37 protein-coding genes (1 of these 37 only partly in view) are annotated in these 42,382 nt (G+C 40.6%); 21 read left to right on the forward strand and 16 right to left on the reverse strand.

Annotation, left to right across the window (positions count from 1 at the left end; genetic code table 11):
- From JWQ54_RS09790 to JWQ54_RS09810, 5 genes are all read left to right on the forward strand, one after another.
- Window positions 1-256, forward strand: partial view of an SPOR domain-containing protein gene (locus tag JWQ54_RS09790; RefSeq protein ID WP_299583782.1) — the 3' portion only. 800 nt of this gene lie to the left of the window's left edge; 256 of the gene's 1,056 nt are visible here — the last part of the coding sequence; its start codon lies beyond the left edge, outside the window; the stop codon is at window positions 254-256.
- Window position 257: 1 nt separating this feature from the next.
- A complete protein-coding gene (locus JWQ54_RS09795; protein ID WP_299583785.1) occupies window positions 258-971 on the forward strand; it encodes a MotA/TolQ/ExbB proton channel family protein in 714 nt (237 codons plus the stop codon).
- Window positions 968-1,366, forward strand: a complete 399-nt coding sequence (locus JWQ54_RS09800; protein WP_299583788.1) for a biopolymer transporter ExbD — start codon at window positions 968-970, stop codon at window positions 1,364-1,366. Before JWQ54_RS09795 ends, JWQ54_RS09800 begins: the two co-directional genes overlap by 4 nt.
- Window positions 1,367-1,459: 93 nt before the next feature.
- Window positions 1,460-2,266, forward strand: a complete 807-nt coding sequence (locus JWQ54_RS09805; RefSeq protein ID WP_299583791.1) for an energy transducer TonB — start codon at window positions 1,460-1,462, stop codon at window positions 2,264-2,266.
- A 112-nt stretch (window positions 2,267-2,378) separates the two neighbouring features.
- Window positions 2,379-3,704 (forward strand): folylpolyglutamate synthase/dihydrofolate synthase family protein, encoded by a 1,326-nt coding sequence (locus JWQ54_RS09810; protein WP_299583794.1) that lies wholly within the window; start codon window positions 2,379-2,381, stop codon window positions 3,702-3,704.
- 165 nt (window positions 3,705-3,869) lie between these two features.
- Here JWQ54_RS09810 and JWQ54_RS09815 read toward each other — a convergent pair whose 3' ends face one another.
- Entirely contained in the window at window positions 3,870-4,364 is a 495-nt protein-coding gene (locus tag JWQ54_RS09815) for a lipocalin-like domain-containing protein (RefSeq protein ID WP_299583797.1), read from the reverse strand.
- Window positions 4,365-4,471: 107 nt separating this feature from the next.
- Here JWQ54_RS09815 and JWQ54_RS09820 point away from each other — a divergent pair, with 107 nt between their 5' ends.
- From JWQ54_RS09820 to JWQ54_RS09830, 3 genes are all read left to right on the forward strand, one after another.
- The gene (locus JWQ54_RS09820) at window positions 4,472-4,819 is read left to right on the forward strand and encodes a helix-turn-helix domain-containing protein (protein ID WP_299583800.1); all 348 of its coding nucleotides are present in this window, start codon (window positions 4,472-4,474) and stop codon (window positions 4,817-4,819) included.
- An 86-nt stretch (window positions 4,820-4,905) separates the two neighbouring features.
- Window positions 4,906-5,895: an L-glyceraldehyde 3-phosphate reductase gene (mgrA, locus tag JWQ54_RS09825; protein WP_299583802.1), complete on the forward strand. Its 990-nt coding sequence runs from the start codon at window positions 4,906-4,908 to the stop codon at window positions 5,893-5,895.
- Window positions 5,896-5,995: 100 nt separating this feature from the next.
- Complete coding sequence (locus tag JWQ54_RS09830) at window positions 5,996-6,973, forward strand: Gfo/Idh/MocA family oxidoreductase (protein WP_299583805.1); 978 nt, start codon at window positions 5,996-5,998, stop codon at window positions 6,971-6,973.
- Window positions 6,974-7,016: 43 nt separating this feature from the next.
- Here JWQ54_RS09830 and JWQ54_RS09835 read toward each other — a convergent pair whose 3' ends face one another.
- Window positions 7,017-7,196, reverse strand: a complete 180-nt coding sequence (locus JWQ54_RS09835) for a DUF6496 domain-containing protein (RefSeq protein ID WP_299583808.1) — start codon at window positions 7,194-7,196, stop codon at window positions 7,017-7,019.
- Window positions 7,197-7,391: 195 nt separating this feature from the next.
- Here JWQ54_RS09835 and JWQ54_RS09840 point away from each other — a divergent pair, with 195 nt between their 5' ends.
- Window positions 7,392-8,501 (forward strand): AI-2E family transporter, encoded by a 1,110-nt coding sequence (locus JWQ54_RS09840; protein WP_299583810.1) that lies wholly within the window; start codon window positions 7,392-7,394, stop codon window positions 8,499-8,501.
- A 135-nt stretch (window positions 8,502-8,636) separates the two neighbouring features.
- Here the strand turns inward: JWQ54_RS09840 and JWQ54_RS09845 are convergent, their stop codons facing one another.
- Window positions 8,637-9,545: a serine hydrolase gene (locus tag JWQ54_RS09845; protein WP_299583813.1), complete on the reverse strand. Its 909-nt coding sequence runs from the start codon at window positions 9,543-9,545 to the stop codon at window positions 8,637-8,639.
- 454 nt (window positions 9,546-9,999) lie between these two features.
- On the opposite strand from JWQ54_RS09845, the gene JWQ54_RS09850 reads away from it, so the two are divergent.
- Window positions 10,000-12,429, forward strand: a complete 2,430-nt coding sequence (locus tag JWQ54_RS09850; protein ID WP_299583816.1) for an ABC transporter permease — start codon at window positions 10,000-10,002, stop codon at window positions 12,427-12,429.
- A 94-nt stretch (window positions 12,430-12,523) separates the two neighbouring features.
- The gene (locus JWQ54_RS09855) at window positions 12,524-14,950 is read left to right on the forward strand and encodes an ABC transporter permease (protein WP_299583819.1); all 2,427 of its coding nucleotides are present in this window, start codon (window positions 12,524-12,526) and stop codon (window positions 14,948-14,950) included.
- A 143-nt stretch (window positions 14,951-15,093) separates the two neighbouring features.
- Here the strand turns inward: JWQ54_RS09855 and JWQ54_RS09860 are convergent, their stop codons facing one another.
- Both JWQ54_RS09860 and JWQ54_RS09865 read right to left on the reverse strand, forming a co-directional pair.
- Window positions 15,094-15,873 (reverse strand): hypothetical protein, encoded by a 780-nt coding sequence (locus tag JWQ54_RS09860; protein ID WP_299583822.1) that lies wholly within the window; start codon window positions 15,871-15,873, stop codon window positions 15,094-15,096.
- A gap of 100 nt (window positions 15,874-15,973) precedes the next feature.
- Complete coding sequence (locus JWQ54_RS09865) at window positions 15,974-16,708, reverse strand: hypothetical protein (protein WP_299583825.1); 735 nt, start codon at window positions 16,706-16,708, stop codon at window positions 15,974-15,976.
- Window positions 16,709-16,989: 281 nt separating this feature from the next.
- On the opposite strand from JWQ54_RS09865, the gene JWQ54_RS09870 reads away from it, so the two are divergent.
- The 5 genes from JWQ54_RS09870 to JWQ54_RS09890 all read left to right on the forward strand — a co-directional run bounded on the left by JWQ54_RS09870 (window position 16,990) and on the right by JWQ54_RS09890 (window position 22,559).
- Window positions 16,990-17,760, forward strand: coding sequence for a peptidase E (locus JWQ54_RS09870; RefSeq protein ID WP_299583827.1), 771 nt, complete (start codon window positions 16,990-16,992; stop codon window positions 17,758-17,760).
- A gap of 87 nt (window positions 17,761-17,847) precedes the next feature.
- Window positions 17,848-18,093 (forward strand): hypothetical protein, encoded by a 246-nt coding sequence (locus JWQ54_RS09875; protein WP_299583830.1) that lies wholly within the window; start codon window positions 17,848-17,850, stop codon window positions 18,091-18,093.
- 443 nt (window positions 18,094-18,536) lie between these two features.
- Entirely contained in the window at window positions 18,537-19,682 is a 1,146-nt protein-coding gene (gene lpxK / locus JWQ54_RS09880; protein ID WP_299583833.1) for a tetraacyldisaccharide 4'-kinase, read from the forward strand.
- A complete protein-coding gene (locus JWQ54_RS09885) occupies window positions 19,645-20,460 on the forward strand; it encodes a purine-nucleoside phosphorylase (RefSeq protein ID WP_299583836.1) in 816 nt (271 codons plus the stop codon). The genes lpxK and JWQ54_RS09885 overlap by 38 nt, the downstream gene beginning before the upstream one ends.
- Entirely contained in the window at window positions 20,460-22,559 is a 2,100-nt protein-coding gene (locus JWQ54_RS09890) for a putative porin (protein ID WP_299583839.1), read from the forward strand. The genes JWQ54_RS09885 and JWQ54_RS09890 overlap by 1 nt, the downstream gene beginning before the upstream one ends.
- A gap of 208 nt (window positions 22,560-22,767) precedes the next feature.
- On the opposite strand, the gene JWQ54_RS09895 is transcribed toward JWQ54_RS09890, so the two are convergent.
- The 3 genes from JWQ54_RS09895 to JWQ54_RS09905 form a co-directional block, all read right to left on the reverse strand.
- Entirely contained in the window at window positions 22,768-23,949 is a 1,182-nt protein-coding gene (locus JWQ54_RS09895; protein WP_299583889.1) for an asparagine synthetase B, read from the reverse strand.
- A gap of 88 nt (window positions 23,950-24,037) precedes the next feature.
- A complete protein-coding gene (locus JWQ54_RS09900) occupies window positions 24,038-24,385 on the reverse strand; it encodes a type II toxin-antitoxin system PemK/MazF family toxin (RefSeq protein WP_299583842.1) in 348 nt (115 codons plus the stop codon).
- Window positions 24,372-24,584, reverse strand: a complete 213-nt coding sequence (locus JWQ54_RS09905) for a hypothetical protein (RefSeq protein WP_299583845.1) — start codon at window positions 24,582-24,584, stop codon at window positions 24,372-24,374. The genes JWQ54_RS09900 and JWQ54_RS09905 overlap by 14 nt, the downstream gene beginning before the upstream one ends.
- 156 nt (window positions 24,585-24,740) lie before the next feature.
- On the opposite strand from JWQ54_RS09905, the gene JWQ54_RS09910 reads away from it, so the two are divergent.
- Together JWQ54_RS09910 and JWQ54_RS09915 are read left to right on the forward strand one after the other, a co-directional pair.
- Window positions 24,741-25,178, forward strand: a complete 438-nt coding sequence (locus JWQ54_RS09910; RefSeq protein WP_299583848.1) for a peptidylprolyl isomerase — start codon at window positions 24,741-24,743, stop codon at window positions 25,176-25,178.
- A 117-nt stretch (window positions 25,179-25,295) separates the two neighbouring features.
- Window positions 25,296-25,814, forward strand: coding sequence for a DUF5606 domain-containing protein (locus JWQ54_RS09915; RefSeq protein WP_299583851.1), 519 nt, complete (start codon window positions 25,296-25,298; stop codon window positions 25,812-25,814).
- 124 nt (window positions 25,815-25,938) lie between these two features.
- Here the strand turns inward: JWQ54_RS09915 and JWQ54_RS09920 are convergent, their stop codons facing one another.
- The 3 genes from JWQ54_RS09920 to rlmH all read right to left on the reverse strand — a co-directional run bounded on the left by JWQ54_RS09920 (window position 25,939) and on the right by rlmH (window position 28,493).
- Window positions 25,939-26,862: a cation diffusion facilitator family transporter gene (locus JWQ54_RS09920; RefSeq protein ID WP_299583854.1), complete on the reverse strand. Its 924-nt coding sequence runs from the start codon at window positions 26,860-26,862 to the stop codon at window positions 25,939-25,941.
- A gap of 113 nt (window positions 26,863-26,975) precedes the next feature.
- Window positions 26,976-27,902 carry an aspartyl/asparaginyl beta-hydroxylase domain-containing protein gene (locus JWQ54_RS09925; protein ID WP_299583857.1) on the reverse strand — a complete coding sequence of 309 codons (927 nt, stop codon included), beginning with the start codon at window positions 27,900-27,902 and terminating at the stop codon, window positions 26,976-26,978.
- Window positions 27,903-28,019: 117 nt separating this feature from the next.
- On the reverse strand, window positions 28,020-28,493 hold the full coding sequence (gene rlmH, locus JWQ54_RS09930; RefSeq protein ID WP_299583860.1) for a 23S rRNA (pseudouridine(1915)-N(3))-methyltransferase RlmH: 474 nt from the start codon (window positions 28,491-28,493) through the stop codon (window positions 28,020-28,022).
- A 187-nt stretch (window positions 28,494-28,680) separates the two neighbouring features.
- Here rlmH and JWQ54_RS09935 point away from each other — a divergent pair, with 187 nt between their 5' ends.
- Window positions 28,681-30,480 carry a DNA mismatch repair protein MutS gene (locus JWQ54_RS09935; protein ID WP_299583863.1) on the forward strand — a complete coding sequence of 600 codons (1,800 nt, stop codon included), beginning with the start codon at window positions 28,681-28,683 and terminating at the stop codon, window positions 30,478-30,480.
- A 604-nt stretch (window positions 30,481-31,084) separates the two neighbouring features.
- Here JWQ54_RS09935 and JWQ54_RS09940 read toward each other — a convergent pair.
- The 4 genes from JWQ54_RS09940 to JWQ54_RS09955 all read right to left on the reverse strand — a co-directional run bounded on the left by JWQ54_RS09940 (window position 31,085) and on the right by JWQ54_RS09955 (window position 38,269).
- Window positions 31,085-33,601, reverse strand: coding sequence for a TonB-dependent receptor (locus JWQ54_RS09940; RefSeq protein WP_299583865.1), 2,517 nt, complete (start codon window positions 33,599-33,601; stop codon window positions 31,085-31,087).
- A 249-nt stretch (window positions 33,602-33,850) separates the two neighbouring features.
- On the reverse strand, window positions 33,851-36,712 hold the full coding sequence (gene leuS, locus JWQ54_RS09945) for a leucine--tRNA ligase (protein ID WP_299583868.1): 2,862 nt from the start codon (window positions 36,710-36,712) through the stop codon (window positions 33,851-33,853).
- A 600-nt stretch (window positions 36,713-37,312) separates the two neighbouring features.
- A complete protein-coding gene (locus tag JWQ54_RS09950) occupies window positions 37,313-37,603 on the reverse strand; it encodes a hypothetical protein (RefSeq protein ID WP_299583871.1) in 291 nt (96 codons plus the stop codon).
- 216 nt (window positions 37,604-37,819) lie between these two features.
- The gene (locus JWQ54_RS09955) at window positions 37,820-38,269 is read right to left on the reverse strand and encodes a protein tyrosine phosphatase family protein (RefSeq protein ID WP_299583874.1); all 450 of its coding nucleotides are present in this window, start codon (window positions 38,267-38,269) and stop codon (window positions 37,820-37,822) included.
- 301 nt (window positions 38,270-38,570) lie between these two features.
- On the opposite strand from JWQ54_RS09955, the gene JWQ54_RS09960 reads away from it, so the two are divergent.
- Complete coding sequence (locus JWQ54_RS09960; protein ID WP_299583877.1) at window positions 38,571-39,347, forward strand: hypothetical protein; 777 nt, start codon at window positions 38,571-38,573, stop codon at window positions 39,345-39,347.
- A 519-nt stretch (window positions 39,348-39,866) separates the two neighbouring features.
- Entirely contained in the window at window positions 39,867-40,652 is a 786-nt protein-coding gene (locus tag JWQ54_RS09965) for a hypothetical protein (protein WP_299583880.1), read from the forward strand.
- Between the two features lie 213 nt (window positions 40,653-40,865).
- On the opposite strand, the gene JWQ54_RS09970 is transcribed toward JWQ54_RS09965, so the two are convergent.
- Window positions 40,866-42,338, reverse strand: coding sequence for an IS1182 family transposase (locus JWQ54_RS09970; protein ID WP_299583883.1), 1,473 nt, complete (start codon window positions 42,336-42,338; stop codon window positions 40,866-40,868).
- Between the last annotated feature and the right edge of the window lie 44 nt (window positions 42,339-42,382).

Here is a 42,382-nt window from a genome sequence, read left to right on the forward strand (position 1 = left end):
TGCTGATACAGCAAAACATACCCGTTATGAAATAATTGTGAGTAGTTTCAGGCTATCACGCTCGGCCAATAGCGAGGTTCAGCGTTTAAAGGCAAAAGGCATTGATGCAAAAATAGTTACAGATGCACCAGGCACCCGTTTAAAGATATCAGCAGGAACATTCCCAACCCTAAATGAGGCTGATGCAGCAATCAAGAGCTTAAAAAAATCCGGGAAGCTCAGTCAAAAACCATATATATTACCAATAAATCCTTAAAATGACATTATTATTTATACAGGCTAACGATACTGCACATAAACTTATAGATACAGCCAAACAAGCGGGCCAGCAATTAGCCGCCCTACCACAGGAAGATCTGCGCTTTGGCGACCTGCTGATAAAAGGCGGATGGGTAATGGTCCCGATAGGGATCCTGGCGGTATTAGGCCTGGTGATATTTTTTGAAAGATATTTCACTATCCGTAAAGCTTCAACAAACGAGTCGAACCTGATGATGCAGGTACGTTCAAGCATTGTTTCAGGCAACCTTGAATCGGCCATAGCTATTTGCCGTAACAGCAACACGCCGCTTGGCCGCATGCTGCAGAAAGGCCTGTTAAGAATAGGACGCCCCATTAAAGATATTGAAGGCGCTATTGAAAATATTGGCAAGCTTGAAGTATCGAAATTGGAGAAGAACATTGGCATTTTAGGTATAGTGGCCGGTATTGCTCCAATGTTTGGCTTTTTGGGAACCATTGCCGGGGTTATCAAAATTTTTTATGATATATCAAAGACGGATAACATCAGTATGGGCGTTATATCAGGTGGGCTTTATGTAAAGATGGTTACCTCGGCCGCCGGTTTATTTGTAGGTATTGTTGCTTATGTATGTTATCATATTTTAAATATGATGGTTGATAAGGTGATACTAAAGCTTGAAACCGATGCCATTGAATTTATTGACCTGTTGGAAGAACCGAGCAAATGAATTTAAGAAAAAGACACAGGGGAGCTTCAGCCGAAGTGCATACATCGGCGATGAACGACATCATGTTTTTCCTGCTCCTGTTTTTCCTGATAGCATCAACAGTTACTAACCCAAACGTGGTAAAGCTATTGTTGCCTAAATCATCATCAGGGCAGTCGGTATCTAAAAAAACCATAAATGTATCCATAAGCAAGGACCTGCAATACACGGTAGATAAAAAGGTAGTGGCTGTGAATGACCTGCCAACCGTATTAGCAGGTTATAAAAAGCTGGCAACAGAACTAACCATAGTTTTGTATGTTGATAAAACAGTTGCCATACAGGATGTGGTTGCCGTAATGGATGTATCGCAAAAATTAAATATAAAAATGGTTTTGGCAACGGAACCTAAGTAGATGTAGTTGGCAGTGTGCAGTAAGCAGTTGGTAGTGTTTTAACCATTGCCGATTGATATGACTGCAAACTGCCAACCGAAAACTGCCAACTAAATGAACTACCAGGAAGAAGAAAATAATTACCCCAAAGCGTTTTTAGCAACAGGTATCATACTTGCTGTTGTAATTGCTTTGTGCTACTTTATTGTTTTCGTAAATCCTCCCGTTCCCCCGGATGGGACAGGTGGTATATTGGTAAATTACGGTACCGTTGACGAAGGAATGGGTACCAACCAATCAAGCACCGAAGAGCCCTCAGTTGCTGAAAAAGCAAATAAAGCAAAACCTACCAAGGTGAATACAGCGCCGCCTACCGAACAAAAAACACAGGAGGATAACAGTGATAAAAAAGTGGTAACCCAGGATGCAGAGGATGCACCTAATGTTGCTGCTAACTCTAAAAAACAAAGCCAAACAGTAGCTACGCAACCAGCCAAACCGGTAGCAAAGCCGCAACTTAACCAAAATGCATTATATAAAGGCAGCACCAATAAAGGTGCAGGTGAGGGTGATGGCACTGCAACCACTCCGGGTAACCAGGGCAGTAAAAATGGCTCAACGTTGAGCGATGATTATGGTCCCGGTGGATCAGGAAATGGTTTGAAAATGCCAAACTGGAGCTTTGTGAGCGCACCCGATCCGCAAAATATACACCGCGTTCCTGGTGTTGTGGTTGTTGATTTTGTTGTAGATCAAAGCGGTAATGTAATTTCAGCTCAGTATAACAAGGCCAAAACAAGGGCCGATCTGAGTTTGATAGAAAGTTGCATAAATTCCATAAAAAACACAAAGTTCACGTCATCAACCCCGGCTTCAGGCACGCAAAAAGGGCAGTATACTTTTAGATTTAAGGTGGATTGAGAATTAGTCCATGGACCATAGTCAATAGTTGATGGTTTTTTATGTGCCTACAAAAGATTGAGCTAAATTTGCCATGGTCTATAGACCATCGACTATGGACCACCCATCAACCATGAACTACTCAGAAACCGTCCAATACCTCTACAGCCAGCTGCCCCTTTTTACCCGCGATGGTGCATCCGCCTATAAAGCAGACCTTACTAATACTATTGCACTGCTTAATAAAGTGGACAATCCGCAGCATAAATTTAAAAGCATACATGTAGGTGGTACAAATGGAAAAGGCTCAACCTCGCACATGCTGGCAGCAGTACTGCAAACAGCAGGCTATAAAACCGGGCTGTATACCTCGCCGCATTTAAAGGACTTCCGTGAGCGCATCCGCATAAACGGACAAATGATAAGCGAGCAGCAGGTGATTGATTTTGTTGCCACACACAGGTCTGATTTTGATGAGATCCAACCCTCCTTTTTTGAGATGACCGTAGCCCTGGCGTTCGATATTTTCGCCAAAAAAAAGGTAGACATTGCTATTATTGAGGTAGGCCTGGGCGGCAGGCTCGATTCAACTAATGTTATTACCCCGCTCTTATCGGTTATCACTAATATAGGCTGGGATCATATGAATATTTTGGGTGATACGCTTAAATTGATAGCCAATGAAAAGGCGGGGATCATAAAGCCCGGCATCCCTGTAATTATTGGAGAATACCAGGAAGAAGTTGCCGATACATTTATAGAAAAAGCAAACCAGGAGCATTCGGAGATTGTTTTTGCTTCGGATATTTTTACAGTCTCAAAGTCTGACGTCAAACTTCAAATCTCAGAAAAGCCATATACTGAGCTTATTGAGGTGGAAGTTAAAAAAAATAACCTCACCTCTGATCTCCAGCCTTTGGTCTCTTATTTCCGGCTGGACCTAACCGGTACCTATCAGCTTAAAAACATAAAAACGGTGCTTTGCGTGATAGACAAGCTGCGGTTACGGCGTTTTAAAATTACTAACGAACATTTAAAAATCGCCCTGCAACAGGTTAAAACTTTAACCGGCCTGCATGGCCGTTGGGAAGTTTTAAATAGCCACCCTTTAACCATTTGCGATACCGGCCATAATCCCGAAGGGATGCAGGAAGTTTTACAGAACATTGCCGCTGTTGCCTACAACAAGCTGCATTTTGTTTTGGGGGTAGTAAATGATAAGGATATCAGCAAAATTTTAACCATACTACCAACTAACGCCCTTTATTATTTTTGCAAGCCCGATATTCCACGCGGGCTTGATGAAAAAAGCTTATGGCTTAAAGCAGAAGGCTTTGGTTTGCATGGCGATACATACCCATCGGTAAAATCAGCACTGGCTGCCGCACAACAAAGTGCGGGGGACGGCGATTTGGTTTTTGTTGGGGGAAGTACTTTTGTGGTGGCAGAAGTAGTGTAAATCAGAATTTACAGAATTAAAGGGTTTTCAGGATGCGCCTTGATATCTATGGTAAAGCATAACTTAAACAGATAAGATTCTGTTAATCTTAAAATTCTGTAAACCGCTTATCCATCTTGAACACCTTTGGAAACAAACAATAGCGAAAAACCCTGATTCTGGCAATTATTCCACCTTCTTCCAAACCACCTCGCCCGTAACAGCTCCCCCCGTTGTTGGTGATGGCACAGTATATTTAAAAACACCATTAATTAGTGTAAAAGGCCGTTTTTGTTTTACTCCTTCCCAGTTTGGAAACGAGGCATGGAGTATATTAAAGGTTATTGTTCCATTTACATTATCAATAGTATAAGTGCCAAAATGAGCGTTGCATCCTTTTACAGCAGCCCTATTTTCTTCATCCGTACCTTTACTTTTATCAGCTGCGGCAAACTTTGGCCGGTCAGTGCTCATTATCTGTAAAGCATAATTCCCTTTGGTATCAAACATTAATACTCCTCGCGGATTATCGCCATAAAGATGGATCCGGTTCCCGTCTTTATCAATATTATCAACACTTAATAAAATATAAGTTCCCGGTAGTTTACTATTTTCATTTTTTTGTGCAAGTGCGATGCAAGTGCTAAAAAAGAAAAAAATTAAGGTCAGCGTGTTTTTCATACAACAAAAATACACGCTGATCCCTACATTTGTCAAGTAGGTACAAAAAAGTAACCTGCACACTAAAAAGTTACATTGCTGTATATCAGGCATATTAATTTTAACATATGACTAAAATAGCTAACCGGGCTTTGCCAAAATGCGGTATTGATTATGCCTTTCAACGTATCGGCGGTAAATACAAGGGACGTGTGCTTTGGCGCCTACGCTCCGGAACATTACTTTATGGCGAATTGAGAAAAACGGTAACCGGCATCACCCCAAAAATGCTTACCCAGGTTTTAAAAGAATTGGAAGAAGACTGCCTTATAAGCCGGAAAGTTTATATTGAAGTGCCACCAAAAGTGGAATACACCTTAACTGAAACCGGGAAAGAGCTACTGCCCTTTTTGTCATTGCTGCGTGATTGGGCCAAACAACAAATGCTGATAAATAACGTGGTGCCTATGTCTTAAACATTGAAAATGTAAAGAATTATTTACTTCGATTATTTATATAAAACTCTATTTTTACTTCCGCTAAAAACCAACTCATCAACTTTATGACATACGTACCAGCAGAAAACCGATACGAAAAAATGCAATACCGCCGCTGCGGAAAAAGCGGCATCAAGCTTCCGGCGGTTTCGCTGGGTTTGTGGCACAATTTCGGGCATGTGGATGTTACCGAAAATTATCGCAAAATTTTACACCTTGCTTTTGACAGCGGTATTACCCATTTTGATCTTGCCAATAATTACGGTCCGCCCCCGGGATCAGCGGAGGAGAATTTTGGGCGTATTTTAAAGGAAGATTTTCGTGGCTACCGCGATGAAATGATCATATCGAGCAAAGCAGGTTATACCATGTGGGATGGCCCTTATGGCGACTGGGGGTCGAAAAAATACCTGGTATCAAGCCTTGATCAAAGCTTACAACGAATGGGGATTGAGTATGTGGATATATTTTATCATCATCGCCCGGATCCGGAAACACCGTTGGAAGAAACCATGAGCGCGCTTGACCTGATAGTACGCCAGGGAAAAGCACTATACGCCGGAATCTCCAACTATTCTGCCGAAGAAGCTGATAAAGCCATTGCCATTTTAAAAAGACTGGGTACCCCATGTCTTATCCATCAACCAAAATATTCCATGTTTGAGCGCTGGGCAGAAGGCGGTTTATTAGATGTGCTGGAGAAAGATGGCGTTGGCTGTATCCCCTTTTCGCCATTAGCTCAGGGCTTATTAACCAACAAATACCTGCACGGCATCCCTGCCGATTCAAGGGCAGCAAAACCAACTGGTTTTTTACAGGAAAGCCAGGTAACAGAAGAACGCATAAGCCAGATAAAAAAACTAAATGATATAGCGCTGCAACGCGGCCAAACATTGGCCCAAATGGCACTAGCCTGGTTGTTAAAAGATAACAGGGTAACTTCCGTTTTAATTGGCGCCAGTCGTGCTGAGCAATTAGCTGATTCATTAAAATGTTTGGATAACATTGTGTTTTCAAAAGAAGAATTAGCAAAGATTGAAGAAATATTAAAATAGATTCAAGAATCAGGACAACAAGAATCAAGAAGACGCGAGAAATTAAGGCTTTTATCTTGATTCATGACTCTTGCTGTCTTGATTCTCTCAATAAGTAATTATGTCAAACATAAACTGGGGAATAATAGGCTGCGGCAATGTGACCGAAAAAAAGAGCGGCCCCGCATTTAATAAAGTAGCTAATAGTAGTCTTGTGGCTGTAATGCGCCGCGATGCCGAAAAGGCTGCAGACTATGCCCGGCGCCATGGCGTTGGCACCTGGTATAGCGATGCTGACGAGCTGATGAACAACAAAAGCATTAACGCTGTTTACATTGCTACTCCGCCAGCCTCGCACATGGATTACGCAATAACGGCACTTGGCAAAGGCTTTAATGTTTATGTAGAAAAGCCCGTTACCCGCAATGCTGCCGAAGCCAGGCAAATTGCCGAAGCTGTTAAACAATATCCCAATCAAAAGTTAACCATTGCCCATTACCGTCGCGGTATCCCGATGTTTTTGAAAGTGAAGCAACTTTTAGAAAGCGGGCTGGTTGGCGATGTACGCACGGTACAGATACGGATGTGGCAAAGCCGTAAACCAGAAACAGCAACTGATGCTGCAAATAACTGGCGCGTTCATCCTGAGCTGTCAGGCGGTGGTTATTTTCATGATTTGGCCCCGCACCAGCTTGATTTGATGTTGTTTTATTTTGGCGAGCCAGAAAAGTATAGTGGGTTTTCATTGAACCAGTCGGGTGCTACACCCGCTGATGATAATGTAAGCGGACAAATACTATTTAAAAACAAGGTGGTTGTAAATGGCTCGTGGTGCTTTAATGTAGCCGAAAATCAAAAAATTGATTCCTGCGAAATTATTGGCACCAAAGGCCGGATCACCTTTCCTTTCTTTGGCAATTTCATCAGCTGGAAAACTGATGATGATGAGCAAACCTTAACCTTTATTCATCCTGAACATATGCAGCAGCCCATGATTGAAAAGATAGTGGCCTATTTTAATGATGAAGGGCCAAATCCATGTTCAATAGAAGAAGCGATAACGCTTATGGATATTATGGATGCGTTTACAGGGAAATAATAAATTACAGAGATGGAAGCATCACATCTCTGCAATTTGTCATTTATGATTTCTTCTTAGGCACTTTTGCCCCTTCTTTACGGGCTTCTGATAAACCTATTGCAACGGCTTGTTTTTTACTGGTAACTTTTTTACCGCTTCTGCCGCTTTTTAGCTTGCCTTCTTTCATTTCATGCATGGTTTTTTCAACCTTTTCGCCTGCTTTTTCTGAATACTTTGCCATGATATTTTTCTTTAGGTAAATGATCTATTATAAAGCAAAATGTTTGCCAAAATTGTATCCTTATATAAAAATTCAAAAGGGCAGACATCAGCATGTGCAGGGATTTTCAATAAAAAAATATTATTCATTTATTCTTATATTCAAATTAATAAATTAAAATTGTGTTCATCCCACAAAATAATAATCCCCTGCTATATGCCCACAAAAACCCCTGCACATCCATTTTATGAAAGACTGTCACTGGTACTCATTGGCCTGCTGTCCCTCGGTTATATTATTATTCAGGGAAAAGAGGTGCTTGACCCTTTAATATTTGGATTTTTATTTGCCATTTTGCTTTTTCCGATAGCTGCATTTCTTGAAAAAAAATTACGATTGCCAAGGGCAATAGCATGCCTGTTTTCAATTATTTTACTTATTGCTTTTATAGGCGGGATATTATACATGGTAGGTTCGCAGATCTCGAACCTGGCAAGTGACTGGCCACAACTTAAAAGCCAGGTTAGCCAATCTCTTGAGGATCTAAAAGGCTGGATCCAAAGCGCTTTTCACATAACAGCTAAAAAGCAAATGAGTTATTTACACAGTACGACTCAAAAAATAATGGAATCAGGTACTGATGTAATAGGGTCAACTTTTGGGGCAGTGTCATCCCTGATGCTTTTCTATACTTTTATCCTGATCTTCACTTTCTTTATATTGCTTTACAGACGGATCCTGATAAATTTTATTGTATGGGTTTTTACTGATAGTTACGAAACAATTGTACGTGACATTGTTGAAAATATCCAAAGCATATTGAGGCAATACATTCTCGGCCTGTTATTGGAGATGTTCGTTGTTGCCTGCCTGGCGTGTACCGCGTTCTGGATGATTGGTGCAAATTACCCGGTATTGCTGGGAATTATAGTTGCTTTGTTTAACCTGATCCCTTACCTGGGCATTTTTACAGCCTTATTTTTAAGCACATTAATAACATTTGCTACCGGTGGTATAAACCCTGCTGCATTGGTTGCTGCCTCTGTTTTAGGGATCCACATTGTAGATTCAAATTTTTTATTGCCGACTATTGTTGGCTCAAAAGTAAAGCTGAATGCGCTGATAACTTTTTTGGGGATAATTTTAGGTGAAATGATCTGGGGGCTTTCAGGTATGTTTTTGTCGATCCCGATTATGGCAATCTTCAAAATAATTTTCGACCGTGTAGAAAGCCTCAAACCATGGGGTTATCTGTTAGGCAGTGGACTTGAAGAAAAGAAATCGACAATGAAAAAAATGGAACCTGCTGAGGCGGATAAAACTTGAGTAAGGTAAAAGGTAAAGGTTAAAGGTTTTGAATCCAATAATGAATGCTGAATGAGAGAAGGCTGATCCGAAGGGACACGAACTCTTCAACACAACTAATCTCAAATCTCACGTCTCAAATCTCATATCTGCCACTCATTCATTTAGCATATACTTATCAACCCCTTCGGCTGGTTTCCATTTACTATCCGGTTCAAAATAGTGCCATAACAGGGCAGACACTTTTTTAATCAGCAGGGATGCTTCATTGCCCGGCACCCAGCGCTGGTCTTTATTATTATTGGTGATGATAGAAAATACATAATCGCCATGCGGGGCATTTACCATTACCGTTTCTGATTTTGATTCGTCAAGCGCACCTTGTTTTGATGCGGTTTGAATATAAGGCGGGATCTGCGAAATAGCCTTATCGTCCCAAAAAATCCGCCCCATATTGCGGTACATCCGTTCGCTGGCGCCCGGGCTCACCGCTTTTCCATCGCGGATCATAGTAAACAAACGACACATTTCGTAAGGCGTGGTAACGCCCCAGCCATATTTAGAGCGGATTGCTTCACGCCCCGGAACTCGGGAATTTACCCTCATTACTTTAAAGCCGTTGTTATCAAGCCAATTATTAATGTATTCGCCGCCAACCAGCTTTTGCAGCCATACACTTGCAGTATTATCGCTCATGGTTATCATTAACAGCGCCACTTTGCTTACTTCAATGGTGTCTTTATCTTTAAATGAGCCCAAAATATCTTCACCTTTATATAGCAACGAATCGCGGTATACCAATTTTTGGTTGTACTGCATTTCGCCTTTTTCAATCTTATCCATAAGGCCGCATTGGATGCTTACTTTTATCATGCTGGCAGTTGGGAAAAGCGTATCCGCGTTTATGGCGACCGTTTTACCCGTTTTTAAGTTATGTACATAGATACCTGCCTGCCCATTAAAGCCTTTAATTGCATCCTGTAGTTTGGCGGTAAGCTTTGCATCGGTTTGAGCAAAAGTGATAGTGCTGATAAGAAGTATTAGTGATAATAGCTTGTATTTCATTTTGGAGGTTTATTTCTCTAAGGTATACAACTGGGTTCAATGATTGAAAATTTTATTTATTAAATAGCTATGGGGTTTAAACCTTGAGTTCTAAACATCCTAATGATCAATTATTTCTCTGATTCACCCTGTTTTCACGCAGGCCTTCGACCTGCGCTGATATATTAGGCCTCTTCCAGGGCCAGAAGATTAAAGCTAAATTGGAAAAACAAAGGGCTACATTTAACATCGCAGGTCGAAGGCCTGCGTGACAGACAATGTTTCGAAAGCTTGTTAATACCGAACATCCACTGTATCAAAACCGAACAAATTAAATCAATTAATTAAATGTAACTTATTGATATTTAATTAAATACATATTTGGCATTTTCTTAGACCATTTACCCCATCGGATGCCGTGTTTTAACCGACAGCCACCAATGACTAATGAAACAATGACTAATGACCAACCATAATGTTAAAAAGCTATCTTAAAACCGCCTTCCGCTTTTTGCTGAAAAACAAAACATTCAGCTTTATCAATATTTTTGGTTTAGCTGCCGGCACATTATGCTGCCTGTATATTTTGTTATATGTACAGGATCAGTACAGTTATGATAAGCATCATAAAAATGCAAAGGATATTTACCGCATTACCAGCGCTTTGGAATTGCCGGGCGATAAGCACAACAATTCAACTGCATCGCCGCCAATAGCCCCAGCCATGAAACGCGATTTTGCCGAAGTGCAGCAATATTGCCGGGTGGTGCCTTCAAATACGCTTGGGTCTGCAAAAACTTTGTTACGCTATAAAGAAAGGTCGTTTTATGAAAATGATGTAGTTTACGTTGATTCTACTTTTTTTGATGTTTTTACCTATCATTTTCAAAAAGGAACGCCTAAAAACAGCTTAAATGATCCTTATAATATCGCTTTATTGAAACCGGTTTCCGATAAACTTTTTGCTAACGAAAATCCAATAGGCAAAATGGTAACCATCGACAACGCTTTTGGTAAACATGATTTTAAAGTTACCGCTGTAATTGACGAAAGCCTGGGAAAATCACATTTGCATGCAGGTATCTTTATAACCATGAACAGCGGCGGCCTTGGCGGCTATGTAATTTCAAACAATTCGTGGGGTGGTAATAACTTCACCAACTCATATGTAAAACTCCGCCCAGATGCCAGCGCTCTCGCCCTGGAGAAAAAGCTGCCTGCCTTTTTAAATAAATACGGTGCGCAGCAGATGAAGGAAATAGGGATGAAAAAAACATTGCACCTTGAACCGGTTACAGCTATCCACACAACTCCGGGTTATGAGGTTGAAATAAGTAAAACCATCAGCCCGTCGTTCCTTTATATTTTAATATTGATAGCGGTACTGATACAGGTAATTGCCTGTATCAATTTCATGAATCTGTCAACCGCACGTGCATCAAAAAGAGCAAAGGAAGTAGGTGTGCGTAAGGTAATAGGCGCCGGTAAATATGATCTTATTAAACAGTTTTTGGGCGAATCGTTCTTGCTGGCTTTTATAGGCGTGATTATAGCATTGCCGTTGTTGTATATAGCGCTTCCTTATTTAAACAACATCAGCAGTGCCGATATTCACCTGTCATTTTTCAGCGATTACCGGCTTTGGCTGATGCTGACATCGCTGATATTAGTTACCGGGCTTCTTGCCGGCAGCTATCCAGCATTCTACCTTTCGGCTTTTGAAGCTATAAAAGTAATAAAGGGGAACTTTAACACCCATATTTCGGCAACAGGCATCCGTAAATCCCTGGTGGTTTTTCAATTTGTGTTATCCATAGTGATGATAACCGGCATCATTATCATCTACAGTCAGCTCAATTTTATCAAGAATAAAGATCTCGGATTTGAAAAAGATCAAAAGCTGATCTTTAATTTTTATACCGGCGAGACGCAGCGCAAAATGCAAAATTTCGCTAACGATATTAAATCGCTGGCCGAAGTAAAAGCGGTAAGCAGGTCGGATAATTACCTTGGCCAATTTGTACCGCGCGATCATGGCGTTTATCCTGCAGGAGGAAATATGACGACTGCTATTGATGCGCAGAATATAAACACCGATGAATTTTTTGCAAAAGCCAATGGCATAAAAGTAATAAGCGGAAGGGATTTTATGCTTAATGACTCTAATCGCGTGTTGATCAATGAGACTTTGGCTAAACGGCTTGGATTAAATCCGATAACGGCGCCAGGTACCAGGTTGTATACCCATTACCTGCCGAACCCGGAAACGTTTGTTACAGTAGCCGGCGTGATGAAGGATTTTAACTATAATTCGTTACATGGCGAAATAAGACCATTTATGCTGGTTTATGATAAAAATGCAGGTGATTTTAATGACCTGGTGGTTTCCGTCAGCAGCAAGAATTACACATCGCTTTTGGAAAAAATGGCGGGCATCTGGCAAAAAGACATTCCATCAACACCGTTCGAATATTCATTTCTTGACCAGGAGGTGCAAAAACAATACGAAGCAGAAATTACCCTGTCGCAGATCATTAATTCATTTACACTTGTTGCCATTCTGATCTCATGTTTGGGCTTATTCGGCCTTGCGGCTTTTAGTGCAGAGCAGCGTAACAAAGAAATAGGTATCCGCAAGGTGCTGGGTGCAAGCGTATCAGGTATTGTAAGGCTATTATCGAAGGACTTTTTAATACTGGTAATTATATCATTTATAATAGCAACACCAATAGCCTGGTATGGCATGAGCAAATGGCTGCAGGCCTTTGCCTATAAAATTCCATTAACCTGGTGGATGTTTGCCCTGGCAGGGGTACTTGCCATGTTTATAGCCCTGTTCACCGTAAGTTTCCAGGCTATAAAAGCCGCCCTGATGAACCCGGTGAAGAGTTTGAAAACGGAGTAAGTTGGTTAGTCATTGGTCATTAGGTCATTAGTAAAACGAGGCGACCTATGCAATCAACCAATGACTAATGACACAATGACTAATGACCAACACTATGATAAGGAACTATTTAAAAATCGCTGTAAGGCAATTGCGTAAACAAAAAATGTATTCAGCCATTAAAATTGGTGGCTTTGCACTGAGCATTGCCGCTTGCTTATTAATTGGGCTGTACATTAAAAATGAGCTTAGTTATGATAAGTCGTATCCTGATACTGACCGCATTTATCGCATTGTTGAAAATTATGCTCACGATGGTAAGGTAGAAAGCGGAGATGATTACCCCGCGCCGATGGGTAAGGCCTTGAAGGCGGATATTCCGGAAATAGAGAAATCTGCCCGGTTAATGCCTAATTCTCTTTTCCCCGGAGCAGGAAGCAATGAGTTGCGCCGTGTCGACCAGGTGGAAAATACACACGAAGAAGGTTTTACCTATGCCGACCAGGAGCTACTTGATATATTGAAGACGCCAATGGTTTATGGCGACAGGGCAAAAGCGCTTGCCGAGCCTTTAACTATGGTTATCACCAGGCGCAAGGCTGATAAATACTTTCCTCATCAAAACCCAGTTGGCAAGGTGATGTATTTAAATAACGACAAAACCAAACCATACAGGATTGGAGGCGTAATGGAAAACCCTCCGGCAACATCACATTTGCAGTATGATTTTTTACTTAGTCTTAACGGTGTTGAATTTTACAAAGGCGAGCAAACCAACTGGAACGCCAGCAATTACCCCAGTTATATTTTGGTTAAAGCAGGCACTGACCCCGTTAAGTTAGCTAAAAAGATAACTGACGATATAATAGGAAGGTATATTTTGCCGACCCTGCTCGCTCAAAATTATAAGGATGCCGCTTTAGAAGTAAAAAAACTGTCGTTTACACTGCAGCCCATAAGCGACATCCATTTAAGATACGGTATTTATGATGAATTTCAGCATGGCGATATTCGTTTTATATGGTTATTTGCCGCAGTGGCAGGTTTTATATTAACAATTGCCTGTATAAACTTCATCAATCTTTCAACAGCTAAATCGGCAAATCGGGCTAAAGAGGTTGGGCTCCGCAAAGTGGTTGGCTCAACACGTTATAGTCTTATTCAACAGTTTCTTGCCGAATCGCTGCTGTATAGCGTGCTTTCATTTATCACCGGTATTTTGCTGGCATGGGCGTTGCTTCCCTACTTTAATATATTGGCTTCAAAAACCTTAACCATGCCATGGAATGCCCTGTGGTTTGCTCCCGTAATATTGGGAGCGGCACTTATTGTAGGCATAGCGGCGGGTATTTATCCTGCATTTTATCTTTCATCATTTAAACCGGCAAGTGTTTTAAAGGGATCGATCAGTACTGGGAGCAAAAACTCCCTGCTGCGGAACGGGCTGGTAGTTTTCCAGTTTACTACCTCAATTATACTCATCATCAGCACTTTTGTTATTTATAACCAGATGCAGTACATCATGAATTTGAAGCTCGGTTTTAATAAAGACCAGGTGGTAATGTTGCAGGGAACCAATACTCTGGGCGATAATGGCGTAAAAAACCTCAAGCAGGAATTGCTGAAGCTGTCGTCAGTAAAAAGTGTAGCCATCAGCGATTATTTGCCTGTAGCCGGGACAAAAAGAAATGGTAATACTTACTATAATGATGGTAAAACAAAAGTTGAAACTGGCGTTGATACGCAGTTTTGGATAGCTGACGAAGATTATCTTAAAACATTTGATATAAAACTGGTAGAAGGTGCTAACTTTTCGCCCGGCGACCAAACAGGAGGCGTGATCATTAATCAAACAATGGTCCGTAAGCTAAATCTGAAAAACCCTGTCGGCAAAATAATTACTAATGGCTATGGACGGCCCCGGGTAATAGGTGTGATAAAGGATTTTAATTTCGAATCGCTCAGGCAGCCGGTTGGCGCGCTGGCAATAACTTACGGCATAAGCAATTCTATTGTATCGGTAAAAGTAAATGGCGGCAATATGCGCAATACCATGGTCGAAATAAACACTTTGTGGAAGAACATATCCCCATCGCAACCCATACGCTATACGTTTATGGACGAGCGTTTTGCAAGCAGCTATGCTGATGTACAAAGGATGGGCAGCATATTTACAAGTTTTGCTGTATTAGCAATTATCATAGCGTGTTTGGGTTTGTTTGCATTAGCCGCTTTTATGGCCGAGCAGCGCAGCAAAGAAATTGGCATCCGCAAGGTGCTGGGTGCAAGTATACAAAGCATTACCAGGTTGTTATCTTTAGATTTTGTGAAGCTGGTGATGCTCTCAATAATCATCGCGTCACCAATAGCCTGGTGGGCAATGAACAAGTGGCTGCAGGATTTTACCTATCGCGCACCAATAAGCTGGTGGATCTTTGCCTGTGCAGGCGTTTTAGCTATTGTAATCGCCTTGGTAACGGTAAGTTTTCAATCAATAAAAGCCGCTATTGCCAACCCGGTGAAGGCGTTGAGGGGGGAGTAATGGCAGTTGGCAGTAGCAGTTGGCAGTTGGCAGTTGGCAGTTTGTCTGAATCAGAATTTACAGAATTATAGAATTTTCATGATGAGCCGTTTTAATTCTGTTCATTTTAAAATTCTGTAAATTCTGATTCAGACAACATTTGTTTACCAAATAAACAGCGGCACCAACCATATTGGTGATATATAATACGGGTCGTAATAGGGTTGATAATATTCTACCGTTTCTTCCTCAACAACGGTGGTGGTGGTAGTGCCTCCGCCTCCGTAATTTGTATTATTGTTTTGTTTTTGTTCCTCCTCCATCAGCCTGATCATTAATTCCGATCCCTGGTTTATCATGTCTACCATGGCATCTTCGCCAACATCTTCGGGTTTAATGGCTGTGTTGCAAATTTCTTCTATCTCATTCCATACATTATCTGAAACAAGCTCATTTTGCCAGCCTGCTGCGGTGGTATCAAACCTATTTTCGTTTATGAACGACATAAATACAATTTCAGCCGGATCTGCCTTTTTAAACATGGCCACGGCAATGCGCAGGTCGTCAAACCGGTCATCGTTTGTAAAGTCAACCCAGGCATCGTCGGTATCGAAGTCAAAATAGCGGTCAAAAGCAAATTCGCCTTTTTCCAGGTCTACAAACGAAAAAACATCATACAATTTAAGGTATTCGGTATAACGCTTCATAAAGGTGTCAAAAATGCCTTTGCCCCTGGCGCTAACCTGGTAGTTTGAACCTGAAGTAATTACATAGCCTTTTGCAACAAGGTCGGTAAATAAAGACTGCAGCACACTATCATCGCCGGAAGCATTGCTATTAAACTGATGTGAGCCGTTTATCATTTCGTTTAAAAGGATAATGGCCTTAAATGTTTTTTTATTATCGTTTGTTAAAACAGTGTTTTTTCTTAATTGAATAGTCATATCTATTGATTAGAACAGTTCCTGAAAAACCGTGACTTTAAAAATTTATTTTAGTTAGCACTAATTCTTGAAATTCTTGCCGATTAATTCGTGTTTGTTATTATCTCCTGCGGCCAAATCCGCCACGACTGCGCCCAAAGCCTGATCTGCCGGAACTTGAACCCCTGCTGCCAAAACCACCACTTCTTACGGTATGTGAACTACGAGTGCCGAATGACCGTTGGGATCTTACCGGATTGCTTAAGCTGCTCCGGCTGCTCATTCTTGACGACATCGCCGGTGAAGTAGTTGGCCTGAAAGTGGTATAAGTACGCGTGCGGGTATAGTATGACGGATAGTAACCATAATGATACATAGGCATATAATAGCCGTGTGGCCGTAAAAAATAACTTAATATCAGGAAGTCAGTAAATGAAAAGGACGAGTGATAGTAATTGTTGCTGCCTACATAATTCGGATTGCCCTGTATGTTCAGATCAGCTGTGTTATTATTAGCAGCGGGGGTTACATTAATACTTGCAACCGTAACTGATTCACTGTTACTTACATCGTCAATTACTTTCAGCTTGTTATTGTCGCCTTCCTGCACTTTCAGGTAATCAATATTACCGTCCTTATCCAGGTCGAGATTGTTGATCTGGTTAGCAGGGTTGTTAATGGCCTTCTCCAGCGTTTGCGGATCGGTGCTGGTTTTAACAAATTGGGCCAGCTTGTTTACATCAAAGCCTGCCGTAGTATTATTTTCAATGGTTACATTGTTTTGTTGTGGCTGATTTTGGCTGCACGCCGAAGCCAGCAATACTAAACCTGTAAGCGCTATAAATATTTTTTTCATGATATTTTTGAGGATTTGCCGGCTCTCGCAGCTTTATTGATCTTTGCGTATGCCGGTGGGCTGTTTTATTTTTATTTATGTTGTTTAGATACAGGCATCGGCCCGGATGTTACAAACAAATTTAAGAATTATTGGGGGAAGTCCGAAAAGTATGAAAAGTCAGTAAAGTCCGAAAGTTAAAGGAATCAATATGGCGCAATATTTTAAAATCAGCGGCGGTTTTGCTATAATTGCTGCCCGGTAATACCAAGCCGGCAATTATAAACCATAAAATATTAAAATTGAGAAAGATATACCTGGCTATTTTATTATTTGCATTTTGCTTTTCGGGCATGGCCCGGCAAGCCCCAAAAAGCACAATCACCCGCACCATTTTTGCCTACGGCGGCAATTATAACAGGCAGTTTATGCGGTATGTTATTGCCTTAACAAAAAAGAAAGACCCAAAGATCTGTTTCCTGCCGACTGCCATGGGCGATAATGCCAACTATATTATAGCCTGGTATGCCGCCTGCGAAGAGCTGCCTATGCGGCCGTATGTTCAACGGACTTATGTAGCATCGTATACCGATAAGAAAACTTTTGAAGAAAATCTGCTGAGCATGGATGCCATAGTTGTAGGTGGCGGTAACACGCTTAATATGATGGCGATATGGAAGGCGCAGGGAATTGATACCGTATTAAGAAAAGCATATAACAAGGGAATTATACTGGCAGGCGGCAGCGCCGGCTCGTTGTGCTGGTTCCAGGGTGGTACCACCGATTCACGACCTAAGGACTTGTCAATTGTTCAAGGTTTAGGCTTTATCCAAACCAGTCATTGCCCGCATTACCACAGCGAACCTTTGCGCAAGCCACTTTACTTTGAAAATATTTTGAAAGGCAGGTTAAGCCCCGGCTACGCCATTGACGACCTTGCCGGGATTGTGTTTGAAGATGAAAAGTATGTAAGATCAGTAGCTGTTGATGAAAAGAGCAATACGTATTATGTATCTGTTATTAATGGAAAGGTGGATGAAAAGTTGTTGCCGGTAGGGGAGATATTGAAGTAAGGTATTTTACATCTATTTCACAAAATGTAATAGCTTGAATTCCAATTTCAGAATTTGTATATTTGTGTAGAGTGAAAAATAAGAAGGATGATTTATAAGCAAACATTAGTTCCGGATAAAAAGAACCATAGCATTGAAATGCCGGAACAGTTTTTTGGCAAAAAAGTTGAAGTGATTGTAGTTGAATTGGGAAATGCTAACCAAAATGAACACCCTGCTCCCCCAGTAGGTAAAAAAATCTCGGTTAACGAACTTTTTGAAAGCTTCGGTGCTGCACCTGATTTTCCATCAATTGATGAAATAAAAGATAAAGCCTGGCCTTCTAAATGGTGATTTTTGATACCAATATTCTGATTGAACTTTATAGGGGAAACCTTGTAGTAAAGGAAGAAGTTCAGCAAATAAAATCTAATGTTTTCTATATAAGCAGTATTACAGCAGCTGAATTTATGGTAGGTGCAAAAAATAAAGCTGACTTGAAATAGATTGAAAAACAGCTTGGTAAATACACTGTTATCCCAATCAATACGGATATTAATGATATTTTCATTGATTTATTCAGGACACATGCTTTAAGTCATAGACCCAGCATAGCAGATACCCTTATTGCTGCCACAGCGTTATATTATCATTTACCACTTTACACTTTTAATAAAAAACATTTTCAATTTATTCCCGGGATTGAATTGTTATAGGTACTAATCACCATCCCACCAATGAACTAATGAACCTGTGAACTATTGAACCAAAACCGTTTCATATCTTTACAAAATTATATGAAATACCTGCGCTGGCTTTTATTGCCCTTTTCGTTACTCTATGGGTTAGTTGTCATTATGCGGAACTGGCTTTATGATGCCGGGCTGTTTAAAAGCTACCGTTTTACCAAGCCAATAATATCTATAGGTAACCTTGAAGTAGGCGGCGCAGGCAAAAGCCCTATGACGGAGTATCTTATCCGTTTGTTAAAATCAGATTATAAACTGGCAACATTAAGCCGTGGATACGGACGGAAAACCAAGGGATATGTTGTTGCGGAAGAAGAGAATCAGGAATCAAGAATCAATAATCAGGAAGAATTAAGCGCCGGTGACTTAAGACTATCGACTAAAGACTCAAGACTTTCTTCAAAAATAGGTGACGAACCCGCCCAGTTTAAACAAAAGTTCCCGGATATTACCGTTGCTGTTTGTGAAGACAGGGTAGAAGGACTGAAACAGTTACTGCCCGATCACGACTTAATATTGATGGATGATGCCTATCAGCATCGTGCTGTTGAGCCGGGTTTAAGCATTTTATTGTTTGACTATAACCGTATTAATGGACCCCATTTTTTATTGCCGGCCGGTAATATGCGCGAGCCTATGAGCGGGCGGTGGCGTGCACAGGTAATTATTATATCCAAATGCCCGGCAGCGCTTAGCGATAATGAAAAGACTGCCATTGCACACAAAATTGAGCCTTTGCCCTATCAGCGATTGTTTTTTACATCTATAGTCTATAAACCTTTGCATGATCCGGAGGGAAGACCTGCTGATAGATCAATAGATAAAGATACTACCGTGTTTTTATTAACCGGGATAGCAAATGCACAACCATTGCTGCAATATTTAAGCGATGGCACATCGCATATAATTCATCATAATTATCCCGATCATCACCCGTTTACCTTAAAAAATATCGCTAAACTTGCTGCTGAATTTACTGCTCATCCATCACAAAAAAAAATAATTGTTACAACAGAAAAGGATGCACAGCGTTTAGATGAATCCTGGTTAAATACAGGGCAATCAGCTGATGATAAGCTCCCCGTTTTTTTGATACCCATAAGCGTGGAATTTTTAAATGGCAACGGCCACCAGTTTGATAAAATTGTTATTGAATATGTTAGAGAGCATACAGAGAACCACAGCATACATTAAAAGCCGCATAGGTGATTTTGAGCCCGAGGTGGGTATAATATTAGGTACCGGCCTTGGCGCCCTGGTTAATGAAATTGAAGTTGAAAAACAGCTGATGTATTCAAACATTCCTGATTTTCCTATTTCAACGCTTGAATTCCATTCAGGTAAGTTGATATTCGGCAAGCTTAACGGGGTAAAGGTTGTGGCTATGCAGGGGCGGCTGCATTATTATGAAGGTTACAGCATGCAGCAGATCACCTTCCCGGTAAGGGTTTTGAAAATGCTTGGGATAAAAACCCTGTTTGTATCAAACGCCAGCGGATCATTAAATCCGGATTTTAAGAAAGGCGACCTGATGGTGATTAAGGATCATATCAATTTACAGCCTCATAACCCGCTGATCGGCAGAAATGAAGAAGAGCTTGGTCCGCGGTTTCCTGACATGAGCGAACCTTATAAACGCGATCTGATTGATAAAGCATTACATATTGCAGCAGCAAACAATATTACCTGCCACAAAGGAGTTTATGTTGCGGTTACGGGGCCAAACCTTGAAACAAAAGCCGAGTATAGGTACTTAGGTATAATAGGAGGGGATATAGTTGGGATGAGCACGGTGCCCGAAGTAATTGTGGCCCGCCACATGGGTTTGACAGTATTTGCAATATCGGTAATAACTGATGAGGGTTTTCCGGATGTATTAAAGCCGGTATCTCTTGGGGAAATACTGGCAGTGGCCCATGAAGCGGAACCAAAAATGACATTGATACTTAAAGAATTGATAGCCGGTTTTTAATGCCTCATAAATTAAAATATATTCTTTTACTGCTCATCTGCGTTTTTACGCAGGCAGCTTTTGCGCAAATTCAACGCGGCAATAATAATCAGAATGATCCGCAACGGCGTATCAATTTGCGCGATACCACAACAACATCCGGCAAAAAACTTACCGACGATCAGCAGCTTGATTCATTACGAAAAAAGCAGGACAGGAAAAAGGATAGTATTGTTTTTAACTCAAAATTTATAAGGGTAACAAATGAAAGGCTTTTGAGGGACAGCACTCAACTGATGCCCCTGGATACAGGCTTATACAATTTTGAAAACTATAGCCCGCTTTTACAGCCACGCAGTCCCAAAATAAGCCTTGGCAATACAGGTTTACCGGCAAGAAGCCTGTTGTTTGAGCCATCGCGTACCATTGGGTTTGATCCCGGTTTACATGAGCTTGATCCTTATATACTCAAACCCGAAAACATAACCTATTACCGTGCACGGGTGGCGTACACGCAGCTTTACCTGGTAGGTTATACAGGGATTACAGAGCAGCTGTTTAAAATAACACACGCACAAAATGTTAATCCGCAGCTAAACTTTGGCTTTAACTTAAATTTTACGGGCTCGCGGGGATATTATAGTAATAGGAGTGTTTTGTCGCAAAATGTAAGCGATGTTAATGCAGCCGCGTTTACCTGGTACGAATCAAAAAGCAAGCGGTATAATTTGCTTACAAACCTGGTATACAATAATATAAAGGCGCCTGTTACCGGATCGATATTAAACGATTCAATTTTCGTAACCGGTTCGATAGATAAAAGCTCGCAGCCTGTACGCCTGCCGGCATCATATGAAAACTGGAAAACCGCATCGTTTTATCTAAAACAATTTTATTATATAGGCCACATTGACAGTATCGTAAATGGAAAGAACAAAGCTACGATATTGCCTACACAACGGGTAGCATATACCTTAAAGTATGAAGCTAATAAGTATGAGTACTTACAGAATGGCGAAGATACTTACAGTGTATTCCCTGATTATTACTATGGCTCAAACCGGTCGAGGGACTCGCTTACGATAACCCATCTTCAAAACGATTTCTCCTATAGTTTTTACCTCCGGAGTAAGACAGCAAAGGCAATTAAAAATGAATTGAAGCTCGATCTTGGTCTTACGCAGGATATTTACAGTTACAGGCAATATGTGAGCGATACCACCTTAAATCAATACGGGGTTAAAGTTGTACAGCCGGCAAAGGTGCAGGGCAGTTCGTTCCAGGACCTGACCATTAAAGGCAGGCTGAGCTATAAATTGAGCGAAAGGGCAGCCCTGGAAGGTAATGTGCAGCAAATTGTACAGGGGCGCGATTTTGGCGACTTCTTGTATGATGCAAAGCTTACACTTGCCGGTAATGACAAGGCAGGTAAAATAATTTTGGGAGGATACTCGCAAAGCAGCACCGCCCCGCTGGCGTATACCAGCTGGATCTCCAATCACTTTATTTTCCATAATAAATTCAGCAACCAAAAAACCAATAGCTTATCCTTTAATTATGTAAATAGCCCGTTAAAGCTCGACTTTAAGGCCGAATATTTTTTAATAACCGACTATTTATATTTTACTGCACAAGAGAACGGGATAGATGCCCACCCTGCGCAGCTCGGAGGGTCTATTAATATGATAAAGCTGAGTTTTGGCAAAAGCATAGCCTGGCGCAGGTGGCATTTTGATGATTACTTTGTTTATCAAAAAACCGATTACCAAAGCACACTGCGCACACCGCAATTTTATAATTATGCCAGTATTTATTACAAAGCGCTTTTATTTAATGTGCTATACTCAAACATAGGGATGGATGTACGGTATAATAGCACTTACACAGCACCATCATACGCGCCGGGCCTTGGCCAGTTTTACAACGGACCAAATGTTACCTTCTCATCATACCCCGTAGCAACCTTGTTTATAAAAGCCACCCTGCAGCGCACCAATCTTTTTGTAATGTATGATTATGCCAACCAGGGTCTTTTCAGCAAAGGTTATTATACGGTAAACCGTTATCCGCAGCAGGATGCATTGCTTAAAATAGGGATCTCGTGGTCGTTCTATAATTGAGTTTGCAGTTGGGCAGTTGGCAGTTGGCAGTTGGCAGTTGGCAGTTGGCAGTTTTGTGAATAGGTAACAATGTACGGCTTTTGTACAATATTAGATCAAATAAAGGTATTGCAATTGCTGTTAAACCTTTATTGCCAGCTGCTTACTGTTAACTAAAAACTCATTTCTACTACTGCCAACTGCACACTGCCAACTGCCAACTTTTTTTCTACGTTTTCTGCTTCTTCTTTTTAGCTGCCGGAAACAGCACATTATTTAAAATAAGGCGGTATCCCGGCGAATTTGGATGCAGTTTAAGATCAGTTGGCGGATCGCCTACTATGTGTTGGTAATCTTCAGGGTCGTGGCCGCCGTAAAAAGTCCATTGGCCTTTGCCGTATTCACCGTGGATATAACGGGCCTCATTGTTGCTTTTCATTTCGCCCATAATTGTTACACCCGGTTTAAGCAGGTTTTTGTTAAATGCCGTGGTTAGGCCCATAAACCCTTTTATCACCTTATCATGGTTTTGCGTCAGCATGCTTGGCACAACATCCCATTTGGCCGAAAAATCGAACAGGGTAAAAAAGTCTCTTGTTCGTTCAACCTGGCGGGTTGCCGTTACATCAATATTGCTAAACTGATGCGACATGGGGTTCATATCCAGTGTAAAGTCCTTAAAGGCAAATGTCTGGCTGAAATCAAGTTTTGATTGCGCACCAGGGTCAGCAGCATCGCCATCAAACATCTGCTCGCATATATCAGTATTGGCTGCAGACAGCGCTATGTCAAAAGTATCAGTACCCGAGCACATGGCGAATAAGAAGCCACCGCCTGCGCAAAAATCGCGGATATGTTCGGCAACAGCCAGCTTCATTTGGGATACTTTTTTAAAGCCTAATTTATGCGCTGTAGCTTCCTGGATCCTTATATCATCGTTATACCATTGCTCATACCTGAAAGCGCCATAAAATTTGCTGTATTGTCCGGTAAAATCCTCATGGTGCAGGTGCAGCCAATCGTACTTTGGCAAATCGCCTTTTATCACTTCCTCATCATATACTACATCGTAAGGGATCTCGGCATATTTTAAAACCAGGGTAACAGCATCATCCCAGGGGAGTTTATTTTTAGGTGAATAAACAGCCATTTTTGGCGCTTTCTCCAGCTTAACCACATCCATATTTACCGATGGATCACTAACCTCAGTCAAGATCTGGTTCACCTTGGCATCTGCCAAAACTTCGTAGCTAACACCGCGGATCTTACACTCATCCTCAATTTTTTTATCATACTTCATCATAAAGCTGCCACCCCTGTAATTAAGCAGCCAGTCAATCTCCTCGCCATTTTTTAATGTCCAGAAAGCAATGCCGTATGATTTTAAATGATCCTTTTGCTCCTCATCCATGGGGATCAATATGGAAGCGGCTTTACCGAAGAAAGGTAAAAGGAGAAAGGCGAAGGGTAAAAGGTATTTTAGATGTTTCATATGCTTTCTATTGGGTTTGTATAGAAAGTACAGAAGCTAAGGCATCCTGAATAAACATCATCTGTGTAAAAGTAACATTTCCCAATTTCCTCATAAAACGATCTTGCGACACTGAACGGATTTGAAAGCAATCGACTGCTGATATTTTTGTAAGCTTGTTGTATGAGTCAGGCTCAATTTTTACCATCCAATCAGCAACATTATAATGTTCTTTCCAGTCTGTAAATGGTACAATTATTTTTAAAGGTAACTTCCCAAGTGCGTTATCATTTACAATTACAACAGGTCGTGTTTTTTTAATTTCAGCGCCAACTGTTGGGTCAAGATTTATTAGCCAAATTTCACTTTGCTTCATAAAAATCTTCAAAGTCAAGATTTGAAAAAGCAACCAATTCAGGATCGTTTACATAATCATCGTGAAGTTTTTTAGCAGCAATACTTAACTTTTGTTTTCTTTCCTCTTGTTTTATATTTTTTATGGTTAATTCAATAAGCGTTAAGCGTTGGCTTACAGGTAGCTTATTTATTTCTGATATGATCTCGCTTGTTCCCATATCCAAATATAACGAATAATTAAATAAGGTATTATGTATAATTCATGGCAACAGAAAGAACTATATAAACACACACAATTTCCTAAAACCTTTCTGCTTTAACCTTTTGCCTTTCCCCTCAAATTATTACCTTTGCCTACTATTTTAGAAAAAAAAATGAGCAAAGCAATTATTAAAACCGAAAAAGGCGACATGACTGTTGAGTTTTACGACAAGGATGCGCCTAATACTGTTGCAAACTTTCAAAAATTAGCCAAGTCGGGCTTTTATGATAACGTAACTTTTCATAGGGTGATCCCTAATTTTGTTGTCCAGGGTGGCGATCCGACCGGCACAGGTGCTGGTGGCCCGGGTTATAAAATAGATTGTGAGTTAACAGGTGAGAACCAATATCACGACCGTGGTGTGTTATCAATGGCTCATGCCGGACGTAACACTGGCGGTTCACAGTTTTTTATCTGCCATAGCCGCGATAATACAGCACATTTAGACAGGAACCATACTGTATTTGGTAAAGTGATTGAAAATGTTGACGTGGTTGATGCTATCCGCCAGGGTGATAAAATTTTAGGAATTGAGGTTATTGAGGAATAGTTGGAGAGGTTAGAAATGTTGTAGTGGTTGTATGTGTTGTAGTGGTTTAAATCCATTTCAACATTTTCGGCTTTTACAACTCTTACAACCTTTACAACTCTTACAACTTATAAAAAAATGAATTTACAGGGAATTGTAGCCGTATCCGGCAAGCCGGGATTATGGAGAGCATTGGCGCAAAATAAAACAGGCTATATATTAGAAAGCCTCGACGCGCAAAAAACTAAGCTAGTGGCAAATTTGTCGACCTCTAAACTGGCGGCGCTTCATGAGATCACTATTTTTGGTTTGGAAGAGGATATTAAGCTGATTGATGTTTTTGAGCGGATGAAAGCATCTTCGGGTGTTCCGGATGCAAAAGCTGATGGTAAAAAACTGAGGGATTTTTTCAGGGAAGTATCTCCTGATCATGACGAAGAGAAAGTTTATTCGTCGGATATGAAGAAGATCATCAACTGGTACCAGATCCTGAAAGATCTGCCGTTATTTAACGAAGCAGATCCTGCTGCAGCTGCCCCGGATGCTGAAACAGCGCCCATAGCTGAAGAGGCTGCAAAACCTGTTGAAGCTGCTGCTACGGAAGAAGCAACTCCCGCTAAACCAAAAGCTAAGAAAGCAGCGGCTAAAAAAACATAATTTTATCAACGTAGGAGACGCGATGCTTCGTGTCTTTTATCCACAGAAAAAAGCCAGAAGATATTATTCCTCTGGCTTTTTTAATATGATGGGAAATGCAAAGGATCTCGTCTTTACAAAAATCTTAATCGCAATTTAATTGCTTACACTCATCATCAGAAAACTCAGGCTCAAAAGTAGCATGACTAATGCTCATATGTTCTAAACGGTGCCTCAGATCTTTCTTGATCGCATCAAAGTTCGGCATATGTTCGGGGTCAACAACCAGGTGTGCCGTAAGCGCATTTTCCGTGGTGCTTAACGCCCATACATGCATGTGATGTACAGCGATAATGCCTTTGCATTTTAGCAGTTCGGCCTTAATTTTTTCAAGGTCCATTTCCTTTGGCACGCCATCCATCTCCAATCGCAAACTATCTTTAAGCAGGCTCCAGGTGCCTTTTAAAATCACTATGGCTATAATTAAGGATACAACACTATCAATCCAGTAAAGATTAGTGAAATAGATAATTATGCCGGATATAACTACACCTAACGATACAATAGCATCAACCGCCATGTGCAAGTATGCGCCTTTAACATTTAGGTCGGTATCCTTATCTTTTACAAAAAGCCATGCGGTAAAAGCATTAATACCTATACCGATAAGGGCAACCCAGGCCATGGTACCACCGGCAACCACCTCGGTATGCATAAAACGCATTATAGCTTCATAAATAATAAAGCCTACCGCTACAAAGAGGATAACAGCGTTAAAGAAGGATACAATGATTGTTGACCGCTTATAACCATAAGTGTATTGGCTGGTTGAATTTACTTTAGTAAGCTTAAAGGCTAACAATGCCAGGGCCAGGCTTGCCACATCGCTGAGGTTATGGCCTGCATCAGTTAATAATGATAATGAATGCGTGCTTAAGCCCGCAATTACTTCAATAATTACAAATGCTGAATTTAGAATGATCCCCCAAATAAAGGCGGCATTAAGATGATCAAGCTTTGGGGCATGATCATGATGGTGATGATGTGAATGATCGTGACCTGCAGACATAGGAGCAAAAATAAGAAATTAGTCCGAAAGTCCGGAAGTCCGAAAGTCCGAAAGAAAAATTATCTCGGGGTGTAGAGACGCAATACTTTGCGTCTTTTTGCGTGTCGTTATTTTTAAAAAAAGATCAAATATAGTATCCCAAGCATCAGCACATATTTTACCGCATAATATAAATTGCGGTTGTATGCTTTTATCCGTTTGCCAAGCAACCTGATAGAATAAACATACCTGAAAGCTTTATTAATGTTCCCGGTTTTGTCTTCGCCCATGTTTGGGGATACGGCAGCAGCCATTATAAACCACCCAAAGAACTTGTTCCATCCCCGTGCAAACATGGTTTTTACCGGGCGCTGAATATCGCAAAAAAGTATAATCCGGTCTGTATCCGTCTTATTTTCAGCATAATGGATATAGGTTTCATCAAAAATTACATCCTCACCATCTTTCCAGGCATAGCTTTGTCCATCAACCACAATATGGCATTGTTCGGAGTTTGGCGTTATTAATCCAAGGTGGTAACGCAATGACCCTGCATATGGGTCGCGGTGCATCAATAGTTCGCCGCCGGCTGGTAATACGGCAAACATGGCGGCTTTTACCTGCGGGATCCTCTTAATCAGCTCTATAGTTCGCGGGCAATATTTTTTTGCTGATGGATGAAAATCATCATACCATTTTAAATAAAAACGTTTCCAGCCACGACGGAAAAAAGAGTTAAAACCCATGTCGTTATACTTATCCGAGCCTTTTATCAGCTCCTCACGCTCCAGTTGCAGGGCTTCATCACGGATAGTTTGCCAGTTATCTTTAAGCAGCAACAATTGCGGAAAATTTGACGATTTTATATACGGCTGGTTCTCTACACCCGAAAAAGCGTACATAGGCATATTTATAGGCGCCATAAAGGTTGAATGGTCTGTTAGCTGCCTAAAAAATTTAAACCTTACCTTTCCGCGGTAATGAACAATTAAAGTTGATATTATTAAAATGTAAAATAATATAAACTTTAAGGAAAGTAGCTCGGTAATTATTGCATGCATGTGTAACGCTTTTTTTACCAAAAATAGGGCTATACGCTACACAGAGGGTGTATTTAATCCTAGAAAGATATATTTTTACAGTGCACTGACCATTTTTTTAAATAAGTCAGGATAATGTCATGAATGATGGTAAGGCTCACCTTTAATTATCGTATAGGCACGGTAAAGCTGTTCAGTAAAAAACAAGCGCACCATTTGGTGCGAAAAGGTCATGGCGGAGAGTGAGAGCTTGTCATTAGCACGTGCATAAACCGAAGCATCAAAACCATAAGGGCCACCAACTATAAAAACCAGGTTGGCAACAGAGCCAATGGCTTTTCTATCAATATAAGCTGCAAATTGCTGCGAGGTTAGCTCTATGCCTTTTTCATCAAGCAGGATAACATGGTCGGTTGGTGTTATTTTTCTGAGGATCAGCTCAGCTTCTTTGGCTTTTTGCTGTTCCTGGGTTAACGCTTTGGTGTTTTTAAGCTCATCAATTTCAATAATAACCAGTTTGGTGTAGTGTTTTAAACGCTTAACATACTTTTCAATGCCTTCCTTTAAATAAGCGTCTTCGGTTTTGCCCACGGTTAGAAAAGTGATTTTCATTGTTATTTGTGTTGTTGAAATGTTGTAAGGTTGAAACGTTGTAAAGTTAAGATATTGTTGAATTGTTGTAAGGTTGTAAAGTTAGAATGTTATAAATTGCGCCCGATTGTTATAAGGTAATTGAATATCAGCTAAAAAATAAATTAAAAAACATTTCAACCTTACAACGTTTCAACCTTACAACAAAATGGACATACAAAACGATTACCAGCAAAGAATAAACGCGGCCCGGCAGGAAATAAGCAAATATGAAAAACTGATCAATACCTATTCATTATTGCGCCTGGTGATTTTTGCCCTGATAGTAGTTGCTATTTATTTGTCCGTTAAAACAATCGGCATTGGTTTACTCATAGTTTTGTTTATCATATTAATGCTGTGTTTTATATGGCTGGTATCAAAACAGAGCCTTTTTTTGGAGCGAAAAAGCTATTTCACGGCGCTTAAAACGGTAAATGAAAATGAAATTGGCAGTATAACCAATCGGTCGAACCTATATGATAACGGTAAAAGCTTTGCTGATGAAAAGCATGGTTATACTTCAGATCTGGATATTTTTGGTAAGGCCACGCTGTTTCAAATGGTAAACAGGGCCGCTACGGCTCCCGGCAAACGTTTGCTGGCCAGCTGGCTATCTGCCCCGGCTACAAAAAATGTTATTTTAAACCGACAGGAATCATTAAAAGAGCTCTCACAAAAAAATACCTGGAAACTTGATTTTCAGGCCAGGCTTTTATTTGCTAACGATTCTAAAACCGATCAGTTAAGCAGCCTGTTTTCATACCTGAAATTATCGTTTGAATTATCCGGTGAGAATTTTCTGAGGCTGTATATTAAAGTTGCCCCGTATTTATTGCTGGGTACTATAATTGCCGGCTATTTTTATTCGCTTATTAGCATTTTAGGCATTGCTGTTGCCATATTTAATGGTGCAATCCTGGTTTTAAAAGGCAGTTATATGATAAAATCAGATTTTATTGCTGATAAAATAGGAAAAACACTTTCTGATTATACGTTAGTATTTAAAACTATTGAAACAGAACAATGGCAAGGAGATTGTTGTACTATTTTGGCTAACCAGCTAAAGGTTGAACGCACCTCACAAAAAATAAAAGAGTTATCAATATTGATAAATAAGCTTGGCTACAGCGCTATATTTTTTGTAGGATTTGTTTTAAATGTTTTTTTTCTATGGTCGCTTAAACAAGTTTTAGCTATTGAGGACTGGAAACGTAACAACCAGCAAAGCCTTGAAACGGCCTTTGATGTAATAGCGGAGTTTGAAGCATTAATAAGTATTGCATCTTTTCATATCAATTACCCTGAATGGACCTTTCCGCAGATAGCTGATGGCAGCAATTATACCCTAACAGCTAAAAACCTGGCACACCCGCTTATTAATAAGGATAAACGCGTTGCTAATGATTATGAACTGAACGACACCTTTAAAATAGATATCATCACCGGCTCAAACATGGCCGGAAAAAGTACCTTTTTGCGTACCATAGGTATTAATACCGTGCTGGCCCTGTGCGGCGCGCCTGTTTGTGCAGCAGAAATGCAGGTATCAGTTATCACCATAATTACTTATATGCGCATTAAGGATTCGCTTAATGAAAGCACATCGACATTTAAAGCCGAGCTTGATCGCCTGCAAATGTTGCTTAATGCCGTTGAAACTGAAGGCAAGGTTTTCTTTTTGATTGATGAAATGCTGCGCGGAACCAACTCGGTTGATAAATACCTTGGCTCAAAAGCCGTGATTGAGCAGTTGATAAAGAAAAAGGGGGTTGGGATGGTAGCCACACATGATCTTCAGATTGCCGAGCTTGAAAAATCACACCCGGATTATGTACGCAATTTTTACTTCGACATCCAGGTAGTGAATGGCGAAATGCTGTTCGACTACAAGATAAAACATGGCGAATGCAAAACCTTTAATGCTTCTTTATTACTGAAACAGATTGGAATTGATGTTGACGCTTAGGGCAATGTCATTAAATTAACGTGAGTTCGACATAAGCAAACGGTCACCTCACCCCAAACCCTTCTCCAACCGCGTGCAGCCGTAGCTTTATATGAGGCGAAGCGCAAGTTTGTGTATCTATGCTGGCAAAGCGTTCCATTTTTACGCGGAACACCTGGAACAGAGTGGAACATGCTGATTATCAGTTGATTCGACTTTTATTAAGGATTAAATAACTATAAGTAGCTGATAATCATTGTGTTCCATTATTCTTTATATCAAAAACTCACGTTAAGTTAAGGCCATTTTTGAAAATGCGCCGTAGGTGCAAAATATCGGTAGAAAATATAGCGTAACCATTTAGCGTGCCGTCAGGTACGCAACATCGGCGAGGTTCCGTACCTGACGGCACGGTATTCTTTTCCGTTTTTATTCTACCGACCTTAAACCCCTACGTGGTCCTTTTAACTTCTTAATGACATTGGTCATGGGGGAAAGAAGCAAGACGAGTAGAATCGGGAGTCAAGAATCGAGAAGGCAATATTTAAACTACGATCACACAAATAGAGCCGGGTATTTACACCCGGCTCTTTTTTTATCTTGAATCCTGACTCTTTTTCAACGCTTATCTGCCGCCGCCGCCGCCAACACCGCCGCCCTGATCGCCTTGTTTAAGGTCATCATTGTTAACGCCTTTCTTTTTCTCGTTAGGGTTGCTGAAGGTTAGTTTACCAAAGCTGTAGCTAAACGTTAAACCAACAGAACGGAATGGGAACGCAAAGGTGCTGCTTTGGGTAAAGCCCGGACTCTTTATGTTGGAATCGAAATGCTTGTATTTGTTGAATGGCTCAAGGGTATTGATCCCGATAGATGCTCTTTTCTGCATAAATTGTTTTCTTGCACCTACACCAAATATGCTGAATGAAGGGCTTTCACCTTGTATGGTATGCCGCGGAGAGTTTTCAACAGCAAACATTTCTGCAATAAACCCGCTTGGCAAGTTAACCGATGCACTCAGGAATGCGTTGTATTGTACAAACGTACCCGTGTGTGTAAAGAATTGTTCATACTGAGCATACGGAGTAGGGTGATAAGTATAAACGTTTAAATTACCCCTTATGGTTATTATTTTAATTGGGTTTATCGATCCAAAAAAGCTTGCGCCAAATGAATTGTTTACACCTGCATTCTGAAATGTGCTTAACGTACCCGGCTGTCCCTCAACAAAAATCCGTCCCGCAAGGTTCTCTATCAAACCCTGTGTGCGTTTGTAATAAATAGAGGTGTTAATAATAGAAGACTTTATAAATGTATTATAGTTGAACTCAATTGTTTGCGACACTTCCGGAGCTAAAATTGGGTTACCTATGGTTTGGGCTAATTTATTATTAGTATTTAAAAACGGATTTAAGAAGGTAAGACTTGGCCTGGTTATACGCTTGCTGTAACTTAGTTTGATAGTTTGGGTAGGCGTAAGCTGTTTTTGCACAGTTAAACTTGGTACAAAAGTTACATAATTATTATCAAATGGTGTAAGGTCGGTTTGTCCGGCGCTAATCGGGTCGCCATGTATAGCCGTGTTTTCTAAGCGGGCGCCCGCAAGTATTGAGTAGCTTTTAGGCAGGGTAAACGTCAATACAGAATAGCCTGCGGTTACATTTTGATTGTACTTATATAAACTAGAGCTTAACGCATCAAAAACAAAATCTCCATTGCCCGAAGGATCAAAAATATCCGAGGTGCTGTTAATTCTCCTGATGATCTCCTTACCACCGGCTTCCAGCTTTAAGATCTTATTAATTGGTAAAGTATAATCAGCCTGAACAGTATATTCATTATTTATACCATCAATATTATTCTTTTGATCTGTCTGTTTTTCGGGTGTAAATATTGTGGTGTAATCAGTAACAATTTTACTGCGGCTCCATTGGGTAGATATAATTATTTCGTGGCCTTCTTTCTTAAATTTATGGGTATAATCCAGGCTCCAGTCAAATCCGCCAAATGAATTATGGCCTAGTGAGCTGCTGTTATATGAAAAAGTAGAGTCGGGATTTGTTAAATAATTAAAATCGGTTTTTTGAGTTAATGTACTGCCATTGGTATTAAACCCACCCTTGTTATAGCGGAAAGTTGATGATACATTATTAAAGGCATTAAAATCATAATTTGCAGTTATCGAACTAAGTGTACCATAGCGTTTTACACGGCTTGTGCCATTAGCATCCTGTGCGGTATGGTAGCTTCCGAACTGAAAATCCTGTTTGAAATCAGTTAATGAAGTTTGTGGCCAGGTAAGGTTGCCCCCGGAGTTTATTGACAGGCTAAAACGGTTTTTATTATAGTTTAAATTGAAGTTGCCGTTATTTTGCCTGGTACCAAACCCCCCGCTTACCGAACCGCTTATGCCTGAAACATTTTTTTGTTTGGTAATGATATTAATAATACCTGCAGAACCTTCAGCATCATATTTTGCTGATGGCGAGGTGATCACTTCGATAGATTTGATTTGGTCGGCGGGGATAGTTTTCAATACATCTGCCAAGCTTGCAGAAGTAGCTCCCGATGGTTTGCCATTGATCAGCACGCGGACATTTTGGTCGCCACGGATGGCAACGTTACCGTTAAGATCTACCGAAACTAACGGAACTTTTTGTAAAACGTCGCTTGCGTTGCCACCTGCCGAAGTTAAATCCTTCTCCGCATTGTAAACAATTTTATCAATATGATTCTCAACCAATGACGCCTGGCCTGTAACCTTAACCTCATTCAATAACTTTGCACCAGGTGATATCAATACTGCTCCCAAATTCTTATCGGGTTTTGATGCAGTAGTTAATACAGGGTCAATAGTTTTGCTTGGATAGCCTATAAAGCTTATCACTAATTTGTAATTGCCCGGTTTAACATTATCCAGCTTAAAGTTTCCTTTCTCATCGGTTATAACACCGGTAATCGGGGCCTTTCCGCCGCTTCTGTATAAGCCTACGGAGGCATAATCCATTGGCTTTTTTGATAAAGAATCAATTGCTGTCCCGGATATTTTTCCGACAGTTGTGGAGCCCCCGCCGCCTAAACCCATCTGGGCATTTGCAGTAACAAAGGAGCATAATATTGCTATAATTATGTAAAAACGTTTCATTTATTGATGATTTTGGTAATTGGAGGTGAAAATGATTGAAATGTTACAAGCCATAGGCGATTATTTTGTAGTCACCAGTGAGTGTAATAAATTAGTTACAATTGGTTGTTGATGTACTGTGTATTAGATACACAGAAAATAATAATAATTACCGTCATGCTGATTATTTCAGCACCTCACAATGCTAAGTTTGTGCCCTGGTATGGGCATATCCTGTGGGGTGCCGAAATCGGCATGACGGTTGTTTTTTTACAATACAATATTTACAATTCTGCCTTTAACAACAATTACCTTTTTTGGGGTTTTGTTATCAAGGTATTTTTGTACATCGGCACTGGCTAAAACAAAGGCTTCAATATCCTTAGGTTCCAGGCTTAAAGCCATATTCAGGTTCAGTTTGGTTTTACCGTTTATAGAGATAGGGTAAGCAAATTCATCCTCAACTAAATAAGCGCTGTTAAACTTAGGGAATGCGGTGTATGACAGTGTTCCTGCTGCATTACCCAGCAAGGTCCAAAGCTCTTCGCAAATATGCGGTGCATAAGGTGAAAGGACAACAACCAGGTCTTGCAGAATGGCTTTGTTATTGCATTTCAGATCGGTAAGCTCATTAACGGCTATCATAAAGCTGGATACGGATGTGTTGAACGAAAAGCGTTCCACATCTTCCTCAACCTTGCGGATTATTTTATGCAACGATTTCAGCTCGGCTTTTGAAGGCTCATTGGTGGATACACTAAATTCCCATGCCTCGTTATGGAACAACCTCCAGAACTTACGCAGAAATTTAAACACACCCTCAATACCATTGGTGTTCCAAGGCTTACTTTGCTCCAGCGGGCCTAAAAACATCTCATACATCCGCAGTGTATCGGCGCCGTAACGGGTTACAATATCATCCGGATTAACAACATTATAATACCGTTTTGACATCTTTTCTACCTCGACGCCACAAATATACTTTCCATTTTCAAGTATAAATTCGGCGTCATTAAATTCTGGACGCCATGATTTAAACTTATTTATATCTAATATATCATTCTCCACAATGTTTACATCTACGTGGATCTCAGATGTTTTGTATTGATTTTTTATGCCATGCGAAACAAAGGTATTTGTACCGCGGCCCATTTCATCTATCAGCCTGTAAACAAAGTTGCTCCGACCCTGAATATGCCCCTGGTTAATCAGCTTTTTAAAGGGCTCTTCTTCAACTACAAGGTCAAGATCCTTCAAAAACTTGTTCCAAAAACGGCTGTACAACAAATGCCCGGTAGCATGCTCGCTGCCGCCAATGTAAAGGTCAACGTCCTTCCAATACTCAATAGCTTCTTTTGATGCAAATTCCTTATCATTCTGCGCATCCATGTACCGGTACCAATACCAGCTGCTGCCGGCCCAGCCAGGCATGGTGGAAAGTTCGTACGAATAGCCCGCACCTTCTTGATTCTTGTCTCTTGATTCCTGACTCTTGTAGACCCATCCTTCAGCCCTTGCCAGCGGCGGTTCACCACTTTCTGTAGGCAAATATTTATCAACTTCGGGCAATACCAAAGGCAAGTCTTTTTCTTCAATTAAATGGGGCAGATCATCCTTAAAATAAACAGGCACCGGTTCGCCCCAATAGCGCTGCCGGCCAAATATGGCATCACGCATCCTGAAGTTTACTTTTGCTTTGCCTGCGCCAATTTCTTCCAGTTTGGCAACAACCGCAGCAGTAGCTTCCTTATAAGTTAAGCCATTGATAAAACCCGAATTAACATAATGCCCTTCCTTGGTTGGATCGGCCTCGGTTTCTATATTTTGTATGTCGATGATCTGGATTATCGGCAGGTTGTAATGCTTTGCAAACAAATAATCGCGCTGATCGCCGGATGGTACGGCCATAACTGCACCGGTTCCATATCCGGCCAAAACATAATCAGCAATCCAGATCTGGATCTTTTCGCCGTTTAGTGGGTTTATAGCAAAGCTGCCTGTAAATGCGCCAGAAACTGTTTTGGCATCAGCCATCCGTTCCAGCTCCGATTTCTTTTTTGCTTGCGCGATGTATGCCTCAATATCCCCTTTTTGTTCCGGTGTGGTTAATGAGGATACCAGTTCATGCTCCGGAGCAAGTACTAAAAAAGTAGTGCCGAAGATGGTATCAGCCCTGGTTGTAAAAACTTCGATTAATGCGGAAGTCGGAGTGCCGATTGCGGAATTATTATTTTCATTCCGCAATTCACCTTCTGCAATCCGAAATTTCACAAGCGCTCCCACACTTTTCCCTATCCAGTTCCTTTGCATTTCTTTTAAAGGTTCGGGCCAGTCAATGGTGTCAAGGCCTTTCAATAATCTGTCGGCATAGGCGGTAATGCGCATGCTCCATTGCATCATCTTCTTTTGCTCAACAGGGTAGCCACCGCGTTCGCTAAAGCCATCTTTAACCTCGTCATTAGCCAATACAGTGCCCAGTGCGGCACACCAGTTAACGGTGCTTTCGCGCAGGTAAGTAAGGCGGTATTTTAACAGTTCAGCCTGCTGCTCCTGGTTGCTCATAGCTTTCCAGGCATCGGCAGTAAAACTCAGGATCTCTTCATCGCACACAGCATTTATTCCAGCCGATCCGTTTTGCTCAAAATGTTTAACCAGGTTAGTAATGCTTTCAGCTTTATCAGTATCCTTATTATACCAGCTGTTAAAAAGCTGCATAAAGATCCACTGTGTCCACTTATAATAATCGGGCGAACTGGTGCGCACTTCGCGGCTCCAGTCGAACGAGAAACCTATCTGGTCGAGCTGGCGGCGATAGGTGGCAATATTATCCTCGGTAGTAATAGCAGGGTGCTGGCCGGTTTGTATAGCATATTGCTCGGCTGGCAGGCCAAAGCTGTCATACCCCATCGGATGCAGCACGTTAAATCCTTTCAGTCTTTTATAACGTGCAAAAATATCAGAAGCGATATAGCCCAGCGGATGACCAACATGCAACCCCGCACCTGACGGGTAGGGGAACATATCCAGCACATAATACTTGGGTTTGGTGGTTTTATCCTCAGCTTTAAAGATCTGGTTATCAGCCCAAAACTTTTGCCACTTTTTCTCTATATCTTTAAATTGATAGTCCATTTTATTTTTTGCACGTATAAGGCTGCGAAATTAAGAAAATCCCTATTAGTTTGGTAGTTATTGGTTGATTAAGTTGATATGGGGAGTTGATTAAGTTGGCGGAAGGAGTTGATTAAGTCGGATTAGGTTGGTTGAGTTAGATTAAGTTGGCAGAAGCAGTGATTAAGTTGGATTAGGTTGGTTGAGTTAGATTAAGTTGGAGGAAGGAGTTGATTAAGTCGGATTAGGTTGGTTGAGTTAGATTAAGTTGGCAGAAGCAGTTGATTAGGTTGGTTGAGTTAGATTAAGTTGGGAAAATATTATAAGAGCCGGATTTTAACCCGGCTCTTCTTTTTTTATTTACAAGTTTTAGTGCATTCGCCTGTAGTTTTACAGGCCTTGCTGCAATAATCCATGCAAGTGGCCTTATCGCAACTTTTTGCACATTTGGTACAATGATTCATTTTGCTGTTGCAGCATGGTGTATTTGCTAAAGAAATAGTGCTTATAGAAGATAACATCACCATGGTGATGAAAATAATTTTTTTCATGATTTTTAATTTAAAATGTGTTTAATAATAAATGACCTAATTGATATGGAATAGGCTTCGATAATTATTATTAAACTTTTGGAGGGTGCCAGGATGAAAATGAATAGCCTGAAAGGTTACCTGCATCGTAGGGTATTGTTTCCGTTTCCTTTATTACCGGCACAACAGTTGCAATACTGATCGGGTCAACCTTTAAAAAGCCGCAATTGCTGCACACCAGCATGTTGCAGGTGCCCTGGTTACTGCAATCATTTTTGCTTTGACCGCATGGTTTATTTTTCCCCGGCTTGTGGCAGCAATCTTTTTTTAATTCAGGCTTAATGGCAACTGATTTTCCCGGTAGTGCCGAAAATGTTACCATGCAGCTAATTAAAAAAATCGCCAAAACTTTCATCGGTGTAAATAACGGTAATTTTTATATGGTCGTATAGTTACTGAGCATTTATTTACAATTCTATGCCAGTATGAAAGTAGATTAGTCTGCTTATATTATCTCAATATGATACGCGCGAGGGCATGAATAAAGATAAAAGTGATATTATTACAAATACCTCATCTAATGACTATTGACAAATAACTAATGACTTTTCAAATACTCCAGGCTATCATCAATAAATTGCTGCCAAACCGCATCGGGCTGCCATACGTCCTCAATAAATAATTGCATTTGCGTTTCATCCAATTTCTCTGCAGTAAAAAGGTATAAACCTGTAAAGGCCGATGCCCTGTAATTTGCTGCACAATGCACAAGTGTTTTTTGGTTGCTATGCTGGTTCATCAATTTTATAAAATCAGTTAGCTCGCTTTGCTGCGGGTTATCAAATACAACCGGGATGTGGCAGTAATCCATATCCAATGCTTTTACCGATGCCGTTTCATCGGGCAATGCAACTTTATTATCATGCGGTGCTAAGTTTATTATTACCTGGTACTGCTCAGTTGCCAGTTGCTTTAACTGAAGCTCGGTTGGTTGCCCTGAACAGGCAAGGGTATCAGATACTTTATGAAAATTGTAGATCTCTGTCATAGCACAAACTTACTAAATGTCTGACGGTAAAAAGTTATAGGGTGCAACCACGCCCCGGGCAAAAATAAACATGGCAATATTTTTCACAATGATACCCAATGGCCGTCCGTCCGTTTAGGTGAGCCCAATCTTAAAAAATAAACGGACGCTTTTTAATCATACTTAATTATTGGCAAAGCATAAAGTACTTGCTGTTAATTGTTGTAATAACACGTTTCATAAATTGCTTTTTACGCTATTTGGCATAAATGGTATGTTTATTGTAAATGCATGAACATATCAAAAACCAAACAATAAAAATATGAAACTAAACCTACGCAACACATTGCCATTGTTAATGGCTGTCGCAATTTTTTATTCAGCTTGTAAAAAAACCGAAAATAAGCCAGCTTCAAGTACAACTACTGATGCAGCAAGTTTAGCTATTGCAAAAAACCTTGTACAGTCATTAAGTGGTGCATTCGGCGGAGCCAGCATTAAGGATGGTATCCAGGTATCACCAAATGTTATGTCATCAACATCAAAGCTTAAAATGCAAAGTAAAGATATACAATGCGGTTTTTATAGCGATAGCAGCTTAAACCTGGATTATAAACTGGGAGATACTGTAAGATCACATACTACCGGCAGCATAAACTATTTCTTTATCTGCAATGATGGGAACACAATAGGTTATGATCTTCGCGACTCAATTTCTACAGCTGGAAAAGGCCCGGGCTATACTTTTGCTTATGCCCTTACTCAAAATTACCATGTACGCGGCTTAAATAGTAATAATTCAAATTTCTCATTAAATGGTATACTAAAATCATATGTTGATAATGAATATACCGTTTATGTAAATAGCTCAGCATCAGTTCATAATATTTACACATTCAGCAACCTGTATGTACACGCCGATGATAACTTTGATATAACAAGTGGTACTGCAACTTTTAGATCATTGGGAAAAACGCACAGCGGTGCATGGGATTATAGTGGTACTATCACCTTCCTTGGCAATCACAAAGCTAAATTAACTTTCTTAAGCAAAGTATACTGGGTTGATTTAATAACCGGCGCTGTAACACCTGTTTAATACTGCATGTATTAAACAAAATAAAGCTCTTTTCGGCGATCCCGGGAAGGGCTTTTTATTTCTACACTATAACGGGTAAAGTGTGGAATGGGGAATTTTAAAAGGAAATTTATTCCACAAAATGCAATTAAATGGGACATGTGTTGATGTAACAAATTCCCCAAGCATGAAAAGTCCTTCAGTTTAATTTTTAATAATTATCCTGTGGTTAATTGTTATAGTTTTTAAGAATAAAAGTGATTTGGATCTAACCACTTCTGTTGATTATAATCAGCCAAAATTATACAGCGTTGAAAGTGGTACCACCCTCATAGAACAAGAAGTGCTGAAATATTTAAAGCGCTCTTTCTAAATATAGGAGATGTTTTTTAATTGTAAATTAATTAAACAATATGAAGAGCATTAACGTATAAGGTTCACTATCTAATAATATCACAACTGGTTCAACTAATATCACCACTGGTTCAACTTTATTTATTATTTATATTATTTTTGTTACAAATATTAAAAACCCTTATCATGAATTTTAAAATCAGACTTTCTCTCATAATGCTCGCAGGCGTAGCTGTTATTTATACGGCCTGTAAAAAATCAAGCGACGATACTTCGGGCCCGGCAATTACGCCTACTGAGATATCCAGCCAGATAGCACTTGATCTTTCCCAGAATTTATTTGGTGAGTATACCGGTATTAACTTTGGAGGAGGCCTTGACGCGCCCTCGGGCTTTGCAGTAAAACAACGCACTAACAGCCGTTTGCTGCACAGCCTAAGCAATCCTTTTTGCGGTTTAGTGGTTGATACAACTTTAAACGAAACTGTTACCGTAGGTGCCGACAGCTCAATTTCAGTTGCGGGCCATATTAAATTTGGCTTTATCTGCTCCGGCGATAACTTAACAGGTTTTACGACTAATGACGATTTAACTATTAAGGTATCAACCCCTGAACTATCCTTGTCTTCAAGGATCCAGGAAAACCTTACATTGCAATCATTAGAGCCTAATAATGATAATTCAAATTATTCGCTTACCGGCACATTAAACTCAACCGGCACTTACCTCTTCAAAACCGGAACAAAAAAGACTGGTACAAGGAGTTTTAACTATGTGCTTACCTCATTGGTTCTTGATTCTAACAGTGATGATATAGTAAGCGGCTCTGCCAGCTTTATTACAAAAGGAACCGGTCCAAAAGGCAGCTGGTCTTATAGCGGAACTATAACCTTTTTAGCGGGCCATAAAGCAACAGTAACAATTAGCGGTAAAGTATATAAAGTTAACCTGCAAACAGGCGTTGTAAGCTAAAGAAACACAATAGTAAAATATTAAAAAAGCTTTCTTCAGGATATTGAAGGGAGCTTTTTTGTTGATGTGAAATGCTGCATGGCGTATAATTTACTCACCCGGCGACTCCGCTAGCCAGCGGATGGCCGACCTCTCTTCGCCTGCGGTGATCGTTGCGCAACTATTGTCAACAATTGCGGTCGTGAGACCATAAAGCGTTCTTTGAAATATTGATTAAAATGATGGAATCAGGTTTATAAGGTATTGCTGGTTTGAGCGTAAGAATAGCCGGATAAGCAAGCCTTTTAAGTCGTTAATCGGCAATATTGCTACCGCTTTTAATGTTTTTGGTTTATACGCGAGCAACTTTTTGAGATTATAGGCCACAGCGGCTACAAGCATACATTTGTTTGCTTGTTTGAGGCCTTTGGTGTTTATTCTTTTTAAGGAAGTATAGTTAATTAGGGAACCGAACACAGGCTCAACCGTACTGGACCGAAGCGCCTTCATTTGTTTGCCTTTCGGACTTTCTACGCGTTGCTTCATATATTCATAAAGCGGCTTATCCATAGAATCAACCAGTTTTTTAAACCCTTTTTTATTAGCACAGATTTCTTTGAAGGGGCAGTTTTTACAATCACTGATATTTGACTCATAGATCTTTTTTAGAACCGTCGGCTCATCATAGGCAGACTCGATACGCCTGAAAGGGAGCTGTACGCCCATCAGGCAAGTATATCGGTCATTTTCGGTGTCATAGGTAAACCCCTCATCCTCCCTTGATGATTTATAATTTCCAGGGTTAGGGATATATCCTTCGATATCATTGGCTATTAACGACCGTATAGCTTTACCACTGCTATAGCCTGTATCTGCCAGGATTTCTTTAACCGGGTTAATATGTCCGGCCATGTTATCTGTAATCTGCGGAAGCATCACCGGCAGAGAGGTGTTATCAGCCTCATTTCCTTTAAACGCCTGTATATAGGTGATAAAGTGACTGGCTGTGTCTACACTCATTTGTGCCCGATAATACAGCCTCATCGGCTTTCCGGGCTTGGTGGTCAGCCTGGCGTCAGGGTCTGAAGGGCTATAATGTGTTTGATTGGTCGGAGCAGCTTTATCTTTCTTATTTTGACCGCCTTTGTTGTCTTCTTCCGGCGTTGGGGGTTCCTCTTCAATGTTTTCATTTAATTCCTGGCTGAAAACGGAAGCATCTTCCATTACAATCCTTTCAACCATACTATGCTTTGAGGCATTTGCCGGTATCAACGCACTGTCGACAGCTTGCCGCTTGCCGCAAATCAGGCCTTTTTCAATACATAGCTTTAGTACCTGTTTAAACAAATTAAGAAAGGTCTCTTCACCATAAAGTTTACGGGTACGGCTCAGGGTAGAGTGCCATGGCAGCTCTTCGCCAAGGTCATATCCAAGAAAATAAAGAATGTCCATACGCATCCCTGATGAGGTCATGATGCGCCGGTCGCTGTTAATGTTTTCAAGATAACCGACCAGCATCAACTTCATGAAAACAACCGGATCGATACTCTTCTGGCCTTCTTTACCATAATACTTCAAGGTAGTTTGGTATAAGAAATCCAAATCAAGTAAATTTTTTAACCGCCGGTAGAAATTGTCAGCCGGAACATAGTTGGAAAGCTGAAATTGTATAAATAAGCTTTCCTGATGCGTCTTTTTCCCTTGCATAGCCTAATATACTAAAAACCAATATTTTAATCAATATTTCAAAG

It is taken from the genome of Mucilaginibacter sp. (genome assembly GCF_028288225.1).
In the GTDB taxonomy this organism is placed as follows: domain Bacteria; phylum Bacteroidota; class Bacteroidia; order Sphingobacteriales; family Sphingobacteriaceae; genus Mucilaginibacter.

Coding starts and splice junctions, on each gene's coding strand:
- JWQ54_RS09805 (WP_299583791.1), top strand. CDS start 1,460: ATGAACTACCAGGAAGAAGAAAATAATTACCCCAAAGCGTTTTTAGCA.
- JWQ54_RS09965 (WP_299583880.1), top strand. CDS start 39,867: ATGAATTTTAAAATCAGACTTTCTCTCATAATGCTCGCAGGCGTAGCT.
- JWQ54_RS09840 (WP_299583810.1), top strand. CDS start 7,392: ATGCCCACAAAAACCCCTGCACATCCATTTTATGAAAGACTGTCACTG.
- JWQ54_RS09810 (WP_299583794.1), top strand. CDS start 2,379: ATGAACTACTCAGAAACCGTCCAATACCTCTACAGCCAGCTGCCCCTT.
- JWQ54_RS09830 (WP_299583805.1), top strand. CDS start 5,996: ATGTCAAACATAAACTGGGGAATAATAGGCTGCGGCAATGTGACCGAA.
- JWQ54_RS09955 (WP_299583874.1), bottom strand. CDS start 38,269: ATGACAGAGATCTACAATTTTCATAAAGTATCTGATACCCTTGCCTGT.
- JWQ54_RS09940 (WP_299583865.1), bottom strand. CDS start 33,601: ATGAAACGTTTTTACATAATTATAGCAATATTATGCTCCTTTGTTACT.
- JWQ54_RS09845 (WP_299583813.1), bottom strand. CDS start 9,545: ATGAAATACAAGCTATTATCACTAATACTTCTTATCAGCACTATCACT.
- JWQ54_RS09865 (WP_299583825.1), bottom strand. CDS start 16,708: ATGAAAAAAATATTTATAGCGCTTACAGGTTTAGTATTGCTGGCTTCG.
- JWQ54_RS09910 (WP_299583848.1), top strand. CDS start 24,741: ATGAGCAAAGCAATTATTAAAACCGAAAAAGGCGACATGACTGTTGAG.
- JWQ54_RS09850 (WP_299583816.1), top strand. CDS start 10,000: ATGTTAAAAAGCTATCTTAAAACCGCCTTCCGCTTTTTGCTGAAAAAC.
- JWQ54_RS09960 (WP_299583877.1), top strand. CDS start 38,571: ATGAAACTAAACCTACGCAACACATTGCCATTGTTAATGGCTGTCGCA.
- JWQ54_RS09815 (WP_299583797.1), bottom strand. CDS start 4,364: ATGAAAAACACGCTGACCTTAATTTTTTTCTTTTTTAGCACTTGCATC.
- JWQ54_RS09885 (WP_299583836.1), top strand. CDS start 19,645: ATGTTAGAGAGCATACAGAGAACCACAGCATACATTAAAAGCCGCATA.
- JWQ54_RS09935 (WP_299583863.1), top strand. CDS start 28,681: ATGGACATACAAAACGATTACCAGCAAAGAATAAACGCGGCCCGGCAG.
- JWQ54_RS09920 (WP_299583854.1), bottom strand. CDS start 26,862: ATGTCTGCAGGTCACGATCATTCACATCATCACCATCATGATCATGCC.
- JWQ54_RS09855 (WP_299583819.1), top strand. CDS start 12,524: ATGATAAGGAACTATTTAAAAATCGCTGTAAGGCAATTGCGTAAACAA.
- JWQ54_RS09895 (WP_299583889.1), bottom strand. CDS start 23,949: ATGGATGAGGAGCAAAAGGATCATTTAAAATCATACGGCATTGCTTTC.
- JWQ54_RS09925 (WP_299583857.1), bottom strand. CDS start 27,902: ATGCATGCAATAATTACCGAGCTACTTTCCTTAAAGTTTATATTATTT.
- JWQ54_RS09950 (WP_299583871.1), bottom strand. CDS start 37,603: ATGGTAACATTTTCGGCACTACCGGGAAAATCAGTTGCCATTAAGCCT.
- JWQ54_RS09875 (WP_299583830.1), top strand. CDS start 17,848: ATGATTTATAAGCAAACATTAGTTCCGGATAAAAAGAACCATAGCATT.
- JWQ54_RS09800 (WP_299583788.1), top strand. CDS start 968: ATGAATTTAAGAAAAAGACACAGGGGAGCTTCAGCCGAAGTGCATACA.
- mgrA (WP_299583802.1), top strand. CDS start 4,906: ATGACATACGTACCAGCAGAAAACCGATACGAAAAAATGCAATACCGC.
- JWQ54_RS09970 (WP_299583883.1), bottom strand. CDS start 42,338: ATGCAAGGGAAAAAGACGCATCAGGAAAGCTTATTTATACAATTTCAG.
- JWQ54_RS09835 (WP_299583808.1), bottom strand. CDS start 7,196: ATGGCAAAGTATTCAGAAAAAGCAGGCGAAAAGGTTGAAAAAACCATG.
- JWQ54_RS09860 (WP_299583822.1), bottom strand. CDS start 15,873: ATGACTATTCAATTAAGAAAAAACACTGTTTTAACAAACGATAATAAA.
- JWQ54_RS09820 (WP_299583800.1), top strand. CDS start 4,472: ATGACTAAAATAGCTAACCGGGCTTTGCCAAAATGCGGTATTGATTAT.
- lpxK (WP_299583833.1), top strand. CDS start 18,537: ATGAAATACCTGCGCTGGCTTTTATTGCCCTTTTCGTTACTCTATGGG.
- JWQ54_RS09915 (WP_299583851.1), top strand. CDS start 25,296: ATGAATTTACAGGGAATTGTAGCCGTATCCGGCAAGCCGGGATTATGG.
- JWQ54_RS09795 (WP_299583785.1), top strand. CDS start 258: ATGACATTATTATTTATACAGGCTAACGATACTGCACATAAACTTATA.
- JWQ54_RS09905 (WP_299583845.1), bottom strand. CDS start 24,584: ATGGGAACAAGCGAGATCATATCAGAAATAAATAAGCTACCTGTAAGC.
- JWQ54_RS09900 (WP_299583842.1), bottom strand. CDS start 24,385: ATGAAGCAAAGTGAAATTTGGCTAATAAATCTTGACCCAACAGTTGGC.
- JWQ54_RS09890 (WP_299583839.1), top strand. CDS start 20,460: ATGCCTCATAAATTAAAATATATTCTTTTACTGCTCATCTGCGTTTTT.
- rlmH (WP_299583860.1), bottom strand. CDS start 28,493: ATGAAAATCACTTTTCTAACCGTGGGCAAAACCGAAGACGCTTATTTA.
- leuS (WP_299583868.1), bottom strand. CDS start 36,712: ATGGACTATCAATTTAAAGATATAGAGAAAAAGTGGCAAAAGTTTTGG.